Source organism: Arthrobacter sp. NPDC058097 (assembly GCF_042884885.1).
Classification (GTDB): Bacteria; Actinomycetota; Actinomycetes; order Actinomycetales; family Micrococcaceae; genus Arthrobacter.
Genome location: NZ_JBHVSZ010000005.1, coordinates 27,088 through 84,758, shown reverse-complemented (window position 1 = coordinate 84,758; position 57,671 = coordinate 27,088). Strand labels below are relative to the sequence as shown.

Below are 57,671 nucleotides of genomic sequence, written 5' to 3'. Positions count from 1 at the left end.
AAAGGACTCAGCGGGCGGCTCTACTGGCTTGCCGTTCTGCCGTTCCACAGCATCATCTTCCCGGCCATGTCCCGCAACATTACCGCGGCGGCCCGGCGGCTGTCCGCCGAGGAGAAATCCGGCGTCGCAGAGCACGGTGCCGGACGTCCCGGTGCCGGGGAAGCACGGCCAACCCCGTAGGATGTGGTGAGCAAAAAGCGTTCTGACCCCACAACGACGGAGGATCAATGGCACTGAGTGCTTCCACCACCCTTCCCCACGGCGTCGACAGCGTCACCGCAGTCTTCGCGAACGAGGACTTCCAGCGCCACACCAGCGAGTTCGTCGGCGGCAGCCTCGAGTCCTTCACGGTGGCGGGCGACATCGCCGGAGAGTTCAGCACCACATCCGTGCGCACGCTTCCCACGACGCGTCTGCCGGAAATCGCCCGCAAGTTTGTCGGCGAGAGCCTGAAGGTGACCCAGGTCGAAAACTGGGAGGCCCCGGCCGCCGACGGTTCGCGCCAGAGCACCATCTCCCTGAAGATCGCCGGCGCGCCGATCGACGTGTCCGCGGTCCAGCGTCTCGTTGCCGACGGCGGCAGCACGCGGGTTGAACTCGAAGGCAACGTCACGTCCTCCGTGCCGTTCCTGGGCGGCAAGATCGCCGACGCCGCCGAGCCCATGGTGGGCAAGGCACTGAACATCCAGTCGCAGCAGGCCCAGGCCTGGCTCGAAAGCCACTAGTCCCGTGGACGTCCCTGCCTTCATTGCCCTGGTCCTGATCGTTTCGGGCGTGTGGTCCCTGGTCGTGTGGCCGCAGTTCCTGCGACGCGTCATGAAGGACCCGCGGGCACGGGACGCGGCCGGCAAGGCCACGAAGTTCCTCACCGTCCATGTGGTCCTGGTGACGGTATCCATGGTGCTGGGCGCCGCCACCGCCGCAATCGGAATCGCGGGGCTCGTCAGCTAACGCGTCGGGCGGCTCCGTTGGTTGGGCTTGCCGGAACCCGGGTTCCGGCAAGCTCAACCAGCGGAGACAAACCCATCCGCGGACCGTCGCGAGTCAGATAAGCTGGGTATTCAAGGTGCGCCGGGAAGTCTGGTCGGCAAGACGTCAGCCGATCCCTCGCGAGGAGCTCAAATGCCCAAGCCGTCCCGCCCGTCCCGGAAATTCCCCTCCCGGAAATTCCCGGTCTTCAGCCGCTCCAGCTATCCCGAATACCTCCGCATCGCCGCGATCCTCCGGACGGAGACAGTCGGCGGCGCGCTCCTCCTGGCCGCCACGGCTGCCGCTCTGATCTGGGCCAATTCCCCCGCCGCTGACGCCTACTTTGGGCTGCGGGACCTCAAGCTGGGTTACGAGCCCTGGCACCTGCAGCTGAGCCTGGGGCACTGGGCTTCCGACGGGCTGCTCGCACTGTTCTTCTTCATTGCCGGCCTGGAGCTCAAGCGCGAGTTTGTCTCGGGCGACCTGCGCCGGCCGTCCCGGGCGGCGGTCCCGGTAACGGCCGCGGTGGGCGGCGTTGCCCTGCCCGCCATCATCTACTCCGCCATCGTCTGGAACCAGGGGGCCGAGGCCCTGCGGGGCTGGGCCATCCCCACTGCCACCGACATTGCGTTCGCGCTGGCGGTCCTCGCCGTCATCAACACCCACTTGCCGTCGGCGCTGCGGACGTTCCTGCTCACCCTTGCCGTGGTGGATGACCTGATCGCCATCGGCATTATTGCGTTCTTCTACTCCTCCGGGCTCCAGCCGGCCCTGCTGCTCGCGGCCGTTGCCCCGCTGGCCCTGTTCGCCTGGCTGGTGCAGAAGCGGGTCACCCGCTGGTACCTGCTCCTGCCGCTCGCTGCTGCCACGTGGGGCCTGGTGCATGCGTCAGGCATCCACGCCACGGTGGCGGGCGTCCTGCTCGGTTTCACCGTCCCGGTGGCCGCCTCGCGGCGGGACCGGCACCCGGGCAGCAATCCCGACGGCGGCACCGGCGACGGCGGCACCGGCATGGCCGAACGCCTGGAGCACCGGCTCCGTCCGCTGTCTGCGGGTTTTGCGGTTCCCGTATTCGCCTTCTTCTCTGCGGGCGTGGCGCTCGGGGGTGCCCCGGGACTGACGATCGCCCTGGCCGACCCCGTGGCGGTGGGGATCGTGACAGCACTGGTCGCGGGCAAGGCCGTTGGCGTCTTCGGGGCAACGTTCCTGGTCACGAAAACCACGCGCGCGCAGCTCGACGACGGGCTGAAGTGGGTGGACGTCGCCGGGCTGGCCCTTTTGGCCGGCGTGGGCTTCACTGTCTCGCTGCTGATCGCAGAGCTGAGTTTCGGGTCGGGCTCGGCCCACGACGACCATGCAAAGGTGGCGATCCTCACCGGTTCGCTGACCGCGGCGGTGCTGGCCGCCGTCGTGCTTAAGGCCCGCAACAGGCACTACCGGCGCCTGGAGGCGGAGGAGACAAGGGACGACGACGGCGACGGCGTCCCGGATGTCTTCGAACGGTCCGAACAGGACGGCTAAGAGTGCCAGGACGGCTGAGCCCGGGCCGCTAAGCAGGTGCGGTCAGGCCGCCTGGTTCAGGGCGTCCTCGGCCGCGACCCAGGAGATCATGGCGCACTTGACCCTCGCGGCGTAGCGGGCCACGCCTTCGAAGGCGGCGGCGTCACCCAGGATTTCGGGGTCGGCCGGGACTTTGCCGCGGGACCGCAGGACCTCGCGGAAGTTGCCGATCACCGAGCGGAGTTCGTCCACGGTCATGCCCTCGGCGAGTTCACTCAGCACGGAGGCGGACGCCATCGAGATCGAGCAGCCTGCCCCGTCCCATGCCAGCTGCGTGACCGTGCCGTGGTCCACGGCCACGCGGAGGGTGACCTCGTCGCCGCACACGGGGTTGAGCTGGTGCGACTGGCCGGTTGACGCGCCGTCGGGGGCGGCCGTTGCTGCCAGTCCGCTGCCGTGCCGGGCCTTGGAGTGGTCAAGGATGATCTGCTGGTAAAGCTGGTCGAGGCTCATGCTCAGGTACCTGTCATCGGGTTGCGGGGCCAGCCTGGGCTAGGCCCGGAAGTAGGCGCGGACTCCGGACACGGCGTCCAGGAATTCGTCCACGTCGTCGGTGGTGTTGTACAAGTAGGCGCTGGCCCGGGTGGTGGCCGTCAGGCCCAGGCGCCGGTGCAGCGGCTGCGCGCAATGGTGGCCCACGCGGACCGCGATGCCGCGGGCGTCAAGGAACTGCCCGACGTCGTGCGCGTGGACACCGGCAACGTCGAACGCCGCCAGGCCGATGCGGTCCTGGCCGGCGGCCGGACCCAGCACGCGGACGCCGTCGATGGCTTCCAGGCCGGCCACCATGCGCTGGCCGAGCTCGGATTCCCAGTGGTGCACCCGGTCGATGCCAGTTTCCGTCAGGTAGTTGACGGCGGCGGCAAGGGCCACGGCCTGCGAAATCTTCTGGGTCCCGGCCTCGAACCGCTGCGGCGCGGGGAGGTACTCCGCGCGCTCCATGGTCACGGTGGTGATCATGGATCCGCCGGTCAGGACGGGCGGGAGCACGTCCAGGAGCTCCTGCTTGCCGTACAGCACACCGACGCCGGTGGGCCCCAGCATCTTGTGGCCGGAAAAGACGGCGAAGTCAACATCCAGCTGCTTGACGTCCAGTGCAAGGTGCGGCGCCGACTGGCAGGCATCCAGCACCACGAGGGCGCCTGCCCGCCGGGCGAGGGCGGCGAGTTCGCTAACCGGGTTGATGGTGCCCAGCACGTTCGAGGCGTGGGTGAACGCCAGCAGCCGGGTTCGCTCCCCTACGATGTCCGCTGCCTCATCCATCCGCAGCACCCCGGCGTCGTCCAGCGGGATGTGCCGCAGCGTGGCGCCTGTCCGGTAGGCCAGTTCCTGCCAGGGAATCAGGTTGGCGTGATGCTCCATTTCGGTAACCACGATCTCGTCGCCCGGTCCCAAGGCGAGGTCCCGCAGCTTCGAGTCGCCGCGCCCTTGGGCTACCCACAGGGCGGCGTTCGACAGCGCATAGCTGATGACGTTCAGGCCCTCGGTGGCGTTGGAAGTCCAGACGATTTCCTCATAGTCCGCGCCGACAAAGTCGGCGACGGTCTGCCGGGCGTCCTCGAACACCTGGGTGGCCTCCACGGCAAGGTGGTGGGCACCGCGGTGCACGGCAGCGTTGCGCTGCTCGTAGAATTCCTGTTCCGCCTCGATCACGCTCAGCGGGTTCTGCGACGTGGCGCCGGAATCCAGATAGATGAGCGGGCGTCCGTTGACCGTCTGGTTCAGCACGGGAAAGTCGTTGCGGATCCGCAGGACCTCGGCATTGTCCATCGCGGAAAGGGCACGCGTAAGCGTGGTTGGCGTTGATACTACGGCCAATGGGACTCCTTGGGTGCCTTGAGGTACCCCTCAATTGTCCCACAGCACCTTCGGCGCAGCAGAGGCAAGGCGAAGCAGAGGCCAGGGGCCGGGCCTTTCCTGGCCGGGCACATGCGAAGGGCGGCCCCCGTCGCTGCGGGCCGCCCTTATCACGCCGTTGGATATCCGCCTGTTGCGGACTACTTGTAAGGACCGGCGACGGCTGGGGGGAGAGCCTCGGTCTCAGAAGGCTCTGACGTCGCCGGCCCCGCCTTGCCCGGACCCGGAGGGCCGGAAAAACTGGTGCGAGACCTGGAGAATCTGGTGGCAGCTTCGGGGGGAGATCAGCCCTGCTTCCGCTGCCACTAATAGTTAATCGCGTACTGGCGCCGGGGGCACCAGTATCCGGTACTCGTTTTTCCGAGTACTTAACTACTGGTTCCCGCAGGTGGCATGGTCCGGCCCGTAACCGCGCGGACTTTGCCCCGTGGGGCCAGAAAAAATCAACTCGCGGAACGGCTACTTCTTCGGCAGGGCGAGCGCGAGTTCGTCGCGCCGGCGGACGCCGAGCTTGACGTAGCTGCGGTACAGGTGCCCCTCGACGGTCCGCACGGACACCATCAGGTGCTGGGCGATCTCGCGGTCGGAGAGGCCCTGCACGGCCAGCTCCACGATGTCCCGCTCCCGGCGGGTCAGGTGGACACTCGGGACGGAGGCGACGAACGGGCTTTCCCGGAACCGTTCGCCCAGCTCCTGGTCGCATTTCTCCCGGTGGGCGATTGCCTGGCGGGCCCGGCGCCGCTCGCCCGCGGCATCCAGCAGGGCGCCGGCCCTGGCGTACGCCTCGCGGGCGAGGTTCAGCAGGCCGGCTTCCTCCAGGGCGGCGGCGGTGTCCATAAGAACGTCGGCGTCCTCCGAGGCCCAGGCCTGGGCCAGCTGCCGCCAGCCGGCTGCCCACCGGCCCTCGACGGTGGCGGCGAGGGCGGCGAGTTCCCGGGCCAGCGACCGATCGCCCAGATCCGAGCAAAGGATGAGGCACTCCATCCTGGTTCCGGGATGGTCGGCAACGGACTCGGACCCCGCCAGCTCACGGAGCCTCTCCAGTCCGCTGCCCTTCCGGTCGAGGTATTCGGCCGCGGCGGCCGCATAGGCTTCCGCGATGGTGTCGCAGCCGGGTCCGCTGGCGTGCCGCGCCGAGATGAAGTCCTGTTCGAGCCGCTTTGCCTGGGCGGTGTCACCCAGCCGTGCCGCGGCGTAAAAGGCCAGCGACGAGCCGAACCTGAACTCCTGCAGCGGGTCATTGACGCGGAGCGCCTCGACCGCGGGCAGGAGGACCTGGTAGGCGCGCTCCAGCTGGCCCTGCCGCAGCAGTCCCAGGCCGAGCAGCGCCTGGATCCCGCCGCCGAAGGTCGAAGCGCCCTCGGTGCGCTCCGCAGGATAACCGGAAAGCTCGTGCTCGGCGGACTCCCAGTTGCCGGCAGCGAGGGTGCTGATGGCCAGCCGGGTCAGGACAAACTCGTTGAAGAAGTACAGGCCGCCGCTCAGCGCCGGCAGGAAGGGGCCGGCGGCCGCCGCTGCGGCATGGGCCTGGTGTGACCGTCCGGCAGCCACCAGCGTCTGGGCAAACAGGGCCTGGGCCACGGCGTGTTGCGTTGCTTCGACGCCAGTCAAGGACTCCGGATCCGCGGCGCCCTGGGCCGCGATAACGGCGCTGATGCCTTCGTGGTCGCCGGCCGCAGCCATCTCCAGCAGGCCGTGGATCCTGTCCTGCCAGGCACCGTCCGGGGCGATCCCGGCCTCCTCCAGCTGCTGGCGCGATTCAGCCCTGAGCGACGACACGGACTTTCCCAGGGCCATGTGGGATGACGCCCTGAGCATAAGGACCTGCGGTGCTTCCGGGTCCCCAGCCAGGTCAAGCCAGCAGCTGTCCAGGAGTTCGGCGGCCGCGCGGTACTTGCCCTCGTTGAAGTGGGCCCGCGCGGTGATGGAGAGCGCCTGAGCCTGCAGCTCCGGGGCCCGCACGTGACCGGCCATAAGCCGGGCGCCGGCGTTGTTGAACGTGGTCGCAGCCAGCAGCCCTGCGTCCAGCAGGTCCCGGTCCGGCACATCGAGGCCGCATTCCAGCGACCACTCGACCAGCCGCAGCCTGCCCTCCGCACTGGCGGCTGCGGGATCCAGGTGGGCATCAAGCTTCTGCCGCAGCTGCAGGCTCCGCGAGACGGACACCTGGCGCCGCGTCGATTCGCCCAGGATCGGGTGCGTGAGACGCAGCTCGGTGTGCGTCGCGGCTGATTCGGTCACCGCCTGGTTGTCCAGCAGGGAACGCACAACGGCGGCACCGCAGACGTCCTCGATCAGGCCCCTGGGCACCGGCTCGGCCAGGGCGATCACCTTGAGCGCATCCTGCTCCTCCGGCGTTCTCCGGAGCAGATCCTTGACCACGAGGTCCGAAAGCCTGGGTCCGTCAGCAGGCAACGGTCCGAGCAGCACCCAGATCCCGTTCCGCTGGACGAGGATTCCAGCGGCTGTTGCGTCGCTCAGCAGACAGTCGAGGAGCAGCGGGTTGCCGCCCGAGCAAGACCACAGCGACTGGACGGTACTGACCGGAACCGTGCCCTGCAAGGTGTGTTCCACGACTTCCCTGACCTGCTCGCCGCTGAGCGGCCGGAGGTCGATGCGTTCCGCCAGACCGTCATACCAGAGCTGGTTCAGCGCCTGGGGCAGGCCCGGCCGCGGGCGCCCGGCAGCCAGCACGGTCGCCCAGCCGGCCGACGTCATGTCCACCACCATGCTGGCCGTGGCGTCATCGAGGTGGTGGGCGTCATCCACCACCAGGAGCACCGGGGCGTCGGCGCCGCCCTTGAGGTCGCTGCTTCCCTTCAGCTCCTGGAAGTGGGCCCAGACGGCCCGCAGCACCGCGACCGGCGAGTCTGCTTCCTCGGGGGCGAGCCCGGAGGTGTAGGGCGCCAGCACGCCGTACGGGACCTTGGACAGCGAGGAGCTGCCGTGGATGCGGAGCACTGTCATCTCCCCTGCCAGCTTCTCGCGGACGGCGTCCGTCACCGTTGTCTTTCCGACGCCGGGACCCGCCATGAGGTAGACAGCCTGGCTGGCGCGGCTCCGGATGATGGTGCAGACATGCTCGATCGCTTCACGGCGGCCGGTCAGCTGGCGGACTTCGGATTCCGCTTTGGCGCCGCGGCCATTGGACGAGACGCCGTGGGACGAAGAGTTGGGCGCAGCGCTGTTTGCTGAGGAGCTGTTAGACAAGGCCAGGCAGATCACCCCTGGATGTCACGCCGAGTTTGGTGAAGACCTGGTAGAGGTGGCCTTCCACCGTTCGGACCGATACGCCCATCTCCAGGGCAATGTCGCGGTTGGACACGCCCCTGCCGGCCAACCGGGAGATCTGGCGTTCACGCGCGGTAAGGAGCGGGCTTCCGCTGCTGGGGACGATCGGCAGGCTGGGCACCGTGGCGGTGAGGCTGTCCAGCCGGGCCTGGGCAACGCGGGCGGAGGCGGAATCGCCGGAGTGGCGGGCGAAGTCGACGGCGAGTGCAACGCACCGGGCCTCCACGGCGTCGAGCTCCAGTTCGGCACACAGGTGCGCACCCTCCAACAGAACCTTGGCGTCCTTGGTGCGGGTGCCCACGGCGATGAGGCGTGAGATCTCGGCGAGGGTCCCCTGGCGGTGGGCTGCCACTTCCTCCATCAGGCGGAAGTCCTCATCCGTCCCGTTGACGGTGGCTCCGAGCAGGCTGATGCCCGCCAGCGTGTAGCGGCCGGCATCGATGTCGCGGTGTGCTGCCCCGAGCAGGCGCTTCACGGCGTCGGTGTCCCCCAGCCATCGGCCCGCCATGTCCGAGCAGAACTCGGTGACGAACAGGGTGCCGAAGTTGCAGTGGCCGCGCACCCCGCGGAGCTTGTCGAGGTACTTGTGCGCCTGCCCGGCGTTGCCAATCTGGGCGTAGGCGAAGGCGGTGGCCGCGTAGGCGGCCTGCAGCATGTTGAGCACAGGCCGGAGCTCCAGCTGGGCGACAGCGGAGAGCAGCGAGTCCAGGGCCACCGCACCGCGGCCCGAGAAAACGTAGGCGATGCCGGCCGCCAGTTCCGTGGCGGACGTCCGATAGGCCAGCCGGCGTTCCTCCTGCCCTTTCGGCGGGCCGACCAGTTCCAGGCACCGCTTCCATTGGCCGGCCTGCAGCAGCACGTTGAACGCCGTCATCGCGAACCGTTCCCGCAGGCCGGTCACCGGCCCGGCATCAGAGAGCTGTCCGCCGACGCGGCGCATCAGCTGGAGGGCGTCCATTTCCCGGCCGACCGCCGACAGGGTGGGCATCAGGAGCAGTGCAGCCTGGATCCTGAAGGCCGGGTCCTTGTTGACCGCAGGGTCGACGGCCTCCTCCAGCTCCGCGACCATGGAGGCGTAGTCGCCGATGAAGTACTTGTATTCGAATTCAGCCAGGGTGATGGCGTCCGCCGCCGTGCCCAGCGGCTCGGGCCAACTGGATGCCACTCCCGCAGCAACGCCCAGCCGCTTCCGCGCGGCTGCCAGCTCGTCCGGCACGTTGGCGCACATTTCCGGCAGCCAGACCATGACCCGGCTCTTGGCCGCCACGATGCGGGCGAAGGCCTCCTCATCGAGCGCGTCCAGCTGTCCCTGGGTAATGTCATCAAGTGCGGCCATCGCCTGCACCGGAAGGTCAAGCAGGAGGTAGGCGGCGGCCTTGTGCAGCTGCGCGTCAACCCAGACGTCGTCGGTCTTCTTCAGGCCTTCAACGCAGGCGATCGCGAACCGCGGGTCAAACAGCTGCACCGCCGCCTCCGCGGCGGCCACGGCCATGGCAGGGCTGAGCTCGGCCTGGCATTCCCTGGTCCAGGCGGCGAACTCGATCCGCTCCTCCAAGGTCAGGGCAGACAGCTCGGGTTCGTGGCCGCCCAGCAACAGGGCGCGGAGTTCGCGGCGGCGGGAGATGCTCAGCCAGGAGCGCACCACGTCGCCAAGGTACTGTTCCCGCAGCGAAACCCAGCGGTCCCCAGTGTCGGCGACCGTGAGCAGCCCGGCGTCCTCCATGTCGGCCACGGTAGAGGTGCCGTAAATTTCGGACAGCCTGGCCAGCGGGACCCGCCGCGCGCAGGCAAGCATCTCGATGACCTCGCGGGTTTCCGGCTCTTCCCGGGACCAGCGGGACCGGACGATGTCATCCAGGCCGGTGGCGCCGTCGAGCACCACCCTGTCCCGCAGCGTCCAGACGGAATCGGACAGGACAAGGTTTCCGGACTGCTGCTGCTCTGTGACAAGCGCCTTGAGCAGGAGCGGGTTGCCGCCAACGATGGCGTGGTAGGTGCTCACGAGCGAGGCCGAGACGCGGTGGCCCAGCAGCGTCAGCAGCACCTGCCGGGTCTGCAGTTCGTTAAGGTTGTCCAGCCGGACTTCCGTCAGCCGACGGTCGGTGAGCAGCCAGTGGAAGTCCGCCGGAAGGTCGCTGGTGCTGGGCGCGATGGCGATGACACGGGCGGTGTGCGTCAGCATGATGTTCAGGATGACGCCGGCGCTCATATCGTCGATCTGGCCGGTGGTGTCCAGGGTGATGACGCACTCACGGCCGGCGGCGTCGGACCGGATCAGGGAGGTGATCCCCTGGAGGATGGCGGTGGGGGAAGCCAGAGCCGGCTGCGGGAGCCTGGCCAGCAGGAACGCGAGGCAGCCGTACGAGGTTTGTGAGCCGGTCAGGGGGCTGCGCAGCTGGAGCGCCCAGACGTCGGGACCCAGCTCCGCCACGGCGGTGCGGGCCAGCGACGATTTGCCCACACCGCGGGCACCGGTTATAACGACGCCCAGGGACTCGGGATCTGTCAGCGCAGTGCGGATGGCGTCAAGGTCTGCGCTGCGCGCGGGAACCGACCATCGTTGGAGGTCCGTCCCGCCTGCAACGCCCGCCGGTGCCGCCAGCACGCCCGCCGTAGACCCACGTGCCCAGCTCAGTGGCTCAATTGACATGAACTTTTCCTTACATCCCGCCCGGCAGGATAAAGGCTCCATCGCCTCCCCCGCTTAGAAAGTAGACTACCCCGTTACTTTGCAGGGATATAGGGCACTGCGTTCACATTTCGCAGACCTTGATGCGACCTTGAGGGTTGGTGCGGCGGGGAGGAAACCGTGGCCGAAGGCGCTACACCTTGGCGGTGTGGAACTGCTGCTGCGCGGCCGTCAGGCCTTCCCTGATCAGGAGCTCGACGGCGTCGGCGGCATCATCAAGGAGGAACGGCAGCTCCTTCTTTTCCGCGGTGCCGAAATCGCGCAGCACATAGTCGGCGGTGTCCATCCGGCCCGGCGGCCGGCCTACACCCACCCGGACGCGGAGGTAGTCCTTGGTGGCGAGGGACTTGGAGATGTCCCGAAGGCCGTTGTGCCCGCCCTCGCCGCCGCCGATCTTCAGCTTCACTGTGTTAAAGGGGATGTCGATCTCGTCATGGACGGCCACCACCCGGGACGGCTCGACGTCGTAAAACCTGGCGAGCGCTGACACCGGACCGCCGGAGACATTCATGTAGGTGCCGGGCTTCGCCAGCACCACGCGGGGACCGCCGATCCCCAGGCGGCCCTCGACGACGAGGGCCCTGGCCTTGTGGGCCTTGAACTTCCCGCCGATCCGCTCAGCCAGGCCGTCCAGCACCATCTGGCCGACGTTGTGCCGGTTGCCGCTGTACTCGGGTCCGGGGTTTCCAAGGCCTACGATCAGCCAGGTGTCAGTCATGAATCAATCCTAAGGGCGGGGTTTGCACGCAGGCGGGCAGGGACGGCAGTGGCCGGGCCCGAAAAGGACCCGGCCACCGGTCCGCGCCGGATACAGCGCGGGAAGGGTTGTGCCCGAATTACTCGGCAGCAGCTTCTTCGGCCGGAGCCTCTGCTGCGGGAGCTTCCTCGGCTGCGCCCTCTTCTTCTTCAGCCGGTGCTGCGGCCTCGGAGATGTTGACGACCAGGGCCTCGGCGTCGGTCAGCAGGACGGCACCCTTGGGGAGCGCGAGGTCGGAGGCGTGGATGTGCTCGCCGGCGGCGCGGCCCTCGATGTTGACCTCGACGGCCTCGGGCAGGTGGGTTGCCTCGGCCTCGAGGGAGACGACGGTCAGTTCCAGGTTGTGCACGGTGCCCGGGGCGGTTTCACCCACGGTGTGTACGGGAACGTCAACGGTGACCTTCTCGCCCTGGCGGACGGTCAGGAGGTCGATGTGCTCGATGATCTGCTTGATCGGGTCGCGCTGGACGTCCTTGACGAGGGCCAGGTGGCCTTCACCGTTGAGGTCCAGGGACAGCAGGGCGTTGGCCGTGCGGACAGCCAGGGTGGTGGCCTTGGCCGGCAGGGTGATGTGGATGGGCTCTGCACCGTGGCCGTAGATCACGGCGGGGATCTGGCCGGCGGCGCGGGCGCGGCGGGCGAAGCCCTTACCGAATTCGGTGCGTGCTTCTGCTGCGAGCTTCTGCTCAGACATGTGAATCTCCTGGTGGATTGTTGGTTCAGCAAGGGCGGAGGTCTGGAGTGACCTTCAACGCCGGGCGGCCCGAAGGCGGCCCCACCAGAAGGGTGGTTCAGACCCAGTCGATAACGGAGACCAGCAGTCCGGAATTCCGCGCATGCGGTGTTCCGGAGGTGCTCTCCCTCGCCAAGGTATCGGGAAATAGCTTACCAGTGCCCGGCCCGTTTGCTGAAAACGAACCGGGCGGGCGGTTGAGCTTGCCGAATCCCGGCAAGCTCAACCCAGTGAACTGTTTAGGCGTTGCCGTCGAAAAGGCTGGTGACCGAACCGTCGTCGAACACTTCCCGGATGGCCCGGGCGATGAGCGGCGCGATGGACAGCACGGTGAGCTCGGGGAACTGCTTATCCGCGGGGATGGGCAGCGTGTTGGTGACCACCACTTCGCGGGCGCCGGACTCGGAGAGCCGCCGGGCTGCGGGCTCGGAGAACACGGCGTGCGTGGCCGCGATGATGACGTCCTTGGCGCCGGCATTCTTGAGCACCTGCACGGCGCCGGAGATGGTTCCGCCGGTGTCGATCATGTCATCGATCAGCACGCAGGTGCGGCCCTCGATCTGGCCCACCACGGTCTTGGAGACCGCCTGGTTGGGTACGGTAAGGTCGCGGCTCTTGTGGACGAAGGCCAGCGGCGCGCCGCCGAGGCGCTCGGCCCACTGCTCGGCCACACGCACGCGGCCGGTGTCCGGCGAGACCACGGTGATGTTGTCGGCGCTGACGCGGGTACGGATGTAGTCGGCGAGCAGCGGGATGGCCATGAGGTGGTCCACCGGGCCGTCGAAGAAGCCCTGGATCTGCGAGGTGTGCAGGTCCACGCTCATGATGCGGTCGGCGCCGGCCGTCTTGTACATGTCGGCCACGAGGCGGGCGGAGATGGGCTCGCGGCCGCGGCCCTTCTTGTCCTGGCGGGAGTACGGGTAGAACGGCGAGACCACGGTGATCCGCTTGGCGGAGGCACGCTTCAGCGAATCGATCATGATCAGCTGTTCCATGAGCCAGTTGTTCAGCGGTGCGGGGTGCGCCTGGATGACGAAGGCGTCGGTTCCGCGAACGCTCTCCCCGGCGCGGACGTAGATCTCGCCGTTGGCGAAGTCGTAGGCGTCCACAGGCAGCAGTTCCGTGCCCAGCTCCTTGGCGATCTCCCGGGCAAGCTCCGGGTGTGCACGCCCTGCGGCGAGCACCAGTTTCTTCTCGCCGTGAGCCGTAATTTCGGTCATGGTTGCTAGCCCTCTTCTGTAGATGCGGGGGAATTTGAGGAATCAGTGCGGCCTTCGCGGGCCGCGGCGGCTGCTGCCAGTTCCGCGGACAGCGAGCCGGGACGGTTGGCGGCAACCCAGCCCTCGGCGTTGCGCTGTGCTGCCATGGACAGCGCGAGGGCACCGGCGGGCACGTCCTTCCGGATCACGGCACCGGCGCCGCTGTAGGCACCGTCCCCCACCGTGACCGGAGCGACGAATACTGTGTTGGAGCCGGTGCGCACGCCCGAGCCGATCACCGTGCGGTGCTTCTTCTCGCCGTCGTAATTTGCGGTGATGTTGCCGCAGCCGATGTTGGTGTCTTCGCCGATTTCGGCGTCCCCGGCGTAGCCCAGGTGGGACAGCTTGGAGCCGCGGCCGATCCTGACGTTCTTGGTTTCGTAGAAGGCGCCGATCTTGCCCGTGTCCCCCAGGACGGTTCCCGGGCGCAGGTAGGTGAAGGGGCCCACGCTGGCCCCCGCGCCGATTTCCGCACCTGAACCGTGGGTCCGGGTCACCTTGGCGCCCTCGCCGATGCTGACATCGGTCAGCGTGGAGTCGGGGCCGACGACGGCGTCCCTCGCCACCGTGGTGGCGCCGTGCAGCTGGGTGTTGGGCAGGATCCGGACGTCCTCGGCCAGGGTCACCGTGGAGTCGATCCAGGTGGTGGAAGGGTCGACGACGGTAACGCCGGCCCGCATCCAGGCTTCCACGATCCGGCGGTTGTGCTCGGCACCGAGGGCGGCGAGCTGCACGCGGTCGTTGGCACCCTCGACCTGCCAGCGGTCTGCGGTGACGACGGCGGCCACCCGGCCCCCTGCCTCGCGGGCGAGTCCGAGGACGTCGGTCAGGTACTTTTCGCCCTGCGAGTTGTCGGTAGTGACGTGGACGAGGGCGTCCCGGAGGACAGCGGCGTCAAAGGCGTAGATACCGGAGTTGATCTCGCGGATCGCGCGCTCGGCGTCGGTGGCGTCCTTGTGCTCGCGGATGCCGGTGACGGTGCCGTCCTCGCCGCGGAGGATGCGGCCGTAGCCGGTGGCGTCGTCCAGGATGGCGGTGAGCACGGTGACCGCGTTGCCCTCGCGCTCGTGGGTGGACACCAGCTCGGAGAGCATTTCGCCCGTGAGCAGCGGGACATCGCCGTAGGTGACCACGACGGTTCCCGCGACGGGCTCCTTGGCGTCCAGGGCCGCGAGGGCAACCTCGACGGCGCGTCCGGTGCCGGGAACCTCGTCCTGGTCCACGATCAGGGCGTCCGGGTCCAGTTCGGTGAGGTGGGCGGCGACGCGGTCCCGCTCGTGCCGGACCACCAGGGCCAGGCGCTGGGGGCTGATGCTGCGGGCGGCCAGGAGGGCGTGGCCAACCATGGAACGGCCGCCGATTTCGTGGAGGATCTTGGGGGTACGGGATTTCATCCGGGTACCGGCACCTGCAGCTAGGACGATAACGGCGGCTGGGCCGGATTTCTCGGGGCTCACGTACGGGCTCTCCTTGCTCGGTTGCGCTGTACTGCATCCGCGGCTGCCTGCGCGGCGGTGTCCGAACCTGTGCCCGGAACCGGCAACAGGGTTCATCCTACTGGACACCTCTGATGCAGCTGTTCCGCCCATAGGATTCGAACCTATACTCCACGGCTCCAAAGGCCGGGGTGCTGCCATTACACCAGAGCGGACCATGCCCGGCGCTAAGCCTGGGCACGAGAACCAATTCTGCCACGAACGTTGACGCTCGTGCGACCTCGGCGCTTCGGGTGCGCCGGCACCGGCCGGGGCAGCGCGCCGGGACCCGCCGCCACCCTGCCCGCCGCTTGACGTAAGGCATGATGGGACGGTGAGCAACAGCACAGGGACAACTGACGGTCCGGGGAAACTGCCAGCAAGGCCCGAAGCAGCGGCGGGGCGCATCCCCCGGTCCCGGATGACCGGACCGCAGCGCCGGTCCCAGCTCGTTGAGGTAGGCCGGGCGCTGTTCGCGATCCGGGGCCTGGACGGCACCACCATCGAGGAAATCGCGGCCGCCGCCGGAGTTTCCAAGCCGGTGATCTACGAGCACTTCGGCTCGAAGGAGGGCCTGTACACGCAGGTCGTCGAGTACGAGTTCCGCATCCTGCTCGCCGCCATCAACGACGCCCTGGCCGATGAAGCCAAGCCGCGCGTCCTCGTGGAACGCGCCGCCCTGGCCCTGCTCACCTACATCGAGGAACGCACCGACGGGTTCCGCATCCTCATGCGGGACGCTCCCCCGTCCCAGCCCGAAGGCGCCTTCTCCACCCTGCTCTCGCACGTGACCGCCCGCGTTGAACACATCCTGTCCGACGAATTCGCCCGCCGCGGCTTCAGTGCAGCCGATGGCGCCATGTACGCGCAGATGCTCGTGGGCATGGTGGCGATGACGGGACAGTGGTGGCAGGACGCCCGTCAGCCCGACAAGCGAGCCGTCGCAGCCCACCTCGTTAACCTCGCCTGGAACGGCCTGACCGGCCTTAAAAAGGACCCGGAACTCCGCAGCGAGCCTTAGAAGGGGATGGAGTTTTTGTCCAGATAATGGCCGCTAAAGGCCTCCGAAGTCGCGATATCTGGACAAAAACTCTCACCCAGTTACTCGCCGAGGACTTCGGACGCCTCCAGCCATTCGAGCTCGAGGGCGTCCTTTTCGTCGGTCAGGTCCTTGAGCTGCCGGTTGAGGTCGCCGAGGCGTTCGAAGTCGCCGTCGTTGGTGCTGGCGGCCATCTGGACGTGGATCTTCTCTTCCTGCTGGGCGAGCTTGTTGAGCTGGCGCTCCACGCGGTTGAGGGACTTGCGGGCCTCGCGCTTCTCGGCTTCGGAGGGCCCGGCGGGGCCTGCGTCTCCGGTGCCGGACGGGCCGGTCACGGGGTTTCCGCCGCCGGTGACGGTGGAGCCTGCCAGGGCGCTCTCGCGGAGTTCGAGGTACTGGTCGACGCCGCCGGGAAGGCCGCGGATCTTCCCGTCCCCCAGCAGTGCCATCTGGTGGTCGGTGACGCGTTCGAGCAGGTAGCGGTCGTGGCTGACCACCACGAGGGTGCCCGGCCACCCGTCCAGGACATCCTCGACGGCGGCAAGCGTGTCAGTGTCGAGGTCATTCGTGGGTTCGTCCAGCATCAGCACGTTGGGCTCGCCCACCAGCAGCCGCAGCAGCTGCAGGCGCCGGCGCTCACCGCCGGAGAGGTCCCGTACCGGCGTCCACTGCTTCTGGTTGGTGAAGCCGAGCTGCTCCACGAGCTGGCCGGCCGTGAACTCCCTGCCGCCCACGCTGAAGGACCGCTTTTCGCGCTCGATGACCTCGATGACGCGCAGGTCGGCGACGTCGTCGAGCTCCTTGACCTCCTGGGTGAGCACGGCGGTGACCACCGTCTTGCCCTTCTTAACCTTTCCGGCCGACGGCTGGATTTCGCCGTTCAGGAGCTTGAGCAGGGTGGTCTTGCCGGCACCGTTGACGCCGACGAGGCCAAGCCGCTCCCCCGGTGCCAACCGCAGCGTGATGTTGTTGAACAGCTTCCGGCCGGCGTCCTGCTCCGGATCGCCGCCCTCGAAATCCAGGGACACGTTCTCCAGGTCCAGCACGTCCTTGCCCAGGCGCGCGGTGGCCATCCTGCTCAGGGCCGTGGAGTCACGCGGCTCCGGAACGTCGGCGATCAGTGCGTTGGCCGCCTCGATCCGGAACTTCGGCTTGGAGGTACGGGCCGGGGCGCCGCGGCGCAGCCAGGCGAGTTCCTTCTTCACCAGCTGCTGGCGCTTGCTTTCGACGACGGCCGCCGTGCGGTCGCGCTCGGCGCGGGCCAGCACGTAGGCGGCGTAACCGCCGTCGAACGGGTCAACGATCCCGTCGTGGACTTCCCACGTCTTGTTGCAGACTTCGTCCAGGAACCAGCGGTCGTGCGTGACCACGAGGAAGGCGCCCTGGTTGGGCCGCCACCGGGTCTTCAGGTGCCGCGACAGCCAGGCCACGCCCTCGACGTCAAGGTGGTTGGTGGGCTCGTCGAGCATGATGACGTCGTGGTCCTCGATGAGGAGCTTGGCCAGCGCGACGCGCCGCTTCTGGCCGCCGGACAGGGCGTGAACGTTGGCGTGCCAGTCGACGTCGGACACCAGGCCGCCCATGATCTCGCGGATCTGCGGGTTGGCAGCCCACTCGTGGTCTGCCTTGTCGCCGACGATCGCGGTTCCCACCGTCAGGTCGGCGTCGAGCACGTCGCTTTGGTCCAGGTAGCCGATGTTGACGTCCCCGCGCTTGGTGACCCGGCCGGAATCCGGTGTGGACCGCAGCGCCAGCAGCCGCATCAGCGTGGACTTGCCGTCGCCGTTCCTGCCCACCATCCCGATCCGGTCGCCCTCTTCGAGCCCAAGGGTGATGCCGTCCAGAACGGTGCGGGTTGCGTACGAGACCTTGAGGTTCTCGCCGCCAAGCAGGTGTGCCACGGGGAACTGCTTTCTGCTGTGAAGGTGGAAGGTATTAAAGGAGCGTATCGGAGATGATGCGGGCGCCGGGCACCGGGCCGTGGACGGCCAGGGCGGTGAGGCCCTTGTGTTCCAGCTCCCCGGCGAGGTTCTCCGCCGCTTCGGGATTGTGGGCAAGGAGGGCCACGGTGGGTCCGGAACCGGAAACGATTCCGGCTATGGCTCCGCAGGATTCGCCGAGGCCCAGGGTATCCCGCAACCCGGGGGCGAGTTCGATGGACGCCCGCTGCAGGTCATTGACCAGCACCCTGCTCAAGGCATCGGCATCGCCGCTGCGCAGGGCCTGAAGGATCTTCGGGTCCACCGCCGTGGGTTCCTCGACGTCCAGGCCTTCGGCGTCGCGGAGCCGGTCCAAGGTGCGGAAGACCTCCGGGGTGGACAGCCCGAACTCGGCCGTGACCAGCACCCAGTCCATTTGGGCCTTCGCCAGTGCAGGCGACAGGTCGTCCCCCACGCCCAGCCCCACGGCCGTGCCGCCCAGCAGGGCGAAGGGAACGTCCGCCCCGAGCTCGGCGGCGAGCTGGGCGAGCTCATCCCGGGACAGCCCGCTGTTCCACAGCGCGTCGCACGCCAGGAGTGTGGCAGCCGCATCCGCGGACCCCCCGCCCATGCCGCCCGCCACGGGCACCCGCTTGGTGATCTCAAGGTGCACGCCGGTGGAGTGTTCAGACACGTCGGCCATAATGGCGGCCGCCTTGTACGCGAGGTTCCGCTCGTCGAGCGGGATGTCCACGCCGTCGAGGTCCAGCGTGCTGTCCGGGCTGATGCTGACGGTGATGCCATCTGATGATGTGCTGGTGGCCGCGACTTCCTCGTACAGCGACACCGCCAAATAGACGCTGGCCACGGAGTGGTAGCCGTCCGGCCGCAGCGGCCCCACATCCAGCGAGACGTTCACTTTACCCGGAGCCTTGACCCGTACGGTTCTTGCCGCAAAACGCCCCTTCAGGCCATGGACCGCCATTAGGCGTCCGCGGCGTTGCGGGCTTCGGCGATCCTGGCGAACGCGGCGATGTCGATCACTTCACCGCGCGCAGTGGGGTCGACCCCGGCCGCCACCAGGCAGCGTTCCGCTTCGGCGGCGCTGCCGGCCCAGCCGGCCAGGGCTGCACGGAGCGTCTTGCGGCGCTGTGCGAAGGCGGCGTCCACCACTGCGAAGACCTGTTCACGGCTGGCGGTGGTGGCCGGCGGCTTGCGCCGTGTGAAGGCCACAAGGCCGGATTGGATCTTGGGTGCCGGCCAGAACACGTTCATGCCGATGACGCCGGCCTTGCGCATGCTGCTGTACCAGGCGGCCTTGACCGAGGGCACGCCGTAAATCTTGGATCCGGGTTCGGCAGCGAGCCGGTCGGCCACTTCGTCCTGGACCATGACGAGGCCGTGCCGGATGGACGGGAAGTGCTGCAGCAGGTGGAGCACCACCGGCACCGCGACGTTATAGGGCAGGTTGGCGACGAGCGCGGCGGGCTCGGCCGGCAGCTCGGTCACCTTCATGGCGTCGGCGAGGACCAGGTGGAAGTCGCCGGCCGAGTCGGGCCGCCATTGCCGGATGGTCTCCGGCAGCTTCGCGGCCAGGACGGGGTCAATTTCGACGGCGACCACCGCCTTGGCGGCGTCAAGGAGCCCCAGCGTCAGCGACCCCAGCCCGGGGCCGATTTCGAGGACCGTCTCGTCCGGGCCGATGCCGGCGGCGGCCACGATCCTGCGGATGGTGTTGCCGTCGATGACGAAGTTCTGGCCAAGTGTCTTGGTGGGGCGGACGCCGATCTCCCCGGCCAGCCTGCGGATATCGGAGGCACCGAACAGTGGAGCGGGCGCGGTGCCGGAGGCGGAGGGGGTCGGGTCAGTCACCTAGGTATCCTATCCCGGCCGTTCCAGATGGAACGGGGCCGGTGTTCGCGGGTACGGCGAAGGCCGGGCCCGGAGGTTTCCGGACCCGGCCTTCGCGGCCGCCGCGGCTGTGGTCAGCTGCCGAGGCAGAAGGGTTTACTGCGCCGGTGGTTGCCGGCGCGGGCAAGCTAGCTGCCGGCTGCCCAGCCGCAGCCCCAGGGCTGCAGGCCGCGCTCGGCGTAGACACGGTTGGCGATGTCAATCTGCTGTGCCTTGGACGCCTGGGCGGCGTTCGGGGCGTAGGCGCCGCCGCCGGCGCCGATCCAGGTCTGGACGTCGAACTGGAGCCCGCCATAGTAGCCGTTGCCGCTGTTGATGGACCAGTTGCCGCCCGATTCGCACTGGGCGATCTTGTCCCACATGGCCACGTTCATCATGGCCGGGGCTGCCGCGCCAGTGTTCCCGCCGTCGGCCTCTGCGGCCGCTGCCGGCTTGGGCGCTTCCTTGGTGCCGACCGTGATCTTCTCGGTTACCGGCTCGCGGGTGGTGGTCTTGGAGACGAGAGTCCGGGAGGCCTCACGGCCGTCGACCAGGACCAGCTTGTAGGTCAGGGTCGTCTCACCGGCAACGCCTTCCTGGGTGACCTTTTCTTCGCCCTTGGGAAGGGTGGCGCTGTCGGTGGTCAGCGTCTGGAACGCGACCTCTTCGGTGACGGTGGCGGTCTTGCCGGTAACGCGGGACACCTTGATCACCATGTTGTTGACCACCGGGGCGTGTGCCGGCTGCGACGTCCGGTCTGAAGCGGCGAGCCGGATCCCGGCGTCCTTGAGGACCTCGCCGACGTTCGCTGCTGTGGTGGTGGTCTTTTTGGCCTTGCCGTCGGCGATGATGCTGACGGTCTTCGGCGTCGAGATGGCCACGAACGAACCGTCCACCGCCAGCTGGGCGCTCTTCGGCACGGAGAGCTCCGACGAACTGGCGACACCGAGCTGGGTCACGAGCCCGCCCACGTCCTGCGCCGTGGTGCTCACGGTCTTCTCCGCACCGTCCAGGCTGACCTTCACGGCCTTCGCCATGTTCACGTTGATGACGGATCCGTTCTCAACACTGGCGTCCAGCGCCGGAGAGACGCGGTCGGCCGGGTGCAGCTCAACGTTCGCGCTCTTCACCACCTGTTCGACGGTGCCGCCGAAGGTCTGCACGGAGCTTACTTTCCCGTCGACATTCAGGGTGACTGTCTTGTTGCTGCCCACAAAGGCAACAAGCCCCAGCACGAGGGCCGAGAGCACCACCAGCTGCGTGCCGACCTTGATGAAACTGAACTTGCCGTCTGACGTGAAGAAGTTGACCACGATTGCCCGTAACTTTTGAGCCATCCGGGCACGGGGAAAAACGCACAGGAGTACCCGCGGCGGTCACCTAAAGGTGGCCCCGGACAGGCCGGAGCAGGCCGCAGGGATGTGCGTCGCCACACTCACATGGCAGGGCATCCGAAGGCGCCCTGCCTGTCACGAAAGTGAGTTACATCATCCGGAGGCCTTCCCCGACCCCGGCTAATAGTTTTTCACTGTAACCGAAGCGTTATAAACCGTCCAAAATATTTGCCTACCAGGTATGTATTTCCGCTCGCGTGGCCTGCCGGCACCTAGTCCCAGGATCCGTATGCCCGCACGGTATTTGCGCTCACTTGGGCACACAGCTCGGACAGGTCCGTTTCTGTCAATTCCGCCATCGACCGCACGGTGTACGGCACCATGTAGCTGGCGTTGGGGCGGCCGCGGTGCGGATGCGGGGTGAGGAACGGCGAGTCAGTTTCAACCAGCACCAGCTCCGGATCGGCCACGGCGAGCGCCTCCCTGAGGTTGGTGGCGTTCTTGAAGGTGAGAGTGCCCGCGAAGGACATGAACCACCCTTCGCTGTTGCAGATCCGGGCGAGCTCCGCGTCCCCGGAAAAGCAGTGGAAAACCACCCGTTCCGGAGTGCCCTCCTCGCGCAGGACCTGGACCACGTCGTCGTGCGCGTCCCGGTCGTGGATCTGCAGAGTCCTGTCCAGCCGCTTCGCGATGTCGATGTGCCGGCGGAAGGAGTAACGCTGATGGGCCAGCCCCTCGCCTTCGGTGCGGAAAAAGTCCAGGCCGGTTTCGCCGATGGCGCGCACGCGGGGGTGGGCGGCGAGCTCCTCGATCTCCGCCAGGGCGCCCTCAAGCTCACCGCGGGCGGCATAGTCCGGCGCGTCGTTCGGGTGAAGGGCCACCGCCCCCAAAAGGCGCGGATCCAGGTCGACGGCGCGCACGGTAAACCTCGAGGATTCGAGGTCGCAGCCCACCTGCACGGCACCGCAGACACCCACGGCTTCGGCGGCGTCGAGGGCGGCCGCAACGTCCACCCGGACATCGTCCGTCGGGAAGTCCAGGTGCGTGTGGTTGTCCATCACGGGTACGGGCAACGGTTCGGGCGCCGGCGGGAAGCCGCGCTTGCCGGAGCCGTCGCTGCCGGGAGCACCGTAGGGCCGGGGAGTCAGGGAATGCCGCATTCATCCAGCCTATCCGCCCCCGGCTGTGCTTAAACACGGAAGCGCGAACGTACAGTTGTGGCCCCAAATCCGGGTGGAAATGGGGCCCCAACTGTACGTTCGCGCTGTTCCTTCCGCGGCGTCCCGCAACTCCTCAGCCAGGCTTAGCATTACCCGGAGATTTACGGGGAACTCTCTGTTAGCCACGGCAGTTGTGTTAGTACGCTGGTTACGGACGGATGTGAGCGCCCAACGAGGGCAACGGCAGACCTCCGCCGCTTCGTTCCGCTTCATTCTGGGCTGAAAGGTTGCCGATGGAACCGCACCGACGCATCACGATCGACGAAGCACCTCCCGGCGGACAGGGCTTCACTGGAAGTGCTGCGCGCGGCGTCAACGCCCTCAACGGACACAAGTCCGTACCCCTGGAAGCCCCGGCCTTCCGTGCCGCGAGCGAGCGCATCCTCAGCGCCATTAACACCGTCATCGACGGCAAGGCCGAGGCCGCGAAGCTGGCACTGACGGTCTTGCTCGCCCAGGGCCACCTGCTCCTGGAGGACGTCCCCGGGGTGGGCAAGACGCTGCTGGCCAAAACGCTGGCGCGCACCATCGACTGTTCCGTCAGCCGGATCCAGTTCACCCCTGACCTCCTCCCCTCCGATGTCACCGGCGTCTCCATCTACAACCAGTCCTCGCGCCAGTTCGAGTTCCGCCCGGGTGCCGTGTTCGCGAATATCGTGATTGGCGACGAGATCAACCGGGCCTCCGCCAAGACCCAGTCCGCCCTGCTCGAATGCATGGAGGAGCACCAGGTCACGGTGGATGGACACTCCTACAAGCTGGGCGAACCGTTCATGGTGGTTGCCACCCAGAACCCCATCGAGATGGAGGGGACGTATCCGCTCCCGGAGGCGCAGCGGGACCGCTTCATGGCCCGGATCTCCATGGGATACCCGGACAAGGACTCCGAGATCGAAATGCTCGAGACCCACCAGGCCACGTCCCCGCTGGCCCGGGTCAAGGCGGTCGTGACCGCGGCGGATGTCGCCGCCATGATTGCCACCGTCCAGCAGGTGTTCGTCTCCGAAGCCGTCAAGGAGTACACGGTGGCCGTCGGCCGGGCCACCCGCGACAGTGCCATGCTGCGCCTGGGCGCGAGCCCGCGCTCCCTGCTGCAGCTGCTCCGGGCCGCGAAGGCGACGGCGGCGCTGGACGGCCGTGACTTCGTTCTGCCGGATGACGTCGTGGCCGTTGCCGAGGCGGTGCTGGCGCACCGCATCATCCTGGACCGCAAGGCCGCCAGCACGGGCGAGACCCCGCAGGGCGTGATCCGTGGCATCCTGGCCCGGATCCCCGTCAGCCAAGAGATGACGGACACGGCAAACGCCGGGCGGACATCGCCCGAACTCCGCCATAGCCGCTAGTCAGGACCGTCACCGTGGCACTGCTGGACAGCCTCCCCCGACATCTCTTCAGCTCCCGGGGCTGGGGACTCCTGGCGGCCGGCGCCGTCTCCCTGCTCTGCGCCCAGGTCATGGGCCGCCGCGACCTCCTGACCCTCGGCGTCCTGCTGGTTGTCCTGCCGCTCGTTTCGCTGGCCGGCATCAGGGTGGTCAAACCGCGATTCCGGGTCTACCGGGAGTTCAGCCCTTCCACGGTCGAGACCGACTCCGTCACCACGGTCCGGCTCGCCGTCGCCCGGACCGGGCTGGGCACAGGCCGGGTCGTCATGGAGGAGCGGCTGCCGCCGCGGTTCGGTGAATCCCCGGCGTTCCGCTTTCCCGCCAGGTCCGCCTCGGGCGGCACCAGCCGCTACGAGTACCACCTGCGCTCGGGAAAGCGCGGACAGTTCACCATCGGCCCCGTCACCGTAGAGTTCACGGATCCGTTCGGGCTGTCCCTGCACCGCCATTCAATCGACGACGGCGACACTCTCACCGTGACGCCGTCCGCCGTCGAACTTCCGTCCACCGGCCTTGCCGGAGCGCGCGGCAACGACGGCATCACCGCCACCCGGACCCGGGCCAACCCCAGCGACGACGACGTCATGACGCGCGAGTACCGGCACGGGGATCCGATGCGCCGGGTGCACTGGCCGGCAACCGCCCGGCACGGCGCCCTCATGGTCCGGCAGGAGGAATCCGTCACCACCCCCGAGGCCACGGTCATCCTGGACCACCGGTTCGTGGCCCACTCCTCGGGCTACGGCTCGGGCTACGGCTCGGTGTTCGGTAACCCGGGCGACGACGGAAACGACCTCGTCACCAGCGACACCTTTGAGTGGGCCGTCACTGCGGCAATGTCCGTGGGCGCCCACCTCGCCGAACTCAACTACTCGCTGCGGTTCCTGGACGCGGCCGGCGAGCCTGCCTTCCACCGTTCCGCCTCGGCGCCGGAGCCGGACAACGAGGAGTACAGCGGCGCGGCCGGCCTGCAGTCCATCGCCGAAAGCCTTGCCGCGATCCAGCTGACCGGCCCGCACCACGCGCGCAAGGAGCACGATCCCGGCCGCCGCGAGCATGCGGGGAGTGCCGATCCGGCCCAGTCCGTTTTTGACGACCGGCTCATGGACAAGCTCGCGGCCCACCGGATGCGCGGCCCGGTCCTGGCGCTGCTCGGGAAGATTTCCCTCGCGGAGGCGCGGGCCCTCGCCCCCGCAGCCGGGTACGCCGCCAACGCGTTTGCCGTGGTGATCACGGAGAAACCCGCGGACTGCCACGATGTGCTTGAGGCACTGCGGTTCGGCGGCTGGCGCGCCGTCGCCGTCGAGGCGTCCACCTCGCTGCCGGCCGCCTGGATGTACTTCGACGAAGGCGACGCCGCCATGTGGACGGCTGCGGCGGACGTCCGCCGCGGGGCGGAGGTAGGGCGGTGACACTGACACCACAGCGGCAGGCGGAAGCCGATGCCCAGCCGCAGCCCGCGCCGGCTTCCCCCGGCGGCGGACGGTTCGGGGCCGGCCCCTACCCGTGGGTCATGGCTGGCGCAGTGGCGGCGTCCGTCTGCGGCGCGTCTCTGGCTCTCAACGGCGTCCTTCGGGGATGGGCATGGTTCCTGCCGGTCCTGACCACGGTGGTGGTGGTCTCGCTGGCCATGGCCCTGCTCCGCACCTTCCGCGCCGCGCCCGTGCTGGTGGCGGCCGGAGGCCTGGTGTCCCTGGCCTTCATCCTGACGTTCACCTTTTTCCGGCGTGACAGCATCGCGGGTTTCCTCCCGTCCCAGGCCACCCTCGACGCGCTGGGCAGGCATCTTCGCCGGGCCAGCGAGACGGTGCTGGCCGAGAGCTCGCCGGTGGCGCCCAACGCCGGCATCGTCCTGGTGACGTGCGCGGCGCTGGGACTCGTCGTCATCCTCGTGGACGCGCTGGCCCTCCCCCTGGGCATGCCCGCCACCAGTGGACTCGGCCTGCTGGCGGTACTGGTGGTTCCGGCCATGATCAAGCCGCAGAGCGTCGGATGGCTGGGATTCGTGGTGACGGCGGCCGGCTATCTGACGATCCTCGCGTGCAGCCAGTGGTTTGCCCCGGATGCGCGGACCCAGGCGGACACGGCCCGCAACCCCGGACAGATCAGGCGGGCAACACTGACCGGAGCCGTGGCCCTGGTGGTGACACTGCTGCTCCAGATTGTGGTTCCCGGCTTTGACCAGGGCACATTCCCGCAGGGTTCCCGGCTGAACCCCTGGGGTACCGGAACGGGACTGAACCCCATGATCAGCCTCGGCAGCAGCCTGCGGACCCCCACCGGCGAGGGCAGGATCACCTACGCCACCAACGCCACCACGCCGCTCTACCTCCGCTCGGTCACGGTTGACCGCTTCGACGGCGAGGCCTGGTCCCCGGACGACCGCAACGCCAGCCGCCGGGCCGGCACCGGACGGATGGACGTGGGCCACGAGATCCTGGCACCCGAACAGACCCGGCAGGTGACGGTGGTCAACACCGGTGACTTCACCAGCCCGTACCTCCCCGTCCCGTACGCCCCCGAATCCGTCAACGGGCTGACCGGGCGGTGGAGCTGGGATCCCGCCACGTTGAGCATCAAGGGCACCGACACCAACTCCCGCGACCAGCAGTATCTGGTGCAGTCCTCTGTCCCGAAGCTGACCACGGAACTGCTGGATGCGTCCTCCGCCCCCGTCCGGGGCGTTCCCGAGGAGTTCATCCGGCCGCCGTCGAATATTCCGGACATCGTCCGGACCACCGCGGAGTCCGTCACGGCCAACGGCCGCACAGCCTACGCCAAGGCAATGGCGATCCAGCGTTTCCTGCGCGGCCCGGACTTCACGTATTCCCTGGAGTCACCCGTCCAGGGCGGATATGACGGAAACGGGCTGTCAGTCCTGGCAGACTTCCTGACCCAGAAGAGCGGCTACTGCATCCATTTCGCGTCCGCCATGGCGGTGATGGCCCGGCTCGAAGGCATCCCGAGCCGGATCGCCGTCGGCTATGCGCCGGGCAGGCTGACCGGCGCCACGGTGTCCGTCGCCGGCCAGGGAGCGCTCCCGGAGTTCGAAGTCGACGCCCGTGATGCCCATGCCTGGCCCGAGCTGTACTTCCAGGGCCTCGGCTGGGTTCCCTTTGAACCCACCCCCTCGCGCGGCGTGGTGCCGCCCTATGCTCAGGACTCCTCAACGTCCGGCAGCGCCAGCACCAATGACCAGAACAACGACGGCCTGGTGCCGAGCAACGGTGCCACCGCCACCCCCGCACCGGCACCTGCCCCGCTGCCCCTTCCGGGGAGCGGAACGGCCGACGCCGGGAACCAGCTGGCGCCCGTGCTCTACAGCGCCGCCGGGGTGCTGCTGCTTGCCCTCCTGGCCGCCACACCCCGCCTGGTGCGCGGAGGCATCAGGGCAAGGCGCCTCCGGGGCACAGGCACCGGCCGGGACCGGCTGGCTGAACCGCCGCTCGTCTGGTCCGAACTGCAGGACCTGGCCACGGACTACGGCGTGCGTCCCGAACCGAGCGAGACGCCGCGGACGTTCTCAGCCAGGCTGCGCGGTTCGGCAGCCATGAACCAGCGGGCAGGGTCAGAACCCGACCCTGGGACGGGAGGAGGCACGGGCACCGAACCCGGCACCGGACGCAGGCCCGACGCCGGGACCGTCCAGGCCGTGACTGTCCTGACGGATGCCTACGAGCGGCATCAGTACGGCCGGCCCGCCGGCCCGGACGGCACCCGCCGCGGCCTGCCGGAGGAAACCGCCGTCAGGCACATCGGCCAGGTGCGGCAGACGCTGCGCCGCAACGCCGGCGTGGTCGGCAGGCTCCGCGCCGACTGGCTGCCGCCGTCGGTGCTCTCCCGCTGGGGAGCCGTTGCGGGATGGCCTTTCCGCGTCCTCGGCCGGGCAGGGCTCCGGATGCGACGCGCTGCCTCGGTGCTGTGGCGGAGGACCCGCAGCGGACTCCGGCACCTCCGGGAAGGCTAGCCGCGGCTCGACGGCCAGCCCGCTCACCGGACGCCCCCCGCACTGCATCCGGCCGACATTTCCAATGTTTGACATGTGACCGCCACCACCTTATCTTTGTGAAACGGGAAAGCGCATTCCAAGGACCAGTACAGCTTGGGAAACCAGGGAAAGTGTCCGCGGACCACAGCAGCCTTTTGCGCACCCTCCCACCCGATCCGACACCCAGCCACGGGGCGTTTCCGGCGGGGCAGACGATTGTCCAAAGGAGGACGACATGAAGAGCGACACACACAAGCTGCGGGCTTCGGCTGGACCGCAACAGTCCGGCACGCGCAGGACCAGCAGCACCAGGAAGGCTGCCGCCAGCGGTTGGGTGGGCAGTGCCCTGGAGTATTACGACTGGTTCATCTACGCCCAGGCAGCCGCCCTGGTCTTTCCCACCGTTTTCTTCCCGGCCGGAAACCCGACCGTCGCGCTGATCGCCTCGCTCGGCACCTACGCCGTGGGATACGTCGCCCGCCCGATCGGGGCCTTCGTCCTCGGCCAGTGGGGCGACAGGCACGGCCGCAAGAACGTCCTGGTCCTGGCCATGCTGCTCATGGGCGTCTCCACCTTCGCGGTGGCACTGCTGCCCACCTACGACCAGGTCGGCATCCTGGCCCCGGCCCTGCTGCTGCTGCTTCGCCTCGTCCAGGGTTTCGCCGTGGCCGGGGAACTAAGCGGGGCCAGCGCCATGATTGTGGAGCACGCACCGTTCGGACGCCGCGGCTTCTACGCAAGCTTCGCCCTCCAGGGCACCCAGGCCGGGCAGATCATTGCCGCCGCCGTCTTCCTCCCGCTCTCGGCTGTGCTGTCCTCCGAAGACTTCCACGCCTGGGGCTGGCGTGTCCCGTTCCTGCTCAGCGCCCTGGTGGTGTTCGCCGGCTACATGATCCGCCGCCGGGTTGAGGAGACGCCGGTCTTTGTGGAGGAGAAGGCGCACAAGGACGTTCCCAGGATGCCGGTGGTCCAGGTGCTGCGCGAAAGCGGACTGAACGTGGTGCGGGCGGTCTGCATGACGCTGGTCAACGTTGTGGGCGTCACTGTCGCAGTGTTCGGCGCAGCCTACGCCACGCAGCCCGGGTACGGGATCGGCATGAGCACCACGGTCTACCTCTGGATTCCGGTGCTGGCCAATGTCATCGCACTCGCCCTCATCCCCTGGTTCGGGGACCTCTCGGACCGGTTCGGCCGCCGGCCCCTGATGATCGTCGGATCGCTGGGCTCCGGCGCGCTGGCCTACGGGTACCTCTACGCCGTCAGCCAGAACAACGTGCCGCTCACCATCGTCCTCGCAATACTCATGTGGGGCACGCTCTACCAGGTCTGGAACGCCACCTTCGCCAGCTTTTTCCAGGAACTCTTCCCCTCCCGGACGCGGGTCACCGGGTTCGCCATCTCGCAGAACATCGGCCTCCTGATCACGTCCTTCCTGCCGAGCCTCTTCGCCGTGGTCGCTCCCCCGGGTTCGGCAAACGTTCCGCTCACCGTCGGATCCATCTGCTTCGGCATCACCGTCATCGGGGCCATAGCTGCCTGGTCCGCCAGGGAAACACACCGCATTCCGCTCCACCAACTGGGATCGCCGGACGCCACGCCGGTCTCCCGCGAGGAGTACGCCGGCATCCGGGCCGCGGCCCGCTAGACGCCGGGACAGACTCCCGTCAGGCAAAACGGCGCTGGCCCGCAGGATTCCTGCGGGCCAGCGCCGTTTGTCGTTGCACCCGGTGTGTCCGGAGCCTGCTTTGTTAGCCGGCGTAGGGGTCGGCGATGCCGATGTACTGGGTGTAGAGGTATTCCTCGATGCCTTCGAGGCCGCCTTCACGGCCCAGGCCGGACTGCTTGACGCCGCCGAACGGTGCTGCCGCGTTGGAGACGACGCCGGCGTTCAGGCCGAGCATGCCGGTCTCGAGCCGCTCGCCCATCCGGATGCCGCGGTTGAGGTCCTTCGTGAAGACGTAGGCCACCAGACCGTATTCGGTGTTGTTGGCCAGGCGCACGGCCTCGTCCTCGGAGGAGAACGTGGTGATCGGGGCGACAGGGCCGAAAATCTCCTCGGACAGGATCCGGGTTCCCTCGGTGACGCCCTTGAGGATGGTCGGCTGGTAGAAGTAGCCCGGGCCCTCCACGGGGGCGCCGCCCACCACGGCGGTGGCACCGGCGGAGAGGGCGTCGGTGACCAGTTCGTGGACCTTGTCCCGGCTCTTCGCGTCGATCAGCGGACCCACCTTGGACTCGGGCTCGGTGCCGCGGGCGGTGGTCATGTCCTTCATCTTCGCCGCGAACTTCTCCGCGAACTCGTCCGCGACGGACTCGTGCACGATGAAGCGGTTCGCCGCGGTGCAGGCCTCGCCCATGTTCCGCAGCTTCGCCAGCATCGCACCGGCCACGGCGGCATCGACGTCGGCATCCTCGAACACCACGAACGGGGCGTTGCCGCCCAGCTCCATCGAGGTCCGCAGCACCGTCTCGGAGGCGTCCGACAGCAGACGGCGGCCCACCTCGGTGGAACCGGTGAACGAGAGCTTCCGCAGGCGCTGGTCCTTGATCAGCGGGCCCGTCGTCGCACCCGCCGTGGAGGTCGGGATCACATTCAGGACACCGGCCGGCAGGCCCGCCTCCTGCATCACGGCCGCGAACAGCTGCGAGGTCAGCGGCGTCAGGTTCGCGGACTTCAGCACCATCGTGCAGCCGGCCGCGACCGCCGGGGCAATCTTCCGCGTCGCCATGGCCAGCGGGAAATTCCACGGCGTGATCAGCAGACACGGACCCACCGGCTTCTTGGTCACCAGCAGCCGGGACTTGCCGTCCGGGGAAACCGAGTAACGGCCGAACGCACGCACGGCTTCCTCCGAGAACCAGCGCAGGAACTCGGCCCCGTAGGTGACCTCGCCGCGGGCCTCGGCCAGCGGCTTGCCCATCTCCAGGGTCATCAGCAGCGCGAAGTCCTCGGCCCGCGAGGTGACCAGATCAAAGGCCCGCCGCAGGATCTCGCCGCGCTCCCGCGCCGGCACCTTCGCCCAGGACTCCTGCGCAGCGGCGGCCGCGTCCAGCGCCGCCTTGCCGTCCTCAGGACCGGCGTCGGCGATGCTCAGCAGCGTCTTCCCGGTGGCCGGGTCCTCGACGTCGAACGTCTTGCCCGACGCCGCGGGACGCCACTCGCCGTTGATCAGCAGGCCGGTGGGAACAGACGCGAGCAATTCGCTTTCGCGTTCTGCGGTAGCAGTGGACTGTGTGGTGACAGACACGGTGACTCCCTCGTCAGCAATCGGATTGCCGGTTATGTGCAGCTCCTGCATACGGCTTGCCGCCGCCTGCCGCCCGCTGCTTGCTTGGCTGGATTAAAGCCACGGTACTGCCGGGATCTCGGCAGTGTCTACGCATCGGCGCACTGCCCGTCCCGCCATTTGTTGTGCAGCTGCACAGCCGTTCCGGCAGCGTCGCGGGGAGGGTGGGAAGCTATCGCCGGGCTGCTGCCGCGGGCTCCGCAGCACCGCTTGAACCGGGCACACGGGCACTGCTGGGACGGGCCCGGCAGAGCACAGCCACCAGGGCGGGGACGCTACCGCGCCGCGAGCACCGCGGAGTACAGTTCCCGCTTGCTCACGCGGGTTTCCTCCGCGACGGCCGCCACGGCTTCCTTGAGCCGCACGCCCTTGGCCACGAGTTCGTTGACCGCGGCCACACCGTCCTCCGGCGAGCCTGGTGCGCGCTCCGGTGCGCCTGCCACCACTACGGCGATCTCACCGCGCACTTCGTTGGCCTCCGCCCACTGCAGCATCTCGCGGAGCGAGCCGCGGAGGACTTCCTCGTAGGTCTTGGTGAGTTCGCGGCACACCGCCGCGCGCCGGTCCGGGCCAAAGCGCTCGTGCAGCGCCCGGAGCATGGCCTCAAGCCGGTGCGGCGCCTCAAAGAAGACCATGGTGCGGCGTTCGGCGTCGAGATCCGCCAGGCGCGAGGCGCGTTCGCCGGCCTTCCGCGGCAGGAACCCCTCGAAACAGAACCTGTCGGTGGGCAGGCCGGACAGGGCCAGCGCGGTGAGGACTGCGGAGGGGCCGGGGACGGCCGTGACCGTGAGGCCGGCGGCCACCGCGCCTTCGACAAGCCTGAAGCCGGGGTCGGAGACAGCGGGCATGCCGGCGTCGGTGACCATCACGAGGGTTTTTCCGGAACGGACCTGGTCCAGGAGCTCCGCGGTCTTGGTGGCCTCGTTGTGCTCGTGGTAGCTGATGATCCGTCCGCTCACGGCGACCTCCAGGCTCTGCACCAGGCGGTGCAGGCGGCGGGTGTCCTCGGCCGCCACGATGTCCGCCGTTGCCAGCAGCTCCACCAGCCGGGCCGAAGCGTCGCCCACGTTGCCGATGGGCGTCGCCGCCAGCACAATCCGTCCGGGACCGGCGCTGCGCAGGCCCTGCCCAGTTCTGCCGGCCGGTTCGGCGCCGCCTGCCGGTTCTGCACTGCCGGTAGGGTCGGAACTGCTGTCAGGGGCGGTGCTCGCTTCATGGTCCACGGATCCAGCCTACTGCCGCCCGGCCTTCTCGCCTTTCTTCAGGGCCGAACCAGCCGCAAACGGTAGCATGGGCTCGTGACGCAGACCTCCGTGCGGCCTGACGGGGCCGAACCAGCAAGTACCCCGCCTTCCGCACCCGCCACGGAAGGCCGCCTGCACGGGAAGCGCTGGATCGCCCGGCCCTCGGAGGCCTTCACGGCAGACGCCCTCACCCGGCGCCTGATCGGCGGCATCCGCACCTGGCGGGACTACCCGCCGTCGCTCCGGCTCTGGTTCTGGCTGGTTCCGGCCATAACCGCCCTCGTGGCCGGGATCCTGAGGTTCGTCCGGCTGGATGTACCGCGCAGCCTCGTGTTTGATGAGACGTACTACGTCAAGGACGGCTATTCGCTGCTGGTAAGCGGCTACGAGCGGAGCTGGCCGGACAAGGCCAATGACGCATTCGTGGCCGGCAACCCCAACGTGCTGCTGAACACCCCCGAATATGTGGTGCACCCGCCCGTGGGCAAGTGGATGATCGCGGCAGGCATGTGGCTTTTCGGGGCAGACAACCCCTTCGGCTGGCGGTTCGCCGCCGCACTGACCGGCACCCTGTCCGTCGCCCTCCTCGCGCTGATAGCCCAGAAGCTTTTCGGCTCCCTGATCCTGGGCGGGGCCGCCGGGCTGCTGCTCGCCGTCGACGGGCACCACCTGGTCATGTCCCGCACGTCGCTGCTGGACATCTTCCTGATGTTCTGGGTCCTGGCCGCCTTCGGCGCGCTGTTGCTGGACCGCGACGACGGCCGGCGCAGGCTCGCGGCCAGGCTGGGGAGGCAGGCGGCCGCCTCCCCTGCCGGCAGGCCATCATCGCTCCAGCTGCTGTCCGGCCCCTGGCTGGGCGTCCGGTGGTGGCGGGTAGTGGCAGGCATCTGCCTGGGCCTGGCCGTCGGCACCAAGTGGTCAGCGCTCTTCTTCCTGGCCGGCTTCGGGCTCCTGACCGTGTTCTGGGATCTGAGTGCCCGCCGGACCGCCGGCATCCGCGGCTGGATCAGCGCCGGAATCATCAAGGACGGGCTGCTCGCGTTCGTCAGCATCGTGCCCGTGGCCGCCGTGACCTACGTAGCCACCTGGACAGGGTGGTTCCGGTCCACTGATGCCTATTACCGGCGGTGGGCGGAGACCAACCCCAGCGCGGAATGGGGGTGGCTGCCGGACTCCGTGCGGTCCCTGGCGCATTACCACCTTGAAGCCTACAAGTTCCATCAGGGGCTCAGCTCGGAGCATCCGTACGAGGCGAGCGCCTGGAGCTGGCTCGTGATGGGCAGGCCCACCTCGTTCTTCTACGAGTCGCCCAAGCAGGGCACCCCCGGCTGCGATTTCACCAACTGCACCACGGCCATCCTCTCGGTCGGCAACCCGCTGATCTGGTGGAGCGCCGCAATCTCGCTCGTCATCCTGCTGTTCTGGTGGGCGGGCAGGCGCGACTGGCGCGCCGGGGCGGTGCTCGCCGCCGTCGGCTCCGGCTACCTGCCGTGGTTCATGTACCCGGAACGCACCATGTTCTTCTTCTACGCGGTGTCCTTTGAGCCCTTCCTGGTCCTGGCGCTCGTGTATTGCCTGGGACTGGTGCTGGGGAAGACCACCGATCCGCCATGGCGCCGGCGCTCCGGGCTGTACGGGGTTGCCCTCTTCGTGGTGGCCGCGGTCCTCATCTCATCTTTCTTCTACCCCGTCTGGACCGCCGAAATGATCACCTACCAGGACTGGCGGTTCAGAATGTGGATGCCTTCCTGGATCTGAGGCACGATTGCAGGTGGACCCCGGACGTGATCATCAACGAAATGGAGACCCGCCTGTGAGGGAAGCAAGCACGGAACTGATGGTTGCCCTGGAGGACAGCAGCAACGTCACCGACCTGCTCCTGGACTGCTACCGGCACAATCCTTCGCATGCCGTCTACGCCCGCCGGGATGCCGGCGGCTGGCAGAACGTCACCGCCGGGCACTTTCTTGACCAGGTCACCGCCCTGGCCAAAGGCCTCATTGCCGGCGGCCTGGCACCCGGGGACACCGTGGCCGTGCTCTCCGCCACCCGCTACGAGTGGACGCTGGTGGACTTCGCCATCTGGTTTGCCGGCGGCGTGACCGTGCCCATCTACGAAACCTCCTCGGCGAGCCAGGTGGAGTGGATCCTGTCCGACTCCGGCGCCGGGCGGGTCTTCGCGGAGGACCGCCAGAAGGCGGCGCTGCTGGACCAGGTCCTGTCCGCCTCCAGCGTGCTCGCCGGCCGCCTAGTGCCGGTGTTCCGGATGGATTACGACGGCGAAGCCCCCAACCTGGCCAGCCTCGCCGCCGCGGGGGCCGGGGTGTCAGACGCCGAACTGGAGCGGCACCGCACGGCAGCCGCGCTGCGGGACGTCGCCTCCCTCGTCTACACCTCCGGCACCACCGGCCGGCCCAAGGGCTGCGAGATCACGCACGGCAACTTCGCCCTCGTGGCCAGGAACATCGTGGCGTTCCTGCCCGAGCTGCTGCAGCAGGAGAACGCCAGGACCCTGATGTTCCTGCCGCTGGCCCACGTGCTGGCCCGGGCCGTGCAGGTGGTGTGCCTCACGGCCGGAGTGACCCTCGGCCACACCTCCGGCACCGCGCAACTGCTGGATGACCTGGGAACGTTCAAGCCGACCTTCCTGCTGGCTGTCCCCCGCATCTTCGAGAAGGTCCATGCCGGAGCGGAACAGAAAGCGAAGGCCGCGGGTAAGTCGCGGCTGTTCAGTGCCGCCTCAGGGGTGGCCGTCCGATACTCGGAGGCACTGGACGCCGCCGCACGCGGGAAGGGCCGCGGTCCGGGGGCCGTGCTGCGGGCGCAGCACGCGCTGTTCGACCGTCTTGTGTATCCCCGGCTGCGCCAGGTGTTCGGCGGCAGCATGAAGTACGCCGTTTCCGGAGCCAGCCCGCTCAACGCGCGCGACGCGCACTTCTTTCGGGGTGCGGGGATCGCCGTGCTCGAAGGCTACGGGCTGACGGAGACCACCGCGCCGTGCACGGTGAACACCGCCCGCCTCGCACGGGTGGGCACGGTGGGGATCCCGGCGCCGGGCACCACCATCCGCATCGCCGAGGACGGTGAGGTCCTGGTCCGTGGCATTGGCGTGTTCAAGGGCTACCACGCCAACGAGGCGGCCAACGCCGAGGCGTTCAAGGACGGCTTCTTCCATACCGGGGACCTGGGCTCGCTGGACGCCGACGGGTTCCTCACCATCACGGGACGCAAAAAGGACCTGCTGGTCACCGCCGCCGGAAAGAACGTGGCTCCCGGGCCGCTTGAGGAGAAGATCCGCGAACACCAGCTCGTGGGCCACGCCGTGGTGGTCGGTGACGGGAAGCCGTTCGTTGCTGCCCTGGTCAACCTCGACCCCGAGGGCCTCGAGCAGTGGTGCACGGCGAACAGCGTTCGGCTGCTCAGCCCAGCGGAAGCCCGGACGGACCCCGCGGTGCGCACCGCCATCCAGGAAGCGGTGGACCAAGCCAACAGCCTCGTGTCCAAGGCCGAATCCATCCGCAAGTTCCGGATACTGGATGCCGCCTTCACCGTGGAGTCCGGGCACCTGACACCCTCCCTCAAACTCAAGAGGGCCGCCGTCGTCAAGGACTTTGAAGCGGAAATCGAGCAGCTGTACGGCTGAACAGGCCTTCCGGCCCGGTCACCAGTACTGCTACCTGGCCACCGACGGCCGGGCGTCACAGGTTGACGGGCCGGGCTGTGCCATTCTCCGGAACGTCGTCGGCGTCGTCCTTGACGTCGCTGTCCTCCGCGTCGCCGCCCTTGCGACCCTTCCGGGCCGGGGCCAGGCCGCGGCGCCTGCGGGTGGGCCAGGTCAGGATCAGCGTCACCACGGCCGTGATCAGGACAAGCGCGGCGATGACCAGGCCGGCGTCGATCCAGAACTGCCCGGGGAAGAGCCGGATGAGCGTGTCCTCCAGCGCAAACGTCCAGGAACCGGCGGCAAAGAAGATGCGGTGGAACTCGGTGAAGAACTGCTGCCAGCCGAGGGCGGCCAGGGTGCCCAGGCCGATGATGAGCACCAGCGTCACAATGGAGCCGGCGAACAGCCCCCGGCGGACACCGCCCGGCGTGCGCCGCCGCAGGTAGATAATCGCGATGATGCTGACCAGGACCAGCAGTGCCCCGGCTCCGAAGGCGGACAGGAAGACGAGCTTGACGTCGGCCATGTGGCTGACCTCGCCGTCCTTGAACAGCTTTTCGCCGCTGCGGTTGATCAGTTCACCGAGGTAGCGCGGACCGGACCAGTTACTCAGGTAGTCCACGGCGTAGGAGCCGTAGGTCATGCGGTCGTCCGCGTTGAAGCCGTAGCCGTCCCCGGGGAAGCCGGGCCGGTGGTACTCGACCCAGAGGAAGAGCGGGCTGGTCACGGCGCGCACGGCCAGGACCAGGAGGATCACCGGGTAGAAGATGGCCAGCAGGACCTGGAGGAACCGCGGCAGCACCGGCTTGGCCCTGGCTGCCTGCTCGCGCTCCGCGTTGCGGCGCTCCACTTCCTCCTGCGGGGGACGGACCTGCAGCGCCGATGTGGGGAGCGGCTCGCTGTAGTGCGTGCCCATGGCGGAGGAACGGGCAGGCTGGCGCATGTCCGCGGTCCGTCCCGAGCCAGCGTCCTGGCCTGCCGGCGCGATCCGGCCGGGCTCAGCGTCCGGTTCGGTTTCGGCGTTCCCGGCGGCAGCCGCCTCCGCCGCCTTGCGGTCGGCACGGCTTTCCGGCTGGACCCCAGCGGAACCGGCCGCAGGTGAACCGGCCGCTGCGGAACCGGCCGCCGGATGTGAAGCAGAACCAGCCGGCCGGTTTGCAGCGGCACCGGCGGCCGGACGTGCTGCGGAGGGGGAGGCAGCACCGGCGGCGCCCTCCCCCTCGGCGGCGCGCGCTGCAGGCGCGGGCTTCATCCATTCAAACGCCGGCTCGTCGGTGTCCTCCGCGGGATCCAGGGCGGGGTTCGCCGCCGGATCCAGCCGCGGATCAAGGCGTCCGGACGGTGTCGGAGTATTGTCTTTCACTGCAGCTTCACTTCCGTAGGCGTCCACACTCCATGGTCACCGGGAATGCCGGGCCACGCAGCGCTCTGTATCTCCCCAAGAGCCTACCGTCAGCCGCTCCGGCACCGCGATGTGCCACCCCGCCACCTGCGTGAATAATCGGCAGGCAGTAATATTCAGGCTGCAAGTTCTGTTGAGCCGGTGTCCTGGCTGCCGAGGTCGCCGCGGGCGCCGGAGCGGTAGGCCCGTCCGCCGCACACCAGCACATACAACCAGTATGCCGCCAGCACTGCCGCGCCGATACTGATTTTCGCCCATACCGGCAATGCGCTGGGCGTAACAAAGCCCTCCACGAGGCCCGAGACGAACAGCACGAGGACCAGGCCCAGCGCCACCGTGATCATGGACCGGCCTTCTGTCGCGACGGCGCGCGACCGGGTCCGGTTGCCCGGCGACACCATGGCCCAGAAGATTCTCAGCCCGGCCGCGCAGGCCACGAACACCGCCGTCAGCTCCATCAGGCCGTGCGGCAGGATGTAGCTGAAGAACACGTCCGTCTTTCCCACCGCGGCGAACATTCCGGCGGCCACGCCAACGCCCTGGGCGTTGGTGAACAGGATCATGGGCACCCAGAATCCGGTGATGCCCAGTGCCACGGCCTGGGCGCTGATCCAGGCGTTGTTGGTCCAGACGGCGCCGGCGAATGACGCCGCCGGGTTCTCCGAGTAGTAGTCGATAAAGTCCTGCTCCACGTACCGCTGGACTTCCGCTTCCGAGGCAACGGCCCGCAGGGCCTCTGGCGAGGTGCCAATCCACAGGGCAAAGGCGCAGCCTACAAGGCAGAACGCGGCGCCGCAGGCCACGGTCAGCCAGCGGATCCGGTACAGGGCGGCCGGGAGCGAGAGCACAAAGAACTGGGCCAGGTCCTCCATGAAGTTCGACCGCGCACCGGTGAAGCGGGTGCGCGCCTGCGCCAGCGTGGCAGACAGGGACGCGGACAGGCCGCTTTCCGGCCCGGTGGAACGCAGCAGGGACAGGTGGGCGGAGGTGACCTGGTACAGGCGCAGCAGTTCGTCGGCGTCGGCACCGTTCAGGCGCCGCTTGTTCGCCAGGTGATGCAGCCGCGACCACGTGTCCGAGTTGACGGCGGAGAAGGCGTCCATGTCCACGCTCCTACCCTAGCCTGCGGAGAACTAGACTTAGGCGACCGGTGGCCGGAACGACGTACGGGGCAGGAATTGAGTCCACTCATCACAGGCGAGGCAGTCGTCCTCGAACTCCGTCCGGCGTCCTTCGCTGCACGCTCACTCGGCCTGCTGCTCGACGTCGTGGTGCATACGGCGCTGCTGATAGCCATCCTGATGGCAATGGGCGCGGCCCGGGATGAGCTGGACGAGGCCGCCGCCACGGCGCTCACCCTGGTCAGCGTGGTGCTGTGCTTCGTCATCATCCCGGCAACCGTGGAGACCCTGACCCGGGGCCTCTCGCTCGGGAAGCTGGCGGCCGGGCTGAGGATAGTGCGTGACGACGGCGGGGCCATCCGTTTCCGCCATGCCGTCATCAGGGCGCTGATCGGCTTCCTGGAGATCTACCTGACCTTCGGCGGCGTTGCCATCGCCGTCGCCCTCTTCGACGGCAGGTCCCGCCGGCTGGGCGACATCGTGGCCGGCACCTACTCACTGCGGCGCCGGGTCCCCGTGGAGCCCACGATCGTCCCTGTCATGCCGCGCCATCTGGCCGCCTGGGCAAACGCCGCGGACATCGGCCGGATTCCGGATGCCCTCGGACGCCGTGCCGCGCAGTTCATGCGCCAGGCGCCGCGGATGTCGCCGTTGTCGCGCAGCGGCATGGCCGCGGCCCTCGCCACCGAGATGTCCGGGTATGTGGCACCGTCACCGCCGCCGGGAACCACTCCCGATGACTACCTGGCTGCGGTGCTGGCCGAACGCCGCGCGCGCGAACTCCGCCGGCTGGGCGCGGCGCGCACGGAAAGCAACCGGATCGGGGAACGGCTGCACCGGCTGCCGTTCACGGTGACGCGGGACAGCTGATACTGCCTTGGCGTTTGGCGCGGCGCGTCAGCGCTTCGTGTACTGGGCCCAGGGGATGTTCCAGTCGCCGTAGCCCTCGAGCGGCTCGACCGGCGCAGCCCCGGTGTTCAGGACCTGGACGACGTCGCCGGACTTCATGTTGTTGAAGAACCAGGCGGCGTCCACCGGCAGCAGCCCGACACAGCCGTGCGAGACGTTGGATACGCCCACGTAGCCCCATGCGGACTCGAGCGCCTGGTGGACGTAGACGCCGGAGGACGTGAGCCTGTTGGCGTACTCCACGGTCAGCGGCGGGTAGTAGCCCTTGTCGCCGGGCTTCAGGCCGATGCTTCCGGCGTTGAACTTGGAGTGCCGTTCCTGCTCCATGATCACGGCGTAGCCGGACGGGGAAAGCCAGTCGGAGCCGCCGAGAGTAACGGGCGCGGTCCTGACCAGCTTGCCGTCGAAGTAGACCTTCATGGTCTTGGTGTTGTCGTCCACCACCGCCAGGCGCTGCTGGCCCACCTTGAACTGCACCTTGGCGTTGAAGTTGCCGATCATGCCGTTGCCGAAGTCCACCCCGAACAGCTTCATGTCCACGGTGACCTGGCTGTTTGAAGCCCAGAACTTCTCGGGGCGGATGCGGACCTTCTGGTCCGAGTACCAGTGCCAGGCCACGGGCTGCTTCGAGGAGACGGTGATCTTGACGGCCTTTTCAACCGCAGCCTTGTTGGTGACGGGCTCGCTGAAGACGATATCGATGGGCTGTCCGGCGCCCACCGTGGAGCCGTTCTCCGGGTACACGGCGGCGTCCGCCTCGTTGGCGGGCTCCACTGTGGTGAAGGTCTGGACCTTCTTGGTTTCCCGGCCCGCCCCATCCACGATGGTGTAGCTGTAGTTGTACGGGGTGTTGAAGGCCAGCGGGTCGACGGCCGTCCACGTGCTGCCGTCAGGGCTGACAGTGCCCTTGACGGCCTCTCCCCCGGCGGCTGGCTCCAGCACAACGTCCTGGACGCGGCCATTGACGGCCTTGACGGAGGGCGCCACCGCGGGGTTGACGCCCTTGGCGCCGTCGAGCGGTGTCACACCGAGCTCCACGGCCTTGACGACGGGGGTGGCCAGGCCGGGCTCGTTGCGGACGGGGCTGGAGGCTTCGGACTGGGGCGCGGGGTTGGCCCAGCCAGGGGCGGTGGCGACGCCGATTCCGCCGGCCGCAACCGCAGCGCAAATGGCAATGACGGCGATGATCTTGCCGGTTTTCCGGTTGTTCTTTTCCGTCATGACTGGTTTCTCCGTGCCCTACCGGGCTGCCGATCGGCATCCGTCCGTGTGCCCAGCGGTAACGCTGACCAGTCAATTTTATCGCACGGCACAGCTAACCCGGCCCCCGTGGAGTGCCACGGCGCGCCGGGGTGCTGTGTAAGGCGCCGCTGCTAGTAGCGGTAGTGCTCCGGCTTGAAGGGACCGGCCACGTCCACGTCCAGGTACTCGGCCTGGTCCTTGGACAGCTCGGTCAGCTCCACGCCCAGGGCATCGAGGTGCAGGCGCGCCACCTTCTCGTCCAGGATCTTGGGCAGCACGTAGACCTGGTTTTCGTATTCCCGCTCGCCTTCGGGCTGGTCCTTCTTGGTGAACAGCTCGATCTGGGCGATGGTCTGGTTGGCGAAGGAGTTGCTCATGACGAACGACGGGTGGCCGGTGGCGTTGCCGAGGTTCAGCAGGCGCCCTTCGGACAGCACGATGATGGACCGGGTGCTGTCCGCCGAGTCGCCGCCGAAGACCCATTCGTGGACCTGGGGCTTGATCACGACCTTCCGGATGCCCGGGATCCGGGCGAGGCCTGCCATGTCGATCTCGTTGTCGAAGTGCCCGATGTTGCCCACGATGGCCTTGTTCTTCATGCCGGCCATGTGCTCGGCCATGATGACGTCCTTGTTGCCCGTGGTGGTGATGAAGATGTCGCCCTGGTCCAGCACGCTCTCCAGCTTGGCCACCTGGTAGCCGTCCATGGCGGCCTGGAGTGCGCAGATGGGGTCGATTTCGGTGACGATCACGCGGGCGCCCTGGCCTCGGAGCGCCTCGGCGGCACCCTTGCCGACGTCGCCGTAACCGCAGACGACGGCGACCTTGCCGCCGATGAGGACATCGGTGGCCCGATTGAGGCCGTCCGGCAGGGAGTGCCGGATGCCGTACTTGTTGTCGAACTTGCTCTTCGTCACGGAGTCGTTGACGTTGATCGCCGGGAAGAGCAGGTTGCCCTGTTCGGCGAGCTGGTAGAGGCGGTGCACGCCCGTGGTGGTTTCCTCGCTGACGCCGTGGATGCCGGCGGCGAGCCGGGTCCACTTCTTCGGATCCTCGGCCAGCGTCCGGCGCAGGACGTCCAGGACAATCCCGTATTCCTCGGGGTCGTTGGCTGCGGCGGCCGGAACGGCCCCGGCTGCTTCAAACTCCACGCCGCGGTGCAGCAGCAGGGTGGCGTCGCCGCCGTCGTCGAGAATCATGTTCGGGCCCAGCTCGGGGTTCGTGTCAGCACCGGGCCAGGTGAGGATCTGCTCGGCGGTCCACCAGTATTCCTCCAGCGTTTCGCCCTTCCAGGCGAACACGGGAACGCCCTGCGGGTCCTCCACGGTGCCGGTGCCAACCACGACGGCTGCGGCGGCCTCATCCTGGGTGGAGAAGATGTTGCAGGAAGCCCAGCGGACCTCGGCGCCGAGGGCCGTAAGGGTCTCGATGAGCACTGCGGTCTGCACGGTCATGTGCAGCGACCCGGCGATGCGGGCTCCCTTGAGGGGCTGGCTGGCCCCGAATTCCTGGCGCAGCGACATGAGTCCCGGCATCTCGTGCTCGGCGAGGCGGATCTGGTGGCGCCCGGCCTCGGCCAGGGAAATGTCGGCAACCTTGTAATCGAACGTCATGTGAATCCTTTGCTGTATCCGGCGTCTGGCCTTCTGCGGTGCTGGCTGGGTGTTAGGCGGTGGGGGCGGCCGCTGCGTCGCCGGCGTCGTGCTGGTCCGACCGGGCGGCCGTGGCTGCGGCGCGCAGTTCGGGGGGAAGCAACAGCGGAATGCCGTCTTCGATCGCGTACCGCACCCGTTCGCCGCCCTCCGCCGCCGATGTGGAGACGAGTTCCTCGCCCTCCTGGGTCAGAGCCGATCCGGTGACCGGGCACCGCAGAACGGACAACAGTTCAGGACTGATCTTTGGCATGGTGGAGGCTCCCTGCTGGGCACAAGCACTGTGGCTGACGGATTTCAGCTTCCAGCCTACCGCCAGTTCGGCGCCAGGACGGTCCGCGCCGGCGTCAGGAGGGTTCGCGCAGGATGCGCAGGTGGCCGCGCCGGGTGCCTTCGGTGGCAGCCGGCGCTTCCAGCGCCGAGTGAGCGGCGCGCTGACCTGCAGCCGGGACCGCCGGGCGGGACGCAGCCTCACGGACGGCGTCGGCCAGGGCGAGAAGGTCGTCGGGGCCCGGTTGGGGCGGCTGCGAAGGCATGGCCAGGCGGAGCACTTCCCAGCCCCGCGGGACGGTCAGCGAACCCGCATGCTGCTCGCACAGGTCGTAGCAGTGCGGCTCCGCGTAGGTTGCCAGCGGGCCGAGGACAGCGGTGGAGTCCGCGTAAACGTACGTCAAAGTTGCCACCGCAGACTGGCGGCAGGCTGACCTGGAACACTGACGTATTGCACCCACGAAAACACAGAATACTCCGCCTCAGTCGGTTTTCCCGACATTGACGAACGGCCCGCGCCACGGCGGCGGCGCACCGGTCCGGTTATGTCGCGCAAATCATTCGGCGGGTCTAAAGTCTGTATATGCAGTCATCGCACCATGCTTCGGGTTTTACGGTCCGGTTGGCTGACCCGGAAACGCCCCGGGACGCTGCCGGGACCCCCGCTGGCCGGAGCTTCACACAGCGCCGGCGCAACCGGCACGGCCGCGGCCTCCGGGGCGAACTGCTGCTGCCCACGCTTCCCGGCTACCGAAGCCGCTCGGAACGGTTCGATGAACTCGTCATGGACTCCGCCCAGCGGCTCCATGACATCTGGGGCAAGCCGCTCGACGGCGTCCGGTTCGCCGTGGATGAGATTCCGCCGAACCTGGAACAGCTGCTCGCCGAGGGTTCGCCACCTCCGCTGGGCTGCTACACCCCCGCCACCGAGGACGAGGGCCCCATCATCACGCTGTACCGCCGCGTGGTTGAGCAGGCCTGCCCCGTCAAGGAGGAACTCCAGGACCTGGTGCATGACGTGGTGGTGGAGCACACCGCCGAGATGCTGGGCGTGGCCCCGGAAACGCTGGACCCGGTATACCGCCGGCGCTACTGAGCGCGGCCGGGCCGGGTTTTCACCGCCCACTTTCACCACCGGCATTTCCGCCGGCGCCTTCCGGGCCGGAGTGTTTCGGCCGGCCCGCGTCGGCGGCTAGTAGCCCAGCGTCACTGGCACTTTTTCCTGTCCTTCTGCGCCCGGGGCAATGGCCACCGTGGACACATCGTTCCGGCCTTCCCGTTCCATCAGCACAGCGCCGTAGGCCGCTCCGCCGGAGGCGGACACGAGATAGCCGACGACTGCCGAGTTGCCGATCTCGTCGGCTGCCTTGAGGGACGTGGTGGTACCGGCGGCGATGTCTGCCGTGGCCGCGGCACGGAGCTTCCCGTCCGCCGTGATCGGGGTGTAGGAGATGGTGGCCCTGTCGTCCAGGGCGCCAAAGACCAGCTCCCGCTCACCGCCCTGGGGAAGCGGGACCACGTGCTGGCTGCCCAGCTGGGCGCTGGCCGGCGACCACGCGAAGTCCAGGCTCTGGCTGGCCTTCAGGCCCCGGCTCACCCGTGCGGCTGCCACGATACTGACGTCCGATGTGGCGGAAACGGTGTACTTGCCGGCGGGAACGCCGGCCAGGGGCACCTCGGTGACGGTGCCGGCCTTCGCGGTGACAACGCCTCCGCGCGGGAGGGCCTGCTGCCCGGCGCGGCCAAACAGCTTCACCTCCACCACGGCGTCCGACGGGCCGGGCACGGTGATCTGCAGCGACGGGCCGGCGTCGTCAAAACCGGATTCACCGGTGAGTGACTTCACGTCCCCGGCGTCCTGGATGTCGATGCCCGTCATCACCTGGGACGGCGCCGCAGATGTTCCGGGCGCGATGAAATCCACGCCGCCGGAGGTCAGCCCGCGGAGCACACTCTGCTGGATGAAGGCGCTGACGGGCCCGCCCGAGCTCCGGACGTGGACGCTCAGCCGTTCTTCACCGGGAGCGAGACCGGCCAAGACGATTGAGCGCGTCGACTTCGGTCCCACCAGCAGGCCGCGGCTGCCCGAGGCCTTGATCTGGCCGGCCTTTCCGTACAGCTCAAGGTTCACCGTTGCGGGGGTGGTGGAGGCGTTGGTGAGGTGGATGACGCTGCTGCGGCCCACCGCGGTGTTGGCGCCGCTGAGCCAAAGGTCGTTGGAGGGGGTCTGGCAAACGGCAGCGGCCGAACCCTGCAGGTCCCCGTCCGTTGCCGTGTAGGCCATGAGGGCTGCGGCCGCAGGCTGCCGGTTAGCGAGGGCGTCGGCGGACAGCATGCTGACATCGTCCACAGCCTGCCCTTCGACGACCCCGGCGAGCACTCCGGAGGAGCCTGCGGGAGCCGTCGCCGAGGCCGGCTCCTTGGCGATCCGCTGCAGCTCGGACCCTTTCAGCGTGGACAGCACGCTGCCGGGAAGGCTGCCGCCCGCCGAGCTGATTACGGCCGCGGACACGGCACTCTTGGCCGTGGCGGACTCGGGGCTGAACTGCGGGTCGGTTCCTACCGGTGTTCCTTCGAGGAGCCGCGCCGGAGCGGGGCAGACGTCCTGGACGCTTCCGGCCGGCACCGCCGCTTCCGCCGCGACGAGGGGCTTGGCCGTCGACGGCTTCGGCGCCAGGGTGGCTCCTGCGACAACGCCTCCGCCGGCGGCAAGGATGACCGCACCGGAGAGCACCCCGGCCACGACGCCGCGCCGGCCGGCAATACGGGTGGCGCCGCCGGACCGGGACCCGGACGCGCTGGTTCTTGAAGCGCTGCGGCCGGCCGCGCTTCTTCCTTTAGCCCGGGCTGCCGCTCCGCTGCCCTGCTTAGCCGGAGCCCCGCCGTCGTTCTCTTCCTCATGCATTCTGGTATTCCTTACGCAGGGAGCCTTCGTCCCTGGACAGGCCGGTGTTGGGGCGCCGCGCCGGCATCGGCAGCGCCAGCAGGACGGTCAGTCCGATGACGGCGGCCTGCAGGATGCCGGACCAGAGCGCCCAGGGGCTTTCGTACCTGACTGTCACCTGGCCTGCCTGCGGAGGCAGCGTGAAGGCCTGGGACCAGCCGGAGGTGGTGGAGGTCAGTTTGCGCCCGTCGAGCCAGGCGGTCCAGCCGGGATCCGCCCGCTCGGCGAGCACCAGCAGCCGGCCCTCCGGCCCCTTGGGCACCGCCGCCTGCGCGCCGGTCAGATCCGAGGGAACCAGCCCGACCGTGGCGCCCTTGCTGTCCACAATGCGTACCCGGTGTGCGACGTCGGCCGGCTGGAGGACGGCGTCGTTCAGGGGTGTCACACGCCAGAGCCAGCCTGAGTCTGTAGCACCGACGGCGGTCAGCCCGGGAACCGCGTCCATCCGGCTGGCGGTCAGCTGGGCGGCCGTGTCCGCGGAGCGCAGGACGACGAATCCGACGCCGAGTCGCTCCAGTTCGGGCCGCGGGTCGACGCCGCGGGCGGCCACCAGGGTGGCGACGCTGGTGCGAAGCGCCGAGGTGACCTCGTCGTCGTCGCGGACCGATTCCTGCCCGGGGTTGCCCAGGATGTTCCGGGCGGCGGCGATGGTGGAGAGGCTGTCCAGCGTGGTGCCTCCCCCGCGCATCAGGGTGGCACTGTACGTTCCGTCCTCGCCGGTGCTGATCAGCAGCGTCCGGGTCTGCTCCGGGCCCTCGCCGCGGTCCACGGCGGTGGCGGGCAGCATCCGCGGGTCAGTGGGGCCAATGAGCCGGGGCGTCCCGAGGTCCGCCGTGTCAGCGTGCACCGCGGCGTCGGCCGGCTGCACCACATTCTGCACCGTCCAGGCCGCCAGCGCGGCCAGCGGCCCGGCGAGGAGGAGCACCAGCGCCAGCGCCGCGGCACCGCGGGCCACGGCACTGGGCCGCGCTCCCCCGTCACGGGTCACGCTGTCCGGTGCGGCACCGGCGAGTGTCAGCAGACCGTCGCCGCCGATGATGGCCGCTCCAAGCAGCGCGAAAACGGCAGCGGAAACGGCCGGACCGGTGAATGGCACCACGAGCGACTGGGCGCCGGCCCCGGTGGCCACGTGCGCCGCCAGCCACCCGCCGGCCAGGACCACGAGTGCCGCCACCCAGAGGACTCTGGCGATGCGGCCGCGGCGGCCCGCGTGGACACGGAGCGGAACGAAGAGCGCGGCCACGGCCAGCGCCAGCAGCGGGGCTCCGACCAGAAGGGCCAGGAGCAACGCCCACGGGACGGAGCCGCCGGAAAAGAGCGCCAGTCCGGCAAGGCCGCCGGCGGGGTCGAAGCTGAGCGGCTGGCCCAGGATCTGCTGCCATACCGGGGCGCCGTCGAACGGCAGCGGAAGTCCGGGATCGGCCAACAGCGCCCGGGGCCGGTCGAGGGTGGACAGCGCAAACGGCACAAACAGCGCAGCGCTCGGCAGCAGTGCCCACCACAGCGTGCGTCCGCGCTTTCCCAGCAGCAGGCTCAGGAGAATGATGACGACGGCGGCCGGCAGCAGGAGCGAGGGTGCGGCGGCGGTGATGGCCGCCAGTGCCAGCCCGGCGGCTGCGGCCGCCGTCCATGACGGCGTGCCATTGACTCCGGGCTTGGCCGGCGGCTGGTCCGCGGGGCTGCCGGCCGGAACCGGCGCGAAGCGGCCGCGGCCGAAGGCCGAGCCGGTGGCCCGCAGCAGCGCCAGGACCAGCAGCGGCATCAGAAGGTGCGCGAGCAGGGCCCCGATGCGCCCCTGATTGACGGCCACCTGCAGGGCGGGCGCTGCCGCCCAGACCAGGGCAGCCGCAAGCCGGAAGCGGCGGTACGAGGTCAGGGCGCCGGCAGCGAACCAGGCAGTCAGGCCGGAGAGCGGCATGGCCAGCAGGAGCAGCCAGATGACGGCACCGTTGGCGTTGCCTCCGCCCAGCAGCCCAAGGATCCAGAGGACGTAGCCGAAGGGGTCGCCGTGCCCGGGGAGTCCGGCGCCCAGCCCGATCCACCAGCTGGAGGCATGGTGCCAGATATCCTCGAGCCGGGCTGAGACCGGAAGGAGCGCCCCGCCGGCGGCGGCGTCGGCCTGGAAAAGCGCGGCAAGGCCGGCGAAGGACGCCGCTGCGGCAAGAATGCCGGCGGCGACCGCGCCGTTGCCCACCCAGCCCCGCTCATTGGTGGACAGGGCTGCGAAGTCATCCGTCGAATCGCCGCTGGGCTGCTCCTCCAGCGGGTCATTGCTGTCCTCGGAGGCCCGTGCATCGTCCGCGCCCAGGGCTTCCATCAGCGAGCGCCGGTGGCCCCACACTTCTCGACGCTCGGTCTGCAGCGATTTCACCACGGAACGGCGGACGCGGCGCGTGCGGGCAGCGTTGCGCCGTCCGCGGGCGAGGGCGGCGGGCCTGGCGAGGGCCGCGGCGGTGGCCAGGAGCTGCGAAAAACCGTACCCGGGATCCTTTACGGCGATGCTGAAGACCAGCCGGAGCAGGCTCCCGAGGAGAGCGCCGACGGCGTGCAGCGGCAGTGCCCACAGCGGTGCGTGCTTAAGCCGTAGGTGAACCTGTGCCCGGCGCGCGGCCGAGGCCGTACCGAGGGCATGCGGCCGGTGGGAGACGTGGAACATCCTCGCGCTGGGAACCACCACCACGCGGTGTCCGGCCAGCCGGTTGCGCCAGCAGAAGTCGACGTCGTCGCCTGTGCCGGGAAGCGCGGGGTCAAAGCCTTTAAGGTGCTCCCAGATGTCCCGCCGGACCAGCATGCCGGCGGAATTGACGGCGAAGGTGTCGGAACGTCCGTCGTACTGGCCCTGGTCGAGTTCGTCCGCCTCGATCAGCGTGAGGCGTTCGGCCCAGCGGCTGGTGGAAAGCCCGACGTCGATCAGTCGCCTTTTGGCGTTCCAGTCCAGTTGCTTGCAGCCTGCGACAGTAACGGAAGGGGCACGCTCCACGGCGTGCAGCAGCTCGGCCAGCGCCTCGGGGGCAGGTGCCGCATCGTCGTGCAGGAGCCAGATCCATTCGGACCGGTCGTGTGTGCCCTGCGGTTTCCACGGGGCCAGGGCGGACAGGCCGGCCCGCACCGCGGCGCCCATCCCCGTCCTGCCGCCATTGGCGGTGATGACGTTGGCCTCGCCAAGGGCGCGCTGCAGCAGGGCGGCTGAAGTGTCCTGTGAGCCGGTATCCACCCCGATCACGGTGTCCGCCGGCCGGGTCTGTCCGGCCAGCGCTGAAAGTGTCCTGGGCAAATAATCACTGCCGTTGTGGGCTACCACAACGGCAGTGACGTGTACTTCCTGAAGAATTAGACCGCTCGCTTCCTCAGCCGTCGGCGCTCACGCTCGGAGAGGCCACCCCAAATCCCGAACCGTTCGTCATTCGCCAGTGCATATTCAAGGCACTGCGACCGCACGCTGCATGCTCCGCAGACTTTCTTGGCGTCCCGTGTGGAACCGCCCTTTTCCGGGAAGAAGGCCTCCGGATCTGTCTGCGCGCACAGGGCGTCGGTCTGCCACCCAAGCTCGCCTTCGTCGTCGAAATCCTGCCCCAGGGGCAAACCGATCCACACCGGCTGCGCCAGGGTGGAGGATGCCGGGTTCCGGATCTCCATGGGGGGATCAAGATCATCCTCATCCTGCTCCGGCTGACCGGCCAGCAGGGATTCATTCTGGAGGGCGTCATGCTGCGCCAGGAAGGCCGTGGCCTGGTCCTGCAGCGAGGCAGACGTGTCCTGGTTGTACCGCTCTGCGGCGTCCGGATCGGCCGGATCTACGTACCAGTCGCTGGGTACTCCCCGAGACCTGTACTTTGCTGTGGCCTGGCCGGCCATAACAGCATCATCATGCATACGCTCCGCTTGCCCCATGGCGTCCCCTCCTGAGTAGTGCGGCCCCCGGCCCGACGTTCAGGACACTACGTGGAGTTCCTGAGAGTTCGCCGCGGCTTTTCGATACCTAATTACACGCGTGTAAGTAAGGGGAGTCAAGCCGCGACGGAATAATAATCAATACGCTGGCCGATCAGCGGGCGCGCCACGCCCGGGAATTATTTTTCAGCACCGCGCTGGACAGATACGGGATTTGACAGCAACCTTAGTATCCGGCCTGGCGCGGGCGCAATTCCGGCAATTCTTCCTCGTGCCGCGAGGTTAAGGCAAACGACGTTACAAACTGCTGTGCCGGAGATCACGCCAGAAGGCGTGGCAAGATGAAGCCATGAACATCCCGGCCACTGACCTCATGACGGCCCTGCGCTCGGGCCACTCCACCTCGCCGCGCCTGACCTGGTACGGCCCCGACGCGGAGCGGGTGGAACTCTCCGGGCGCGTGCTGGACAACTGGGTCGCGAAGACCAGCAACCTGCTTCAGGACGAACTCGACGCCGAACCGGGAATGCGCCTCCGGCTCGACCTTCCCGCGCACTGGAAATCCATCATCTGGGCCCTTGCCGCCTGGCAGCTGGGCATGGAGGTGGTGCTCGGCTCCGGCGACGCGGACCTGCTCGCCACCGCTGAACCGGACGCGGCAGAGGACGGATTCGACGCGGTTGTTGCGGTTCCCCTGCCGGCGCTGGCAATGCGGTGGCCCGGGGAACTGCCTGCAGGAGTCCTCGACTATGCCGCGGAGGTCCGATCCCACGGCGACGTGTTCATGGCCCACAATGACCCCGATCCGGGGGCTCCCGCCGTCCGCAGCTCAGCGGGTTCAGCCGTCCGCCACGAGGCCCTCCTGGCGGAGTTTGCCGCCGGACACGAGCCGAGCGCGAGGCTGCTGGTGCGCGCGGCCGACGGCCTCGAGTCGGCGCTGGCCAACGCCCTCGGCGCGTGGAAGAGCGACGGCTCGGTGGTGCTGGTCCACGGCGACGTGGAACTGACGGAGAAACTTCTCGCAGCGGAGCGCATCCACGGCGAGTGAGGTGGACCTAGCTCGGGCGGACGGGCCGCTCGGGGTCGTCCACCTCCGGTTCCAGGACGCGCTCCGCCGGCCGGGCGGTGTGGTGGTGGACCTCGATGATCTCGTGGTCGTGCGAGAACTCCGGCTCCTGGTCCAGTTCCTGGTTGAAGACGAGGAACCGGTAGGCAAAGAAGCGGACCACCGTGGCCACAAGAATGCCCACGACGCCCGCGGCGAAGAGCATGTTCTTGTCCGTGACGCCCAGCGAGTACTTTGCCAGGGCCGTAAACCCGGTGGAGATGCCGATGCCGATGCCGTTGATGAGGATGAACATCAGGAATTCACGGAGCACGTTGGCCTGGCGGCGGTGCCGGAACGTCCAGAGGCGGTTGGCGATCCAGGAGAACACGGTGGCGACGGTGGCGCCCACAAAGCGGGCCTTGGCCTCGCTGTCCGTCATGGGTCCGTGCATCAGGTAGTAAGTCAGCCCGTTGTCAATGACAAACGCCACACCGCCCACGGCACCGAACTTCGCCACCTCGCGCCAGAAAAGCGAGGCGAGTCCCCGGATGCGCTCTGCAAGTGTGTTAATCATGACCCTCCGTGGCCGTCTGAATACTGGGGGCCGTTGGGCCAAGCTCCCATTTTAGCCCCGTTTCCCGGGAGTATCCTCAGAGCACCCGGCACTGGACGGTCCCATCCGCGGCCGCGCCGCCAAAAATCGTGCGACTTGGGGAGCTTCAAGCCACGAAAGACGGCAACCGCGCTCCTTTTCTGTAGGCTGGAACATGTGACTTTTCCAGTAATCGGCGTGGTTGGCGGCGGCCAGCTTGCGCGCATGATGGCCCCTGCCGCCACCGCCCTGGGCTTTGAACTCCGTGTTTTGGCCGAAGGCGAAGACGTATCCGCGGTCTCCGCTGTCCCCAACGCCCCCGTGGGCGACTACAAGGACCTCGACGCCCTGATGGAATTCTCCAAGGGCCTTGACGTGATGACGTTTGACCACGAGCACGTCCCGGGTGACCACCTCTATGCCCTGATCGAAGCGGGGGTCAACGTCCAGCCCGGCCCTGACGCGCTGGTCAACGCCCAGGACAAGCTGGTCATGCGCGCCGCCATTGACCGCCTCGAGCTGCCCAACCCCGAATGGGCCGCGGTGGACGACGTCGCCGGCCTGGTCAGCTTCGGGGACCGGATCGGCTGGCCCGTGGTGCTCAAGACCCCGCGCGGCGGCTACGACGGAAAGGGCGTGCGCATCGTCGGCTCCCCCGAGGAGGCTGCGGAGACCGCGGACTGGTTCGAGTCCATGAGCCCGCTCCTCGCCGAGGCCAAGGTCGAGTTCAGCCGCGAGCTTTCGGCACTTGTTGCCCGCACCCCGGACGGGGCATCCCGTGCCTGGCCGGTGGTCCACACCATCCAGGTGGACGGCGTCTGCGACGAGGTGATCGCGCCGGCACAGAACATCTCCCTCGAGGTCGCTGCGGCCGCCGAGGAGGCTGCCCTCCGGATCGCGAACGAGCTCGGCGTCACCGGCGTCATGGCCGTGGAAATGTTCGAGACGCCCGGCAGCGGCGCCGGGTTCCTGATCAACGAATTGGCGATGCGGCCCCACAACACGGGACACTGGACGCAGGACGGCTCCGTCACCAGCCAGTTCGAACAGCACCTGCGGGCGGTCCTGAACCTGCCGCTCGGTGCCACGGACGTCCTGGGCCAGGTCGCTGTGATGAAGAACTTCCTGGGCGGCGACAACCAGGACCTCTTCTCCGCCTTCCCGGCCGCACTGGCGGCAGAACCGGCCGCCAAGGTGCACTGCTACGGCAAATCCGTGCGTCCCGGCCGGAAAATCGGCCACGTCAACCTGGTGGGCGCGTCCGCCGCGGACGTCGACTCGCTCCGCCATCGCGCCACCACTGTGGCCAACATCATCCGCGACGGCCGCCTGCCGGCGGCGGCAACAGGCACCCCCGAGGAGACCCCATGAGCCCCGAACCCGCAGCAGCCCCGGACGCCGGTGCCCCCTCCCCTCTTGTAGGCCTCGTCATGGGCTCGGATTCGGACTGGCCCGTCATGGAAGCGGCGGCTGACGCCCTCGCCGAGTTCGGCATTCCCTTCGAGGCGGACGTTGTCTCCGCCCACCGCATGCCCACCGAGATGATCCGCTACGGACAGACGGCGCACGAGCGCGGCCTCCGCGTGATCATTGCCGGCGCCGGCGGTGCCGCGCACCTTCCGGGCATGCTGGCGTCAGTCACTCCCCTGCCGGTGATCGGCGTGCCGGTCCCGCTCAAGACCCTGGACGGCATGGACTCCCTGCTCTCCATCGTGCAGATGCCCGCCGGGGTCCCGGTGGCCACGGTCTCCATCGCCGGGGCGCGGAACGCAGGCCTGCTGGCCGTCCGTATGCTGGCCGCCGGCACCGATGACCTCGCCGCCCGCCTCCGCACGGAGCTCCTGGACTTTGCACAGGAACTCAACGACGTGGCGAGCCGGAAGGGCGCCAACCTCCGCCAGAAAGTCAACGAGGTCTTCTCCGACTCAAACGTGGCTCTGCGGAGCAGCCGATAGGGATCTGCCATGTCCAACACCGAACTGCCGTCCACGGGCCCCCTGACGGATCCCGTCCGCAACCCGTCGAGCGCTGCTGAACCCGTCCGGACCAAGCGCGCGTTCCTGCTGATCCTGCTCACGCTGCTGGTGCCCGGAAGCGCCCAGATCGTGGCCGGGGACCGCAAGCTGGGCCGGATCGCCCTGCGCGTTACCCTCAGCGCCTGGCTGCTCGCGGTCCTTGCCCTGGTACTGCTGTTCGCCAACCGGACCCTGCTGATCAACATCATCACCAATCCGGTTGCCTCGCTGCTCATCGTCCTGGTCCTGGCCGCGCTGGCAGTGGGCTGGCTGGTGCTGTTCGTCAACACTTTGCGGCTCATCCGGCCGGTGCTGCTGCCCGCCAAGATGCGGCCCGCGGTCGTGGTTGCCCTTGTCCTCGCGATGGTGGTGAGCAGCGGATCGCTGGGCTACGCGGCGTACCTGCTCAACGTCAGCCGGAACGCCATCGGCAGCATCTTCAACGCCAACGGCCCCGCCATCGACCCGGTGGACGGCCGCTACAACTTCCTCATGATGGGCGGTGACGCCGGCGCGGACCGCACCGGCCGGCGCCCGGACAGCCTGTCCGTGCTCAGCGTTGACGCCAAATCCGGCCAGACCGCCATCATCTCGGTGCCGCGCAACCTGCAGAACGCGCGGTTCAGCGAGGGTTCTCCGATGCGGAAGATCTACCCTGACGGCTACAACTGCGGCGACGAATGCCTCATCAACGCCATCAACACCGAGGTCACGAACGAGCACAAGGACCTGTACCCGGGGGTCGCGGATCCCGGAGCGCAGGCAACCCTTGAGGCAGTTTCCGGCACGCTCGGCATCACTGTGCAGGCGTACGTGCTGGTGGACATGGACGGCTTCGCGAAGCTGATTGACGCGATGGGCGGCATCCGGATCAAGGCCGGCGGCTGGGTGCCCATCAGCGGCGACATGATCGACGAGGCCAACGGCATCCACGGCATGCCCCTGGGCTGGATCCCGGCCGGCGACCAGAAGCTCGACGGATACCACGCCCTCTGGTATGGCCGGTCCCGCGAGTTCGTGGACGACTACGCCCGGATCGCGCGGCAGCAGTGCGTCCAGCAGGCCATGCTGAAACAGCTGGATCCGGCAACCCTGCTGGCCAAGTTCGAGGACATCGCCAACGCCGGCACCAAGGTGGTGGATTCCAACATCTCCGCCAGCCAGCTCGGCAGTTTTGTGGACCTCGCCATGAAGGCGAAGGGCCAGGACATCAAACGGCTCACCATCGGGCCGCCGGACTTCGACGCGTCCTTCTCGACGGTGCCCGACTTCGACCAGATCCATGACCGGGTCAAGAAGCTGCTCGCGTCCGCCAGTTCAGAATCGCCGGCCGCCGCCGCGACGGAAGACACGGTGCAGGAAGACACCGTGCTGCAGCCGGGAACTGTTCCCGGCAGCCGGCTCTCCGCCGCAGGCGCCGTTGGTCCCATGGCCGGGCTTCCGGCCACCACCCCCTCACCGGCACCGTCGTCGTCGTCGGACTTCACCCCGGTGACCACCACCCCCGAGGGGGAACCGATCACGGAAGCGATGCTGAACCAGTTCAAGCGCGAGGGCAACGAACAGGCCATCCGCGACCTTGTGGCCACCAACGGCCAGTGCGCACCGCTTTGAGCATTTTCACCAAACGAGGGGGGACACGAGGCGTGTACCAGATAGACAATGTCCTGCGGCGGTATGCATGGGGCTCGACGACGGCGATCGCCGGCCTGCTGGGCCGGCCGGAATCCGGTGGTCCGGAAGCCGAACTGTGGATCGGCGCCCATCCTGACTCGCCGTCGGTGGCCATCCGGCCGGACGGCACGACGACGCCGCTGGACGCACTAATCGGTGAGGACCCGGAGCATTTCCTGGGTGCGGCTTCGGTGGCCGAGTTCGGTCCGCGGCTGCCGTTCCTGGCCAAAATCCTCGCCGCCGCGAAGCCGCTGTCGCTGCAGGTGCACCCGAGCCTTGAGCAGGCCAGGGCCGGCTACGCCCGCGAGAACGAGGCCGGCATTCCGGCCGACGCGGCGAACCGCAGCTACCATGACGACAACCACAAGCCGGAAATGATTTTCGCGCTGACCCCGTTCGAGTCGCTGTGCGGATTCCGTGCACCGGAGAAGTCCCGTGACATCTTCCTCCACCTGGCAGGCTGCCTTGAGCTTCCCGGGAACGGCGTCCCGCAGGTTCTGAAGGACGTCATTGACGACCTCTCGCAGCCCGAGGAGGAGAAGGCCCTACGGTCTGCTTTCGAACGGCTGATCGCCGGCGGCGAGGCAGTCAGCGAAGCCACGTCCCGGGTGGTCGATGCGCTGGCCTCCGGTGCGCCCATGGCCCCCTACCAGCTGGAGCTGTCCACGGTACTGAGCCTCAACGGCGAATATCCGGGCGATCCCGGCGTTCTGATTTCCCTGCTGCTCAACCGCCTGTCGCTGCAGCCCGGCGACGCCGTTTACCTCCCGGCAGGCAAGGTCCACGCCTACCTGCACGGCGTGGGTGTCGAGGTGATGGCGTCCTCGGACAACGTGCTCCGCGGTGGCCTGACACCCAAGTTCATCGACATTCCCGAGCTGCTGAACACGATCGTCTTCGAATCGGTGGGCCTCCCCATGCTCCGGGCGGAAACCTCCGAACTCGGTCAGGAACTCTACTTCCCGCCCTTCCGGGAGTTCCAGCTCCAGCGGATCGAACTGCGGCCGGACGGTGAGCCGGTGCCGCTGGCGCAGTCGGGCGCCGCGGTGGTCATCGTCGTCGCCGGTTCCGTAATCCTTGACTCGCCGAAGGGCGACCTTCAGCTGGGCCACGGCGCAAGCGCGTTCCTGCCGGCCGCCGAAGCCCCCGTCAATGTCCACCCCGTGTCCGGGGCCACGGAGAACGCCGTGGCCTTCGCCGTGACCACCTCGACAAAGGCCTGACCAGCTGTGGAATATTTCCTGCAAACGAAGGCCTGGGAGGATTTCCAGAAGTCCCTGGGACGCCACGTGCACCGGCAGTCCGGTCCCGGCTGGAGCTTCCTGGCCATCGAGGAGAAGAACCCGGCGGGCAAGGTCCTGTATGCGCCGTACGGTCCGGTGGCCGGGTCCGTTGAGGCGTTCGACGCCGCGCTGGCCGCCCTCCGCACGCTGGCCAAGTCCTGCGGCGCCGTGTTTGTCCGGATCGAGCCGGTGGGTCTCGATCCTGAAAGTGCGCCCGGGACGCTGCGGAACCGCGGCCTGCAGCCTGCCCCGGTGAACCAGCAGCCCGAGCTCAGCTGGATCGTGGACCTGGACCGGGACTTCAAGGACGTCCTGGCGGAGATGAAGCCGGTCAACCGCAACCTGTACCGGAACATCCACAAGAAGGGCGTCACGTTCCGCGCCACGCAAGATCCCGAGGACATCCGGGTGCTGCTGAACTTCCTGCACATGACGGCACGGCGGAACGGCTTCAAGCCGCAAAGTGACGAGTACCTGACGCAGGTGGCCCAGTCCCTCATGCCGGCGGGCGCAGCAACGCTGTTCATCGCCGACCTGCACGGCGGCCCGGTGGCGGCAGCACTGGCCTACGATTCCGCGGACACCCGGACCTACGCCCACGCGGCCATGGATGACACCCACCGCAAGCTCAGCGCGGGCATTCCCCTCCTCGTGACGCTCATGGCCGACGCCCAGGAGAAGGGCCTGAAGCACGTGGACCTGTGGGGCGTGGCCCCGGCCGACCAGCCGGACCACAAGTGGGCAGGGTTCACCGCGTTCAAGAAGTCCTTCGGCGGACGCGAGATCGCTTACCCCGGCACGTGGGACCTGCCCATCAACCGGCCCCGCTACGCTGCCTACCAGGCGGCCCGCAAACTCCGCGACGGCATCAAGTCCCTTCTCAAGCGCCCCACCCGCTAAGCGCGAACGTACACTTAAGCCCCTCCCTCGAGCGCGAACGTACACTTGTGGCCCCAAATACCTGTGGTTTTGGGGCCACAAGTGTACGTTCGCGCCAGCTCCGGGATTTGTGCCTGTGGATAACGTCCTGATGGCCCTCCGTCCGGTACACACTGGAGCATGGCTCTCTCAGAACTGCCCCACCAGCTGGCGGCGGGGTCATTCACTAGCCCCGAAGCTGCCTCGTGCGGCGTGTCCCGGAAGCGCCAGCGCCAACCGGACCTGGCCGTACCCTCGCGCGGGATCCGCGTTCCACTCGGCGCAGATGCCACCACTGGCGCCAACCTGCGCGCCTATACCGCATTGGACGACGCGTCTACCCTCACCCACCACTCCGGTGCACGCATCTGGGATCTTGGCCTACCCGGCTGGATGCAGGAAGACTGGCGCATCCATGTCGCGCGTGAGAGAGGCTGCAGTAAGCCCCGCCGGCGGAACGTCGTTGGCCACCGCCTGACTTTCAAGCCCGGCGAGGTGGTGATTCACGACGGCGTCCGGGTCACCTCACCGGCAAGGACGTGGCTGGATCTCGCAAGCCTGTTCACCGTCGACGAACTGGTAGCCGCGGGCGATTCGGTGGTGGTTGCGCACGGACCCGAATTCCCTCTGCCGCGGACTCCGCTGGCAGCAATTGAGGACCTACGCCGGATGGTGGCTTCACACCCGGGCATGCGGGGAATCAAGACTGCACGGCTGGCACTCCCCGAGATCCGCGTAGGGGCCGACTCGCCGCAGGAGACCCGCATGCGGCTGGTTCTTGCCCGCACCAGGCTCGGCGAACCGGTTCTGAACCATGTCATCCACAACAGTTGGGGCCAACCGGCGGTGTGGCCGGACGCCGCCTATCCGGAGCACCGCCTCGCACTGCAATACGACGGCGGGCACCATTCGGATCCCATTCAGGCAGCTCGCGACAGGAAGCGCAAGGAAATCACGGAACGGCTGGGGTGGACGGAGCTCAGAATATTCAAGGACGATCTCGACGGCGACAAGCCGTTCGTTCTCGAGAAGGTCCGGGCAACACTGCAGGGACAGCTCCGGCGCCAGGCATCCGGAGCCTAGGAATCCCCGGGGGGGACTCGCGCGAACGTACAGTTGTGGCCCCGGATCCGGGTGGATTCGGGGCCACAAC

At 68.3% G+C, this 57,671-nt stretch carries 45 protein-coding genes and 1 tRNA gene (1 of these 46 running past the window's edge); 20 read left to right on the top strand and 26 right to left on the bottom strand.

The window, feature by feature from the left end; genetic code table 11:
- From ACFVTE_RS10385 to nhaA, 4 genes are all read left to right on the top strand, one after another.
- Window positions 1–180 carry the 3' end of an SDR family oxidoreductase gene (locus ACFVTE_RS10385; protein WP_387099947.1) on the top strand. Its footprint begins 1,392 nt before the window's first position, so the window shows 180 of its 1,572 coding nt (coding positions 1,393–1,572); the start codon falls outside the window, past its left edge; its stop codon occupies window positions 178–180.
- Between the two features lie 47 nt (window positions 181–227).
- Window positions 228–725 carry a DUF2505 domain-containing protein gene (locus tag ACFVTE_RS10380; RefSeq protein WP_387099945.1) on the top strand — a complete coding sequence of 166 codons (498 nt, stop codon included), beginning with the start codon at window positions 228–230 and terminating at the stop codon, window positions 723–725.
- 4 nt (window positions 726–729) lie between these two features.
- The gene (locus ACFVTE_RS10375; protein ID WP_387099943.1) at window positions 730–951 is read left to right on the top strand and encodes an SCO4848 family membrane protein; all 222 of its coding nucleotides are present in this window, start codon (window positions 730–732) and stop codon (window positions 949–951) included.
- Window positions 952–1,122: 171 nt separating this feature from the next.
- Entirely contained in the window at window positions 1,123–2,490 is a 1,368-nt protein-coding gene (gene nhaA, locus ACFVTE_RS10370; protein ID WP_387099940.1) for a Na+/H+ antiporter NhaA, read from the top strand.
- Window positions 2,491–2,532: 42 nt separating this feature from the next.
- Here nhaA and sufU read toward each other — a convergent pair whose 3' ends face one another.
- From sufU to ACFVTE_RS10325, 9 genes are all read right to left on the bottom strand, one after another.
- Window positions 2,533–2,982, bottom strand: a complete 450-nt coding sequence (gene sufU, locus ACFVTE_RS10365) for a Fe-S cluster assembly sulfur transfer protein SufU (RefSeq protein ID WP_387099937.1) — start codon at window positions 2,980–2,982, stop codon at window positions 2,533–2,535.
- Window positions 2,983–3,021: 39 nt separating this feature from the next.
- Window positions 3,022–4,347: a SufS family cysteine desulfurase gene (locus tag ACFVTE_RS10360; protein WP_387099934.1), complete on the bottom strand. Its 1,326-nt coding sequence runs from the start codon at window positions 4,345–4,347 to the stop codon at window positions 3,022–3,024.
- A gap of 498 nt (window positions 4,348–4,845) precedes the next feature.
- A complete protein-coding gene (locus ACFVTE_RS10355; protein ID WP_387099931.1) occupies window positions 4,846–7,596 on the bottom strand; it encodes a LuxR C-terminal-related transcriptional regulator in 2,751 nt (916 codons plus the stop codon).
- Window positions 7,589–10,327 (bottom strand): LuxR C-terminal-related transcriptional regulator, encoded by a 2,739-nt coding sequence (locus ACFVTE_RS10350; protein WP_387099928.1) that lies wholly within the window; start codon window positions 10,325–10,327, stop codon window positions 7,589–7,591. Before ACFVTE_RS10350 ends, ACFVTE_RS10355 begins: the two co-directional genes overlap by 8 nt.
- Window positions 10,328–10,499: 172 nt before the next feature.
- Window positions 10,500–11,084 (bottom strand): aminoacyl-tRNA hydrolase, encoded by a 585-nt coding sequence (pth, locus tag ACFVTE_RS10345; RefSeq protein WP_387099925.1) that lies wholly within the window; start codon window positions 11,082–11,084, stop codon window positions 10,500–10,502.
- A gap of 118 nt (window positions 11,085–11,202) precedes the next feature.
- The gene (locus ACFVTE_RS10340) at window positions 11,203–11,817 is read right to left on the bottom strand and encodes a 50S ribosomal protein L25/general stress protein Ctc (protein WP_387099923.1); all 615 of its coding nucleotides are present in this window, start codon (window positions 11,815–11,817) and stop codon (window positions 11,203–11,205) included.
- 278 nt (window positions 11,818–12,095) lie between these two features.
- Entirely contained in the window at window positions 12,096–13,076 is a 981-nt protein-coding gene (locus tag ACFVTE_RS10335) for a ribose-phosphate diphosphokinase (RefSeq protein WP_387099920.1), read from the bottom strand.
- A 5-nt stretch (window positions 13,077–13,081) separates the two neighbouring features.
- Complete coding sequence (glmU, locus tag ACFVTE_RS10330) at window positions 13,082–14,572, bottom strand: bifunctional UDP-N-acetylglucosamine diphosphorylase/glucosamine-1-phosphate N-acetyltransferase GlmU (RefSeq protein ID WP_387099917.1); 1,491 nt, start codon at window positions 14,570–14,572, stop codon at window positions 13,082–13,084.
- Window positions 14,573–14,694: 122 nt separating this feature from the next.
- Window positions 14,695–14,766: transfer RNA gene (locus tag ACFVTE_RS10325), tRNA-Gln, on the bottom strand.
- 245 nt (window positions 14,767–15,011) lie between these two features.
- Here ACFVTE_RS10325 and ACFVTE_RS10320 point away from each other — a divergent pair.
- Window positions 15,012–15,611, top strand: a complete 600-nt coding sequence (locus ACFVTE_RS10320; RefSeq protein ID WP_387100504.1) for a TetR/AcrR family transcriptional regulator — start codon at window positions 15,012–15,014, stop codon at window positions 15,609–15,611.
- A gap of 80 nt (window positions 15,612–15,691) precedes the next feature.
- Here the strand turns inward: ACFVTE_RS10320 and ACFVTE_RS10315 are convergent, their stop codons facing one another.
- The 5 genes from ACFVTE_RS10315 to ACFVTE_RS10295 all read right to left on the bottom strand — a co-directional run bounded on the left by ACFVTE_RS10315 (window position 15,692) and on the right by ACFVTE_RS10295 (window position 21,932).
- Entirely contained in the window at window positions 15,692–17,530 is a 1,839-nt protein-coding gene (locus ACFVTE_RS10315) for an ABC-F family ATP-binding cassette domain-containing protein (RefSeq protein WP_387099914.1), read from the bottom strand.
- Window positions 17,531–17,564: 34 nt separating this feature from the next.
- A complete protein-coding gene (locus ACFVTE_RS10310; protein WP_387099911.1) occupies window positions 17,565–18,533 on the bottom strand; it encodes a 4-(cytidine 5'-diphospho)-2-C-methyl-D-erythritol kinase in 969 nt (322 codons plus the stop codon).
- Window positions 18,533–19,420 (bottom strand): 16S rRNA (adenine(1518)-N(6)/adenine(1519)-N(6))-dimethyltransferase RsmA, encoded by an 888-nt coding sequence (gene rsmA / locus ACFVTE_RS10305; protein WP_387099908.1) that lies wholly within the window; start codon window positions 19,418–19,420, stop codon window positions 18,533–18,535. Before rsmA ends, ACFVTE_RS10310 begins: the two co-directional genes overlap by 1 nt.
- A gap of 167 nt (window positions 19,421–19,587) precedes the next feature.
- Window positions 19,588–20,775: a ubiquitin-like domain-containing protein gene (locus ACFVTE_RS10300; protein ID WP_387099905.1), complete on the bottom strand. Its 1,188-nt coding sequence runs from the start codon at window positions 20,773–20,775 to the stop codon at window positions 19,588–19,590.
- A 269-nt stretch (window positions 20,776–21,044) separates the two neighbouring features.
- Window positions 21,045–21,932, bottom strand: a complete 888-nt coding sequence (locus ACFVTE_RS10295; protein WP_387099902.1) for a TatD family hydrolase — start codon at window positions 21,930–21,932, stop codon at window positions 21,045–21,047.
- Window positions 21,933–22,225: 293 nt separating this feature from the next.
- Between ACFVTE_RS10295 and ACFVTE_RS10290 the strand changes: the two genes are divergently transcribed.
- The 4 genes from ACFVTE_RS10290 to ACFVTE_RS10275 all read left to right on the top strand — a co-directional run bounded on the left by ACFVTE_RS10290 (window position 22,226) and on the right by ACFVTE_RS10275 (window position 29,007).
- Complete coding sequence (locus ACFVTE_RS10290) at window positions 22,226–23,335, top strand: AAA family ATPase (protein WP_387099899.1); 1,110 nt, start codon at window positions 22,226–22,228, stop codon at window positions 23,333–23,335.
- Between the two features lie 14 nt (window positions 23,336–23,349).
- The gene (locus ACFVTE_RS10285) at window positions 23,350–24,786 is read left to right on the top strand and encodes a DUF58 domain-containing protein (RefSeq protein ID WP_387099897.1); all 1,437 of its coding nucleotides are present in this window, start codon (window positions 23,350–23,352) and stop codon (window positions 24,784–24,786) included.
- On the top strand, window positions 24,783–27,341 hold the full coding sequence (locus tag ACFVTE_RS10280) for a transglutaminaseTgpA domain-containing protein (RefSeq protein ID WP_387099894.1): 2,559 nt from the start codon (window positions 24,783–24,785) through the stop codon (window positions 27,339–27,341). The genes ACFVTE_RS10285 and ACFVTE_RS10280 overlap by 4 nt, the downstream gene beginning before the upstream one ends.
- A gap of 256 nt (window positions 27,342–27,597) precedes the next feature.
- The gene (locus ACFVTE_RS10275; RefSeq protein ID WP_387099891.1) at window positions 27,598–29,007 is read left to right on the top strand and encodes an MFS transporter; all 1,410 of its coding nucleotides are present in this window, start codon (window positions 27,598–27,600) and stop codon (window positions 29,005–29,007) included.
- A 103-nt stretch (window positions 29,008–29,110) separates the two neighbouring features.
- On the opposite strand, the gene ACFVTE_RS10270 is transcribed toward ACFVTE_RS10275, so the two are convergent.
- A complete protein-coding gene (locus ACFVTE_RS10270) occupies window positions 29,111–30,661 on the bottom strand; it encodes an NAD-dependent succinate-semialdehyde dehydrogenase (protein ID WP_387099888.1) in 1,551 nt (516 codons plus the stop codon).
- 263 nt (window positions 30,662–30,924) lie between these two features.
- The gene (rsmI, locus tag ACFVTE_RS10265; protein ID WP_387100501.1) at window positions 30,925–31,770 is read right to left on the bottom strand and encodes a 16S rRNA (cytidine(1402)-2'-O)-methyltransferase; all 846 of its coding nucleotides are present in this window, start codon (window positions 31,768–31,770) and stop codon (window positions 30,925–30,927) included.
- A 177-nt stretch (window positions 31,771–31,947) separates the two neighbouring features.
- On the opposite strand from rsmI, the gene ACFVTE_RS10260 reads away from it, so the two are divergent.
- Both ACFVTE_RS10260 and ACFVTE_RS10255 read left to right on the top strand, forming a co-directional pair.
- On the top strand, window positions 31,948–33,651 hold the full coding sequence (locus tag ACFVTE_RS10260; RefSeq protein WP_387099885.1) for a dolichyl-phosphate-mannose--protein mannosyltransferase: 1,704 nt from the start codon (window positions 31,948–31,950) through the stop codon (window positions 33,649–33,651).
- A 55-nt stretch (window positions 33,652–33,706) separates the two neighbouring features.
- Window positions 33,707–35,536 (top strand): AMP-dependent synthetase/ligase, encoded by a 1,830-nt coding sequence (locus ACFVTE_RS10255; protein WP_387099882.1) that lies wholly within the window; start codon window positions 33,707–33,709, stop codon window positions 35,534–35,536.
- A 55-nt stretch (window positions 35,537–35,591) separates the two neighbouring features.
- Here the strand turns inward: ACFVTE_RS10255 and ACFVTE_RS10250 are convergent, their stop codons facing one another.
- Window positions 35,592–36,920 (bottom strand): TIGR01906 family membrane protein, encoded by a 1,329-nt coding sequence (locus ACFVTE_RS10250; protein WP_387099879.1) that lies wholly within the window; start codon window positions 36,918–36,920, stop codon window positions 35,592–35,594.
- A gap of 155 nt (window positions 36,921–37,075) precedes the next feature.
- A complete protein-coding gene (locus tag ACFVTE_RS10245; RefSeq protein ID WP_387099876.1) occupies window positions 37,076–38,068 on the bottom strand; it encodes a stage II sporulation protein M in 993 nt (330 codons plus the stop codon).
- 69 nt (window positions 38,069–38,137) lie between these two features.
- Here ACFVTE_RS10245 and ACFVTE_RS10240 point away from each other — a divergent pair, with 69 nt between their 5' ends.
- The gene (locus ACFVTE_RS10240; protein ID WP_387099873.1) at window positions 38,138–38,950 is read left to right on the top strand and encodes an RDD family protein; all 813 of its coding nucleotides are present in this window, start codon (window positions 38,138–38,140) and stop codon (window positions 38,948–38,950) included.
- A 27-nt stretch (window positions 38,951–38,977) separates the two neighbouring features.
- Here ACFVTE_RS10240 and ACFVTE_RS10235 read toward each other — a convergent pair whose 3' ends face one another.
- The 4 genes from ACFVTE_RS10235 to ACFVTE_RS10220 form a co-directional block, all read right to left on the bottom strand.
- Window positions 38,978–40,210 carry an Ig-like domain-containing protein gene (locus ACFVTE_RS10235; protein WP_387099870.1) on the bottom strand — a complete coding sequence of 411 codons (1,233 nt, stop codon included), beginning with the start codon at window positions 40,208–40,210 and terminating at the stop codon, window positions 38,978–38,980.
- 152 nt (window positions 40,211–40,362) lie between these two features.
- Window positions 40,363–41,844 carry an adenosylhomocysteinase gene (gene ahcY, locus ACFVTE_RS10230; protein ID WP_387099867.1) on the bottom strand — a complete coding sequence of 494 codons (1,482 nt, stop codon included), beginning with the start codon at window positions 41,842–41,844 and terminating at the stop codon, window positions 40,363–40,365.
- 52 nt (window positions 41,845–41,896) lie between these two features.
- Complete coding sequence (locus ACFVTE_RS10225; RefSeq protein WP_387099864.1) at window positions 41,897–42,136, bottom strand: Trm112 family protein; 240 nt, start codon at window positions 42,134–42,136, stop codon at window positions 41,897–41,899.
- A 94-nt stretch (window positions 42,137–42,230) separates the two neighbouring features.
- Window positions 42,231–42,614, bottom strand: a complete 384-nt coding sequence (locus ACFVTE_RS10220; protein ID WP_387099861.1) for a DUF3499 domain-containing protein — start codon at window positions 42,612–42,614, stop codon at window positions 42,231–42,233.
- A 122-nt stretch (window positions 42,615–42,736) separates the two neighbouring features.
- Between ACFVTE_RS10220 and ACFVTE_RS10215 the strand changes: the two genes are divergently transcribed.
- The gene (locus ACFVTE_RS10215) at window positions 42,737–43,249 is read left to right on the top strand and encodes a metallopeptidase family protein (protein ID WP_387099859.1); all 513 of its coding nucleotides are present in this window, start codon (window positions 42,737–42,739) and stop codon (window positions 43,247–43,249) included.
- Window positions 43,250–43,345: 96 nt separating this feature from the next.
- Here ACFVTE_RS10215 and ACFVTE_RS10210 read toward each other — a convergent pair whose 3' ends face one another.
- From ACFVTE_RS10210 to ACFVTE_RS10200, 3 genes are read right to left on the bottom strand one after another with little or no spacing between them, the layout of a single operon-like run.
- Window positions 43,346–45,058 (bottom strand): DUF5719 family protein, encoded by a 1,713-nt coding sequence (locus ACFVTE_RS10210; RefSeq protein ID WP_387099856.1) that lies wholly within the window; start codon window positions 45,056–45,058, stop codon window positions 43,346–43,348.
- Window positions 45,051–48,398: a glycosyltransferase family 2 protein gene (locus tag ACFVTE_RS10205; protein WP_387099853.1), complete on the bottom strand. Its 3,348-nt coding sequence runs from the start codon at window positions 48,396–48,398 to the stop codon at window positions 45,051–45,053. Before ACFVTE_RS10205 ends, ACFVTE_RS10210 begins: the two co-directional genes overlap by 8 nt.
- A 29-nt stretch (window positions 48,399–48,427) precedes the next feature.
- A complete protein-coding gene (locus ACFVTE_RS10200) occupies window positions 48,428–48,988 on the bottom strand; it encodes a WhiB family transcriptional regulator (RefSeq protein WP_387099851.1) in 561 nt (186 codons plus the stop codon).
- Between the two features lie 349 nt (window positions 48,989–49,337).
- Here ACFVTE_RS10200 and ACFVTE_RS10195 point away from each other — a divergent pair, with 349 nt between their 5' ends.
- The gene (locus tag ACFVTE_RS10195) at window positions 49,338–50,036 is read left to right on the top strand and encodes a TIGR03089 family protein (protein ID WP_387099848.1); all 699 of its coding nucleotides are present in this window, start codon (window positions 49,338–49,340) and stop codon (window positions 50,034–50,036) included.
- A 7-nt stretch (window positions 50,037–50,043) separates the two neighbouring features.
- On the opposite strand, the gene ACFVTE_RS10190 is transcribed toward ACFVTE_RS10195, so the two are convergent.
- Entirely contained in the window at window positions 50,044–50,610 is a 567-nt protein-coding gene (locus ACFVTE_RS10190) for a GtrA family protein (protein ID WP_387099845.1), read from the bottom strand.
- A gap of 243 nt (window positions 50,611–50,853) precedes the next feature.
- Here ACFVTE_RS10190 and ACFVTE_RS10185 point away from each other — a divergent pair, with 243 nt between their 5' ends.
- The 6 genes from ACFVTE_RS10185 (at window position 50,854) to ACFVTE_RS10160 (ending at window position 57,601) form a co-directional block, all read left to right on the top strand.
- Window positions 50,854–51,999, top strand: coding sequence for a 5-(carboxyamino)imidazole ribonucleotide synthase (locus tag ACFVTE_RS10185; protein WP_387100498.1), 1,146 nt, complete (start codon window positions 50,854–50,856; stop codon window positions 51,997–51,999).
- Window positions 51,996–52,583 carry a 5-(carboxyamino)imidazole ribonucleotide mutase gene (gene purE, locus ACFVTE_RS10180; protein ID WP_387099842.1) on the top strand — a complete coding sequence of 196 codons (588 nt, stop codon included), beginning with the start codon at window positions 51,996–51,998 and terminating at the stop codon, window positions 52,581–52,583. The genes ACFVTE_RS10185 and purE overlap by 4 nt, the downstream gene beginning before the upstream one ends.
- 9 nt (window positions 52,584–52,592) lie before the next feature.
- Window positions 52,593–54,257 carry an LCP family protein gene (locus tag ACFVTE_RS10175; protein WP_387099839.1) on the top strand — a complete coding sequence of 555 codons (1,665 nt, stop codon included), beginning with the start codon at window positions 52,593–52,595 and terminating at the stop codon, window positions 54,255–54,257.
- A gap of 32 nt (window positions 54,258–54,289) precedes the next feature.
- Window positions 54,290–55,540, top strand: coding sequence for a mannose-6-phosphate isomerase, class I (gene manA, locus ACFVTE_RS10170; protein WP_387099836.1), 1,251 nt, complete (start codon window positions 54,290–54,292; stop codon window positions 55,538–55,540).
- Between the two features lie 6 nt (window positions 55,541–55,546).
- On the top strand, window positions 55,547–56,500 hold the full coding sequence (locus ACFVTE_RS10165) for a lipid II:glycine glycyltransferase FemX (protein WP_387099833.1): 954 nt from the start codon (window positions 55,547–55,549) through the stop codon (window positions 56,498–56,500).
- Between the two features lie 159 nt (window positions 56,501–56,659).
- Window positions 56,660–57,601: an endonuclease domain-containing protein gene (locus tag ACFVTE_RS10160; RefSeq protein ID WP_387099830.1), complete on the top strand. Its 942-nt coding sequence runs from the start codon at window positions 56,660–56,662 to the stop codon at window positions 57,599–57,601.
- Window positions 57,602–57,671 lie beyond the last annotated feature (70 nt).

Excerpts from the sequence above, each read along its gene's own strand:
- ACFVTE_RS10380 (WP_387099945.1), top strand. The coding sequence starts at position 228 with ATGGCACTGAGTGCTTCCACCACCCTTCCCCACGGCGTCGACAGCGTC.
- nhaA (WP_387099940.1), top strand. The coding sequence starts at position 1,123 with ATGCCCAAGCCGTCCCGCCCGTCCCGGAAATTCCCCTCCCGGAAATTC.
- sufU (WP_387099937.1), bottom strand. The coding sequence starts at position 2,982 with ATGAGCCTCGACCAGCTTTACCAGCAGATCATCCTTGACCACTCCAAG.
- ACFVTE_RS10350 (WP_387099928.1), bottom strand. The coding sequence starts at position 10,327 with ATGTCAATTGAGCCACTGAGCTGGGCACGTGGGTCTACGGCGGGCGTG.
- pth (WP_387099925.1), bottom strand. The coding sequence starts at position 11,084 with ATGACTGACACCTGGCTGATCGTAGGCCTTGGAAACCCCGGACCCGAG.
- ACFVTE_RS10340 (WP_387099923.1), bottom strand. The coding sequence starts at position 11,817 with ATGTCTGAGCAGAAGCTCGCAGCAGAAGCACGCACCGAATTCGGTAAG.
- ACFVTE_RS10335 (WP_387099920.1), bottom strand. The coding sequence starts at position 13,076 with ATGACCGAAATTACGGCTCACGGCGAGAAGAAACTGGTGCTCGCCGCA.
- ACFVTE_RS10320 (WP_387100504.1), top strand. The coding sequence starts at position 15,012 with ATGACCGGACCGCAGCGCCGGTCCCAGCTCGTTGAGGTAGGCCGGGCG.
- ACFVTE_RS10310 (WP_387099911.1), bottom strand. The coding sequence starts at position 18,533 with ATGGCGGTCCATGGCCTGAAGGGGCGTTTTGCGGCAAGAACCGTACGG.
- ACFVTE_RS10300 (WP_387099905.1), bottom strand. The coding sequence starts at position 20,775 with ATGGCTCAAAAGTTACGGGCAATCGTGGTCAACTTCTTCACGTCAGAC.
- ACFVTE_RS10295 (WP_387099902.1), bottom strand. The coding sequence starts at position 21,932 with ATGCGGCATTCCCTGACTCCCCGGCCCTACGGTGCTCCCGGCAGCGAC.
- ACFVTE_RS10290 (WP_387099899.1), top strand. The coding sequence starts at position 22,226 with ATGGAACCGCACCGACGCATCACGATCGACGAAGCACCTCCCGGCGGA.
- ACFVTE_RS10275 (WP_387099891.1), top strand. The coding sequence starts at position 27,598 with ATGAAGAGCGACACACACAAGCTGCGGGCTTCGGCTGGACCGCAACAG.
- ACFVTE_RS10270 (WP_387099888.1), bottom strand. The coding sequence starts at position 30,661 with ATGCAGGAGCTGCACATAACCGGCAATCCGATTGCTGACGAGGGAGTC.
- ACFVTE_RS10235 (WP_387099870.1), bottom strand. The coding sequence starts at position 40,210 with ATGACGGAAAAGAACAACCGGAAAACCGGCAAGATCATCGCCGTCATT.
- ahcY (WP_387099867.1), bottom strand. The coding sequence starts at position 41,844 with ATGACGTTCGATTACAAGGTTGCCGACATTTCCCTGGCCGAGGCCGGG.
- ACFVTE_RS10225 (WP_387099864.1), bottom strand. The coding sequence starts at position 42,136 with ATGCCAAAGATCAGTCCTGAACTGTTGTCCGTTCTGCGGTGCCCGGTC.
- ACFVTE_RS10215 (WP_387099859.1), top strand. The coding sequence starts at position 42,737 with ATGCAGTCATCGCACCATGCTTCGGGTTTTACGGTCCGGTTGGCTGAC.
- ACFVTE_RS10210 (WP_387099856.1), bottom strand. The coding sequence starts at position 45,058 with ATGCATGAGGAAGAGAACGACGGCGGGGCTCCGGCTAAGCAGGGCAGC.
- ACFVTE_RS10200 (WP_387099851.1), bottom strand. The coding sequence starts at position 48,988 with ATGGGGCAAGCGGAGCGTATGCATGATGATGCTGTTATGGCCGGCCAG.
- ACFVTE_RS10195 (WP_387099848.1), top strand. The coding sequence starts at position 49,338 with ATGAACATCCCGGCCACTGACCTCATGACGGCCCTGCGCTCGGGCCAC.
- ACFVTE_RS10190 (WP_387099845.1), bottom strand. The coding sequence starts at position 50,610 with ATGATTAACACACTTGCAGAGCGCATCCGGGGACTCGCCTCGCTTTTC.
- ACFVTE_RS10185 (WP_387100498.1), top strand. The coding sequence starts at position 50,854 with ATGATGGCCCCTGCCGCCACCGCCCTGGGCTTTGAACTCCGTGTTTTG.
- purE (WP_387099842.1), top strand. The coding sequence starts at position 51,996 with ATGAGCCCCGAACCCGCAGCAGCCCCGGACGCCGGTGCCCCCTCCCCT.
- ACFVTE_RS10175 (WP_387099839.1), top strand. The coding sequence starts at position 52,593 with ATGTCCAACACCGAACTGCCGTCCACGGGCCCCCTGACGGATCCCGTC.
- ACFVTE_RS10160 (WP_387099830.1), top strand. The coding sequence starts at position 56,660 with ATGGCTCTCTCAGAACTGCCCCACCAGCTGGCGGCGGGGTCATTCACT.